Source organism: Acinetobacter corruptisaponis (assembly GCF_030053775.1).
Taxonomy (GTDB): Bacteria; Pseudomonadota; Gammaproteobacteria; order Pseudomonadales; family Moraxellaceae; genus Acinetobacter; species Acinetobacter corruptisaponis.
This window is the reverse complement of sequence record NZ_CP125670.1, coordinates 115343-173013: the sequence shown is the minus strand read 5'-3', so window position 1 is coordinate 173013 and position 57671 is coordinate 115343. Positions and strand designations below refer to the sequence as shown.

Below are 57671 nucleotides of genomic sequence, written 5' to 3'. Positions count from 1 at the left end.
GCAGCAAATTTTTCTACCCATTTGATAACTTCATCTGGATGTTCTTTAGAAAGGTTCGCAATCTCATACATGGCCGAAAAGTCTTTACACATTCCTTGATTGTGCATCCACTCAAGATTATCAATGATGCTCTGGTGAACATCTTTTGTTAGCGAAGCAATTTTACTTGTTTTTGCCTCATTAAAGCCTAATGCGAGTCCGATTTGCTTTTGCTTGGCAATTTTGTTGGTGATCAGGCGATTGATACTGTGGCTCAGATCAAAGATTGTCATATCTTTACGCATGACATTAGCAGTCAGCTGATCTAATTCAGAGAATTCAGCTTTAATCACGGCAGGAATCGTTTTTAAACCTGCTCTGAGTGCGTTTCTTCTGCGTCTGTTGCCATCTTTTACAATATAGCGTGTAGAATCATCAGGATGGGGAATAATGACGATAGCCTGCAATATTCCACGATCCTTAATGCTTTCCACCATTTCGTCTTCATCTTTATCTGATAGAAATTTGCGTGGGTTTAACGGATCTTCTTCAATGAGGTGCAAATCCACCTCAATTGACTCCATTGTTTTTGCGCCCTTTTCTTGCTCATTGCTTCCAGTGATAACGTCTAGTAAGTTCATGTTGATTCTCCTATTACTTGTCAGCAGCAAGTTTGAGCTGTTTTGAAATTTGCTTGAAAAGGGTAAAGAATGTCTTTTTGACTGGTCTGGTCGAATTCTTTTGGATATGCCATGTAGCGATCCCAAGCTCAGCTGCTTCTTCGATTACATTTTTTTCCGTGAAATGAAGAATGGAATCATTTTCTAAATAGATAAGGTTTGAAGCCTTTCCATCACGGTTAAGATCTGCCAAAGCAGTTTTTTGTACTTCAGATTTTTTATTTACTAAATTAGGTACTACGCCTCCCAAGATCAGATCAGGGTTCATAGCTTTTTTAATTTTTTGTGCAAAAGCAATATATTCTGAAATACCATCAACGGCATAACTTTTTAATAATGTTGGCATAACAACCAGATGAGATACGGACAAAGGAATAAGCAATAAATTTCCTAAAGTTGGTGGAGTATCAAAAATAATAATTGTTCTATGTTTCAGTAGTTTAGATATGTTTTCTTTAAAAGTAGCCGTTTTTTCAGTATCGATACTGTTGTTAATATTAGCCAATGCTAGATTTGGTTGGAATACAGCAATTGCACCACTATTGATAGATAACTGCGAGTCTGACAATTCATTTAGGAATAGATCCACAGCATTGCCTTTTAAGACTGTGTTCGTATCCGATTTTTTTACATAAGCAGGTAAAGAGGCTTCTTTATTGTATTTTAATAAATGTTTAGAACTATTACCCTGATTATCTAAATCGATCAAGGCAACTTTGTAGCCTTTCTCAGCAAAGAAAAAAGCACAATGAACTGAGAACGTACTCTTACCTACACCACCTTTACTATTACCAATAGCAAGGATTCCTGAATCTTTTGCAGTGATTTTTTCCATCTTTTTATCCTTTTGAAATAGGGTGAACTCATGCACATTGCTCATCCACCACCGATAGTCAAAGAATAACTTAGATGTAAAATTAATGAAAGTATTTTTCTTAAAAAAATTTCATTTATGAAAGATTTTAATTTTATGACTTAATAAATACATCATCAATATTTAGTTCAATGTTATTTAATTGAATGGAATAAAGCGATTTCAGTGTTTCTATTGCATCTGGAAAGAAATCAATTGCACTGCTCAGTTGAGGTTCTATAGAACTCAATGCAATATTAGGAATGGCACGATTCTTCTGCCCATTGATGTAAAATACATTACACCAAGCAGGAAATATGAAGTTTGAATTAACTACTTCAAAAATATTAAGTAGTACACCTTGTAAATTCAGGGGTGAGGCTTGACCAAAAACGTTAGGTGAATTAAGAGTACCTAAACATTGAGAAAATTCAGTAGTTAATGAATTAGGTGAAATATGGTGAATAACATAAATTATTGTTTTATTTGAGTTATTTTTATTTATTTCTTTTTTAAATACTTGATTCCGTAGTAAATAAGATTCTGAATCTATAAATTCTGATGGAGCAATAGCATCATTTTCAATCATTTCATGGTAAACCATGATTGCTTTGTTAAGCATTTCAGAGCAAGCCAAAATATCTCTACGGTGTAAAGGGTTATTTGAATAGGTTAAACGATCTAGTAGTAATCCCTTATCTATTAGGTTACTCCGAAAAACTTCAATAAGAGTGACATAATCCATTTTTCTGGCCTATAGAAAGCGTGTCGTATTCGCTTTGAAATGTTGCTTGGTTATTGCAGTCTTCTGATGAATTACTGGAATTGGACGATCAGAAAAGTGTTCGATTTCAAGCTTGTTGAACCCATTGGAAGATTTCTTAATTTGACCTAAGATCATGTTCTTAAAAGTATCTTTTTTTGAACTTAAATAATCTATGTACATATCGCTTAAGGGGATACTTACAGTCAGACTGCGGATTGAAATTTTATTATCACTTTTGATGTTTTTATTTTCATAATCAAGTGGTGGAAATTTAATGACTAGATAATTTTCTATGAAAGTTACATATTCAATCTGGATCTCATTAAGCCACCAGAAATCTGCTTCCTGACAGAAAAATAGGAAATTTTCTGGATTGTTATCGTCTATACCAAAGGCGAATAAACTTGCTTGTTGGCTAGAAAATTCGATAGAGGAGTAAGGGTTCTTCTTATCGTAAAAATAATTAAAAGAACTTAAAAACCGTAAAAGGTAGAGCCATGCACGTACTTTTAGCGCATTGGATGATGCAATTTCAATCTCATCATCTTTTAGTTCTTCAAGCGCATCGATAATATGAGGAGGTAATGCACTCATTATTTTTGCTCCAATTCTGGTTCAGTTTTTTGTTGGATCAGCTTTTTATGTTCTGTGATGATGTTTTTTAATGCTTTATGCTCACTTATCCCTTTGGATTGAGCTATTTCAATAACCCACTCATAACAAACATTATCCAAGATACGTTCAATTTCAGTTTTGAGCTTTCTACTTCTGGCAGATCGATTGTCATCTAGTAGTAATTTTTCAATATTGGCATACTGACGAAGACGTTTAACATCACATTTGCGAATATCAAGTAACTTACTGATTGAATTATCGTTTGAACCTTGCTTCACGTAATTAACGTACTCATCCAGATTTGAATAAAGCCTTAAAGTTGTGATGATATGTTCATGGCCAGTCACGATGAGACGTTCAACATAAGTTGCTGTCTCTGGATCATCGATGCTGCGATTACCTTGAAAGATCATTTCATCAAAGATTTTCTGGTCATATACATCACAGATGAGCCGAGACTTCTGGCGAGTTGCCTCAATTAGATGTGACGTACCATCGATGTGGAATTGACTTTGAATTTTTGAAAATTCAAGTTTGTTTAAAATTGCTAAAGCAATAATAAATTCCGCAGGCAAGTCGAACTCAAGGTCAAAGTTTTGAGTAATTGCCCGACAATATGACTGAATGGGTAAACGTCTTTCAACAATCCATATTGAGGTATCAAAGAAAGTAATGATCTCAGATATTTGGTCATCACTAAACAGTGGATACTTTTTATCAGAGTTGAGAGGGTTTGCAAGGTTGGACTTTCCACCTTTCAAAAGATAAATACTTTGGTCTTTATTACTTGTAAAGAAACCATCTTCTAACTGTGAAAAGTTAAAGGTTTTAGAGTTTAAAGATATTAAGTTTTTAATATCCTTGTAATATTCCTCTAAAGTAGATTTTCGGCGTTCCTTTCTTTCCATAAGTAACTCATTCAAATAAACTTTTTAAAAATTAAAACTTAATGACGTGTGATTGAAATTGTTTCTATTTCTACACTTGGCTCATTTGGATCAGGTTCTTCTGTTATGAAGAAGTTGTCGGGATTATAGGGATCAGAAGAAGCAAAGTCCTGCTCTTTTTTTGTCTTGGACTCATGAATGTATTTTAAAGCATTCATAAATACATTGTATTCATGTTCATTACAAAGTTCCGTCTCTAATAAGCAAAGCAAATAGCCTTGAATTAACGTATTCCGAGTTTTCACAGACTCAAAATCTTCTATGGGTAAACCCATAAATAAGCAAGTACCAATAGGTTCTGACTTAAAATCAGCTAGATGCTTATTGATATGAGTTAAATTAGGATTTTTTTGGATCAAAGCAGTTAAAAGTTTATCTTGGTCTAGTTCATCCATTTTAGAGTCCTTTTTCTAAACTTAATTAACTTCTTGTAGGCAACCAAGATCGCTTTGAGCTAATTTAGGGACACCCATGCGATCTTGAACTTTAGCAACAACGTCTTCAGCAATTTGTACCTGCTTATCAATCGATGCGTTTGAATAAAGATTCTGTCCGCTTGCTGTTTGGTTGTTTGAGCTGTACTTGTTGGCGAGGGCAAGTGCAACGTAAATTAATAGGATTGCAGTAATTACCATTAACACTAACTGAATAGGGGTAAACGTATAGCCGAACATCGTATAGGTTCTTGGGGTCGCAGGAATTGCTGCTGATCCTACTGGATGATAGTTCTGGCCAGACATCATATTAACGGGATATTTAACTTGAGATCCTAAGTTGTATGCGTCAGAAATTTCATTGAATACTTGTGACCATTGTTCCTCTATATATTGTTTAAGCTCTGCATCATTGTACCAATCTGCATCACCCTTAATGAGTTGGCTTGGATACACTTTTAATTTAACTGAAGCAAGAGTGTATTTTTTAGATTCGAGATTACTTTCCAATACATTAGAAATAAGTACAAATGGTTTGAATGAAGCAGTACGAAATGGAATTTCTTGATCATCAGTTCCATTTTGCTTATCAAAGTTATCGAAGTCGATTCCATAGTCAAACGAGGGGACATTAGGTAATGGAATTGATACTAATTTGGGTGATAAATTCTCAATGGTGCAATTATCTTCAAATTCAATTTTTACAGATAAAATCTTTGCTACATCTTCAGTCGGGTTACTGACAGCATGAATATTTGATTGTGATAATGGTTGATGAGAAGTTGCAGGCACTTTTACTTTCGATTTTTTATTAAATAATTTCATGGCGATAATACCTCTCAGATTTTACCAAAGATCATTTCAAGGATACTTGCATCAGAGAGGCCAGTAGCCATTTTTGGCTGACCAGTCTTTTTGTTTAAGTAGAAAGCGGTTGGTACTGCAATGGTATTACTATTGGTACTTTGTTGAGTTGCTTGCACCAAGAATGCCTGATTCTCATCGATAGCTTTTTTGTCCGCTGCTGTAGCGTCTGGTAGGCCAGTTGTGTCTTTGGAAAATGCTTTATTTAATAGACTTGGATCATGTAATGTTGCAGCTGCAAGCTTATATCCATCATCAGACTGTTTTAGCAATACTGTAGGAATCCATTTGATTGAATATCCCTTTTCAACATATTTGCGTGTAGCACGGTAAGCTTCGTGGCAGTTCGGGCAGCGTGGATCATAAAGTACATATAGAGTGTCAGTATCAGATCCTTTACCCTCTTTTGCACCTTTTAGTTTCGCCAGTACTTCAATTGCAGCAGGAGCAGGTTTATTCCATTCTCCTACTATTTCGGCAAAGTCTACTGATACTTGTTCCTGACCTAACGGTGTACCTAAACCACTTGGATTTTCTGGTGTGCCATTTCCGTATTTTTGCTGTGCAGCTTGGAGAATTGGAAGACTGACGCTATCCATAGTGTTTACATCAAATGCGTTACCTGTGATAACGACTTTTTCATCAGGAGTTGTAAAGACAACTTGAGGTGTACCATTAATAACAATCGTCCAAGCAAGTAGATTACCTTGTATTTTATTGACTTCCGAAATCGTGCCTAGACGTGCCATGTTTGTATGCAGTTCTTTACTGTAGTCCTTGCTCTCAGCTGCTACAGCGTGTTGCTGTGTGCTTGTATTTGAGGCTGTGTCAGTTTTTTTAAGAACTAATAAATAGATGATTGCAAATAAGAAAGCAGCTATCAATAATCCAATGATCAAACTTTTAATTGATAATTGGGATTGATTAGTTTGATTCCCAAGTGTTCTATTAGTCATTTTGAAACCTTTTGGTTGGTTTTATAACAAGATTGAAATAATGATAACTCATTTTAAAAAAAACATATATCCGAAAAATAAATATTTCTATGATGAGACTGTAGCAATTTTTACTGAATCTAAATCCTGAGCTGATTCAATTTGTGGGGTGTGGTGATTGAGATATACATCAGGCTGTTTGTATTTGTATCGCTTAAGAGCTTCATTTAGGCCAAGCCATCCGTAGCTGAAGTCTGGAGATACTTTCTTTCTTTTGTAATAGCATTCTGACGTGTAATGAGAGAAAGCTGCCAATTGTTCAACGAAAACACTTGGTCTACCTACGCTTTGAACTAAAGCCCATAAATTTCGGTCATACATACGCAACCAACGTAATTCGCAGGGTGCGATTACACCTAACATTCGTGCTCTATAAACAGTAGCGATCAGAGCTGTTCTGGCATAGGCATGTTGGCTGAAAATTTCTTGAGCTACTGGATGTTTCCAATATTTAGAAACGGTCTTTTCAAGTTTTTTTCGGTTAAATGACTGGTAACTTCTAGGTTTGAGATTTTGAGGGTTGATAAACTTTTTATCAGTGGTTAGTTGCTTGTACGCTACATGCCAAAAATAATCTAAAACTTGATCCTTATTTTTCAAGATCGACTTAAATTCTTTATCAGACATATTTTCATCAGTGGCACATGCTACTGGTAGGAAGATAGCAAATAAATTAATTTCACCGTCTGTTAAATCTTTTGGTGAATTTAATAAATCGCCTAACTGGATGTACATTTCCTTTTCAAATTGCTTTTCATCAAGTAACGGATATACATCATCTTTGGGTGAAGAACCAAAATTCTGTTCATCGTTGAAATCTGCAATAGACTCAATTTCATATTTTCTAAAACCAGATACGAGCTTGTATTCCAGAACAAATTCTCTTGGAGAAAGCATTAATCTGTAAAAGCCTTTATCGTTTGGAACTTTCGATTGAACGAAATATGAAATGTACTTAAGGTGAGGGTAGAGTACGCTTAATTCGAGAATTAACGATTCAAGGTCGTGGTCTTTGACGTAACGAGTGTCAGGAATATCAACAAGATTTTTACTATGTTTGTACCAGACATATCCAATCAGTGCTCCTGCAATCAACATGGATGGAAACAGGTTGTTGATATAGTAAAAATTAAAAGGAATTGCTTTTATATTGACTGTGCAATTCATTAAAGGGTTTAAGTAATGGTTGGGATCTGGATAACACAATTTGCTGATTGTATTGGTTGTAAAATTCAATACTGAAGCATCACTATTGGTGATCTTCTTGATTAATAGCTGCAAATACCAGAATGGAAGTTCAATGATACCAAATAGGGTTCGAGTAATTTTAACTATAGCTACACTGCCATAGTGCCATGCTCCCCAAAAGAAGCCCACAGTGACGAATATAATTGCACCTACGATGATCAATGTATCTGTACTTGAATCTGAGGTTCTGTGATTATGTTGATTCATGGTTTACCTAAACCCTAAGCAATAGAGATATGATTCCAGTCATCTGATGGAGTGACATCATTTTCTGTTTTGGTTTCTTCTAAGTGGATCTGCTGCACAGCAACAATTTCATCTGTATCAAGTTGCTCTGTATAACTATTAATCAGCAAAGCGGTTTGTAGATTTTCGTGGTTAAAGCTTGCACTCATAACAATAGTGTTACGTTTGAATTCTTCATCTCTCATTAGGTCAATGAATAGATTTAGAAAAGATCCACAACCTAATTGGAAAACTTCATTTTCCAATTTTGCTGTGGCAATTGGATCTTTTCGGATCTCCAAAGCTGTAAAGTATTGCGAGATCATGTAGGCCAGATAGTTTGACATTTCATACAGTGCTGACAGACAGTAAATTTCTCTATCCGTCTGCTTGCGTTCAGATAAAAATTTGACCATTACTTCACTATTAAAATTAAGTGTCACTTTATCTTTGCTGCTGCCAAGAAAACCCACGATATTACTAACTGAACTTTTTGTGGGATGAGTGAAAAAGTAATAGATTAGGTGACTGTATAATTTGCCTGCATCAAAATCATTGACTTTTAAAAAGGACAAAAGAAATTCCCTTTGTCTTGTTGGCAATTTGTCTAAACTAACCGAAACTCTTAATCTGTGAAGTTGAGGCATAGCTACACCTCAAGTTAGATTCTTGCCATAAACGCAGCACATTTATACATGCCTCTTGCGTTTGCGAATTCAGGATCTTTTACGATCTGGATGTTGTTGTATTCAAGTTTATTGGTAAGTTGTTCACCTAGTGTGATAGAACCGCCACCAACAAGCAGAACTGCACCTAGATCCTTTCCGTCTCTCACATGCACTTTAACTTTATTGACGATCTGCTCAATAACCTTGTCTTTGGCTTGGGTAATTAGGTCTGATACATCATGGCTCTCTTTACCTATTGATAAAGTGCCAGATTCTAATGCTTTATTTAGTCGCCAATCTGATATGTCTGTTGACATTTTCAACTTTGCTTTAATGTTTTGATTGAGTATAGATTTAAGGGTAATGATCCCAACATCCAGTGTTCCACAACGAGAGGTTTGCATTGTTCCACCTTGAGGATTAATTACGGCAATATCAGTGGTACGTCCACCAATATCAATCACGGCACATCCTCCCTCAAATAAGTCATCATACAGATCGGTTTTTTTCCCTTTATCTGTCATGAGTGCATCAAAGTAGGCACATTGCGCTTCAGATAAAACTATATGTTTAGTGATTGAAATAGGATCTAAATTATTAGACGCTTCATAAAGGTTAAAGACAGATTTATCACGCAGATTAATCATCAGGTTTTTTGTTTTATTATTGATTAATTCAATATTTTTCGTTCCGTCCTGCCCACCATAGAAACGGTTCAAAGGCAGTCCAGTGGCAATTTTAAATTCACGATAGTCCTTGCCGAAAGCCTTATCCAAAGCTTGATATACGAGTGCAATATTGGCCTCACTGACTGGATAATCTTCAGTACGTGTGTCGATATGCTCTGAGCAAAACTCATCAACAGTATATTTATTTCCATTTACGCTGATGATCTTTCTATTTACATCATCAGGATCGCCCATGATAGTTGCGCCAATTGCTACACGGGACGGCATTCTGAATTGAATGGCTAACTCACCATTGTAGATCTTAATTCCATCATGGCCATCATCTACGCCAACAACTAATGTTTTACTCATAAAATTCTCCAATGTCTTAAAATCTTATCTTCTTTTGGGTGTCTTAACTTTCCCAAATAGGAAACACCGAATGTATTGAAATACGAATGAATAGGGGATCTTCCAAATATTCTCGATGCAATAGCAAATAGGTAGTGCAATGATCGCTCCATATAAAATAAAGCTAACTTTATTGAAGAACATTGCACCAAGAACAATGAAAAACAGTACTAAAACGTTGATTTTATAAAGTTGAGGAATGAGCCTTGTCTTACCCCAATCCATATAACTGTTATTTTTTTCTTCCATTAAACTCTCCTATGCTATGCAAGTAGTGCATCAAAACCTGCCTGCGTAATTCTATTTTCAGCAAGTAGTTTATGAGCCTGTACTTCAAAATTAGGTGATGAAAATGCCGTACCAGTTGGCTGATTCATAACTGAGCGTATTTCTTTAACCACACCCGAAAAACCATCATCACTAATTGCTATGTCAAGTAACTTGCTTCTGAAATCTTTGGTCATAAACAATGTTTCTCTTACAGCCATTTGTTTACCATCAATAGTTTCAACCAGACGTTGAGCAATTAAGGCATGAGCTGTAGCGATTGTTTCTGTGAGTTTTCGGTTTTGCTGCTCTTTTGGAACAAGAGCCAAAATACGAGGTAAGATATTTGCCACATCATTACTGTGAACAGTAGAAAGTACGGGGTGGCCTGTTTGTGACAGTTCAATTGCAGCAGAAAATGACTCTTGATCCCGTAATTCACCCACCAACAATAATGCAGGCTTACGTCTCATGGCTTCTCTTACAGCGAGTGCAAAAGAAGAAAAATGCTCTGGTACTTGGCTTTGAGAAATAACCGAATGTCTACTTTGAATCTCGTTGTAACGGAACTCAATTGGTTCTTCGATTGTGATGATGTTGCCTTGAATGTGAGTATCTTCTTCAAGTATGTAGCGGATGAATGAAGAAAGTGTTGTAGATTTTCCCGAACCTGTTTCACCTGCCATGTATACAATCCCAATACGAGGGATACACTTCAGTAGATATTCTAGTTCAACACCAATATCTGAATATTTAGGTGGTTTTGATGGGATCAAGCGCATTACGATCTGGAATGAGGTATTACCCGTGAGATCCATACATGCTGAAATATTACAGCGAAATACAACTTTATTGCGGTCAACAGCAATAACGTTGGTATTACCATTTTCACTATCTTCTGCCACAAATCCTCCTATACCCTCAGAGGAGTTAGGGTCGAACAAGGAGCATGAGTAAGCGAAATTAAGGCCAATGCCTCGTCTGATTGAAGAAAGTGCCTCAGAACCGTTAATTGTTGTGAGGAAACAATCTAATTCGATCCCCTTAATATTCGTATATGTCAGAGCATAGAGCCTGCCATATCTACGAATAAGAATAGGGCGACCAGACAAGGCAAAAATATCACTGGCTTTAAAGTGCTCGGCAATGGTTAAAATTTTTCGTACATCAGTTTCAGATGTAAGTTCAAAATTATCAACACGGATGGTGTCATGCAGAAGCATTTCATAACCATGCTTTTTGAGCACTTTTTCAGGAATCGTAGCTACATTCCCTGACTGATAATAGCTATCAGGAATATCAATTACTTCCTGTTCAGGCAGTTCAGTAGGCATACTATTATCCATACTATTGAGTCTCGATAGCTACAGGGGTATCAGATTCACTTACTGTAGAAGTTTGGACAGGTTGTTTAACTTCTGACCGTGAAACAATCGAAAGAGTATTGGCTTTCCAATACGATGGATCATTAACGAATCGAGGTAACTCGGTAATCTGGAAGTTTGACTGATTAAGCATCAGGGCATTTCCACCACCTGCGAGAGAAATGTTTGTTCTCGCAATTACAGGCATCGTTATTTTGCCGTTCATTCGGAATTGATGGAACTTCAGCATCCCGATAAAAGTTTGATTTAATCGATTAAGTTGATGTGAAAAGATGGCATCAGCTTCTTTGACACCATCCTCTATTCCACGATCCATAGCATTTTGAAATGCTTTCTTTTCCTGTTGGTTCTTCGGTTTAAGTTCGTTCGGTAATGAATCGACTCCCACCTGATAAGACTCAACATTAAAGTTTAAATAGTCTCTCCAGTTTGGTGGTAAATGAGAAAAACGGGCATTCTCTTTAATTTCGTAACGTGTACCCAAGACGGAGAAAGTCCGTGCATTGCCTACATCACTAATATTGTGTGCCTCAACAATGACAGGCGGTACAACAATTGTATTGATCATTAAAGGTTGAAAGTTATAAACCGTATCTAATTTGCGGTCGTTCGCTTTAACAACATTAGAAATTTCTTGAAGACGAGCACGTAGAGCGTTACGGGTTGCAGCTTCTCGTACAATCGTTTGAATTGCTTCAACACGAGCTGTGTTTTCAGCTTGTTTTGCTGAATCTGATTGAGAAACAATAATTGGCGTTTGTTCTAAGTAGAACTGATAATTCGGTAAGTCAGCCATTACGAATCCCCCTTTTAATGATGGATTAATGTGATGGTTTTAGACTGCGAATCAAATTCAACAGTTGCAGCGTTACCTAATTGGAGTGCTGTATCTTTTACAAGATCTGCACCTGTCATTTTGCGTTTATGGAAATTGACAATAGGTAGTTGGCGAATGTTGCCTGCTTCAATGAAACGATAACCAAATCTGTAAGCCACACTTTGAAGTAGGGTTTGTGAATCCCCTACAAAGTCCACAACCAATACATCTTTATTGATGTTTGAATTAGTGATGGCAAGGTTATCTAAGTATTGGCGTTGAGTCAGGGCGTAAGTCTGTTGTTCTGCTACAGCATCCTGAGCAGCTTTACTTAATACACCTAATGGTGATTCAACATCAAATTTTGGTGAGGGTACATAGTAGTAACTCTGACAGCCTGTTAAAGCTAATACTACTGAGAATGTTGAAAAGAGCTTCAACATGGACATTGGTACTTTTTTCATGTGTACACCATTTTTGATTCTATAATTGTTAGCCAAGTGCAACCGAGCATCTTGGTAAGCTAAGTATAAATTCTAAATTTTAAAAAATATATAGTATTAAAAAATAAAAATCTTTGACCTCAAAGTATGGCATATCAAATGCTCATGGTGTTTTCTTCGATACTTTATGACCTCAAAACCATGTCAATTTATTTCAAAAAACTCGAAATTAGGTACGTAACATTGAAATCTTAGGCGTAATAATTACGAAATCTCTGCCATTTATTATTTTTGTATAGCAGAACAATGCAATTAACATTCAATAAAAACCAAAATTTTATTCGTTACTAAATTTTGAGAACAATAAGGGACAATAAAGGACAAATTGAATTTAATTTTAATAAGAAATGAGAATGAAACAATTATACAAATATAAATATTTCTAATAATTATTGATTGATCTCTTAAGTCTCAATTTTATAATCAGTTATTCTGATATTTTAAAAAATAAATTTATTAAAGTAAAAATATAAAAATTTATAAGTTATTCAATTTGAATTTTAATTTTTAAACCAATGCAAATAATAAAAAAGAAAATAATTTTTTTTGCGTAACCGTGATAACAGATGATTCGAGAACAAAGAATACTTTTTTAAAGTAATCTTAGGTATGATTGTGCAAGCAATCGTAGATTAAAAATTGGGTAACGAGCGAGCAGTTGATAAATTGACTGTCTTTTGAGCCTATACCTCTTTTGAAACGATTGATGATTGGGCGCATGATAAGCTCAATTTTTTGAACATTAAGATCACTGGTTGGCTTAAGGTAGAACAAAATATGACCGTAAACTCAGAATATGATATTAAAGCACAAGCGTATCCAAAAAGTATTAAAGGACTCGTTGAACGAGCGCAAAATTATTCAAATAGAACTGCTTTAAGATATACGAACGTTTGGAATAAATTATTAAACAAATACGGCGAAAAAGATAATATTGTCAATAATCCAGAAGCAGCCATAAATAATGTGGTTAATAACCTCATAGCTGAATATTCTAATAATGAGTATAGAGACTCAACCTTTAGGCAGTATCGAGCTGCTGTCATTTACAGATTGAGCGTAATCCTGTTGGAGCAGGGTAGAACAGGAAATAAAATCTTATCTTTGCCCAAAGCAGCACGTTTTTTTGAAAGTTTGAAAAATGTAGAACGTATTAACACAGATCAAAAGCAACCGAAAAGATCCAGTAGCAGCAAACTGAAATATTTTCCTAAAGACCTCTATGAGCATGTTGGGAAGACGCAAAACGAGGTTATAGGATCTAAATTGGGCGTGATGCTTAAGTGCTTTCTTGAAGCTAATATGTTGCTAGGCTTGAGACCTGTAGAGTGGCTAAGTTTAAGATTGGCATGTGATGTAGAAAAGAAGTGCTTATGTTTAGTTGTCGATAATGGCAAGCATTCAAATGGTAGGGCGAATGGTGAAATACGGATACTGGATCTGCTTGAAGACGATCGGGAAAAATTAAAAAGCCAGTTAAGAATAATTCTAGGGTTTAAGAAGCTACTGGACAAAGAACTAGAAAACAAAGCACGAAAGATACTTAGCCAATTAAGCGCAGATACAGGTGAGCAATACAAACTCTATATATCTAGTAGAGAACCTGATGAGTTTTTATATGAATATTATGGTGTGAATAGCCAACGAGCCACCATTAACGAAGATCCCAATAACGGAGATCCCATTAACGGAACAAAGACCACTAACGGTATAAATGGGTCAGAGGCACACGGCGATAATTTGAGTGGTGATTCCATCAACGGAGATCCCATTAACGGAATTAAAACCAAAGACGGAATACATGGTCTAGGTGCGCACGGCGATATTTTGAATAGGTCTTCCGATAACGGAGAGACCATCAACGGAATTAATACTGGAGACGGAATTGCAGGAGACGTAGCCAATCACGGCGCACAAAATAGAACAATAGGTGACGCAGCCATAAATAGCGCACGGCGTTCTGAGCTGCAAGGAGTGACCGCCAACGGTACAGATACCATTAACGGAATTAATCCAGTAGACGGAAGCAATAGCGAAAGCGGAAGAAAATCGCACGGCGAGGACGGTCTAGGAGATACCGACAACGGAATAAATCCAGACAACGGTAAAAATCCAGTAGACGGAAGTAATGGGCAAGTTGATTCCCAACAAAGCGATAAAACTTTCAGCCGATCTGAAACTATCAGTCAATTAGAAACTTTCAGTCAATTAGAAACTTTCAGTCAAAATGAAATAATCAGTCCAGAACTTAAGCAACTAGACACGGCGCACGATGATTCAGTGAATACCGTATCTGGTGGAAATACAGTAGACGGTTTGGATTCCGAGAACGGAAATAACGCCGTCTTGTTCAAGGCATTAAATACAGCAGTGATTGAAAGTTATGTGGATAAGCACGGCGCAATCCAATATGCGTTATGCCAAGCCTATATGGATTCACTCCAAAGCAAGCTTTATCGTATATGTAATGAGTTCTATAAAAATAAAAAGCTAGGCTTGGTTGAGGAAATAGAGGCAAATAAAGCGAACGCAACTATTTACAGCACACGCCATCAAGCCGTAGCTAATCGAAAGAAAGCCAAGTGGAAGCTTGATGAAATTGCTGCATGGTTTGGACATGCAAGTATAGAGACTGCTTCAAGGCATTATGGTAGGGCAGGACGAGCATGGGGGGAGTTGCCTTATTACAGGCCATCTCGTTCAAGTATTGAAATGGTTCGAGTACGTGAGGCGGTATTGGAGCAAAGCAAAACGCCTATGTCGGATCAAGAGTTAATTAATCAAGTTGTGTCTGAAGACTACTTAGATGGTCTTTTATGATTTTTAAAAAATGAATATATGTATTTTTTAAAAATATGATAGATTATTCTTAATCAGTAAATTAACTAGGTAGGAATTCAGGTGAATTTAGAACCCGAACCATTAGTAAGTATTAATGGTGTTCAATTGACAAATGCTCAAACAGTTGCACTCCGTGTGGCAGTCTCTAATTATCTAACTGATTTGCAAGATACTGATCTTGGTGATGATCCGCACGGTAAGGCAGTGACTAAACTTTATTTGGCTAGGCTGCAAGAAGTAATTGAGCTGATGCACGGCGCAAATTAACTTTCATTAATGAAAGTTTTATGTTCAAGGATCAGCTTATGATTAATAGAAATAATCTTTCTGGTGAAATCTCATTTGGTTGCATCATGTGTGATGAATCAGATGATATTGTTGCGATTGCCTTAAAGAATCAAGTTCTTATGGCATGGGCTATAGAGCAGTGAATAACGGCCTTGAATCAAATGCTATTCATTACGATGGTAATTTGAAAGAGATTTATGAGGAGGGTTACGTGTGTGGTCGTAATGCACGGGCTAAACATGGAGAATCAAAATGAATAATATTCTAGATTTTGCAGCCAAAATCCATAAACAATTTTTTATCGGTGGTTTAGTTGTATTTGTTATTTTAGTGATTCTTATGTCATTAAATATAGATATAAACTATTTATTGATTCTGCTCGGACTCATCTTATCTTTCTTTACGGGGGGATTGGTGATTAATAATCTCTATATAAGAAGACTCTGTACACGACAAATTTCATAGGGCCCTTGTCCTATCAGGCTTTTTCTTTCTTAAAATTGCGAGCACTTTCTTAAATTCTTCTTTTTTTCCAAAACCAATCAAACGTAGAATAGCCATTTGAACATAGTCCAAACCGTAGCGAAATAAACTTACTGAAAGTCGTCCATGCTTCTTTATTTTTATCGCTTTTTTTCGATCATGTTGCCATTCACCTGTTAAATAGCACCAACAGAAACCGATAGCTAGCACTGCTATCAATTTCTTGACTCGTCCAGGGTCTGTTAAACGAGTATTTTCAAGATTGAATCCACGTCCTTTGAGACAACTAAATAAGGTTTCGATTTCCCAACGTAATGCATAATCACGAATAGCAGAAGCATTAAACATAGGAGAAACAACAAGTAAAAGTTCCCCATCTTCTAATCGTAGCGCACTAATATACAGTTTCACTCGACCAACCCAAATACGTCGTTTACGACATTCAGTTTGACCAACTTGAAGATGACGAAATAAATCACTAATTTTATGATTCCTGGCTAAGTGATTGGTCACAATAAAGTTTTTTTAACACGTATACAGAAGTTGATGTCATTTTCAATTAACCATGTAAACCATTTCTCACCGATAAATTCTCTGTCTGCGAACACATTCACAATACGGTCTTTACCAAAAATAGAGATAAAGCGTTGAATCAAAGCAATACGCTCTTTTGTATCTGAATTTCCACGTTTATTGAGCAATGTCCAAACAATAGGTATCGCTATTCCACGATAGACGATGGCTAACATCAAGATATTGATATCTCGTTTTCCCCATTTCCAATTGGTTCTATCTAAAGTCAGTTGCACTTTGTCGAATGAAAACATATTGAAAATCAACTGAGAAATTTGACGATAATCAAAATACTGACCTGCAAAGAAGCGTTGTATACGTCGATAAAATGATTGTGGTAAGCACTTGATGGGTAAGGCTTTAGATGCAGAAGAAAGATTACATGTCTGTTTTACAATTAATGCAATCATAATCAGTGTAAAACATTTTACATGTGACTTGTTCCACTTTAGATATTTGTTTAAGATGAGATGTAACTCATTGAAATGTGTCATCATATTCGTCGTCAGAAAACAAGTATTATGCCATTATTTCAATGAGTTATCTTTTTTGTCGTGTACAAAGTGCAAGTTTGTAAAAAAGATGGATTATGCAATTCCGAAAAATAAGGAATGTTGGCATGATGTGGTGAAAATTTTTCGAGTGAGAATAAGATGTCACAAGGACTTTTAGCTGGTAAACGTTTTTTAATCGCTGGTATTGCAAGCAAATTATCAATTGCATATGGTATCGCTGCTGCATTACATCGTGAAGGTGCGGAGCTTGCGTTTACTTATCCAAATGAAAAGTTGAAAAAACGTGTTGATGATTTTGCAGCACAGTTTGGTTCAAGCTTAGTTTTCCCTTGTGATGTAGCTGTTGATGCAGAAATTGATGGTGCATTTGCTGAGTTAGCAAAACATTGGGACGGTTTAGATGGTGTTGTGCATTCAATTAGTTTTGCACCAGCACATACATTAGATGGTGACTTCACAGATGTGACAGATCGTGATGGTTTCAAAATCGCACATGACATTAGCGCGTATAGCTTTGTTGCGATGGCGCGTGCTGCAAAACCTTTATTACAAGCACGTCAGGGTTGTTTATTGACTTTGACTTATCAAGGTTCTGAGCGTGTGATGCCAAACTATAACGTGATGGGGATGGCTAAAGCATCTTTAGAAGCGGGTGTTCGTTATTTAGCGCTAAGCTTGGGTAAAGAGGGGATTCGTGTGAATGCGATCTCTGCGGGTCCAATCCGTACATTGGCAGCTTCTGGTATCAAATCATTCCGCAAAATGTTGGATGCCAATGAAAAAATTGCTCCATTACAACGTAATGTAACGATTGAAGAAGTGGGTAATGCAGCGTTATTCCTTTGTTCACCGTGGGCTTCAGGTATTACGGGTGAAATCCTTTATGTTGATGGTGGTTTCAATACTGTCGGTATGAGCCAAAGCATGATGGATGATGAATAATTAGATTAATCTAAATTATTGAATAAAGCCGCTTTATAGCGGCTTTTGTTTTTTAAGGAGGGTGGGTTCTTTAAAAGTATAACGCCCGCAACAAGGGAAAAATTGAAGCGCAGCTGAAATTTTGTCCCTGTGCTTGCGCTTGTTAAATATTCTCTGCTACGGGCGAGAATATAGCTCGCGTACCATCCTCATGATCAAAAACATGACCACCAGCTCTCTTGACTCGCAACTCTTCCAAACCTTTATCTATCTCTTCGATCTTATCTGGATTCGATTTATAAAGTGTTTTCTTAATCTTCTCTAGAGTTGCGTAAATAATGTCAGACATTAAATCCAGATGTTCATTTATGCCTGATAGTAAATTTACAGATATCTGTGATAGATCATTGTTATTAATATAATTAAGATGCAGCCCTCTCATATCGAATCTTACTGGGACGAAAGAAAGAACGTCTTCCTTTTGCTTATCTATATAGTCAATGCTATGAGCCCCTAGCTTATGCCTGATATCACGGATTTCAAGCTTCTCTAGTCTATCTCGGAAAGCAGACTGCTCTGAAAGTTGGCAAAGTTTACAAATAGTAAAAACCGCTTCTTGCTGGATGTATGTTGAATTCAAAGCCCCATACAATCTGAGGTACTTCTCGCCGACTTCGTTGTACCTCGAAACACCTTCCATGCCGAATCTTAAAAAATGATCAAGCGATAAGGAAGTATCACCGATAAGATCCATTCCTGAGCATAGAAAACTCCAATCTTTGCCGTCATTCAATTTCAGTGATCGCTTTGCATAGCAAGGGAACGACTCTTCTTCCCTTGGACCCTTGGCAAGTCGCCCATTAATAAGGTTACGCTCTGTACACGACAAATTTCATAGGGCCCTTGTCCTATCAGGCTTTTTCTTTCTTAAAATTGCGAGCACTTTCTTAAATTCTTCTTTTTTTCCAAAACCAATCAAACGTAGAATAGCCATTTGAACATAGTCCAAACCGTAGCGAAATAAACTTACTGAAAGTCGTCCATGCTTCTTTATTTTTATCGCTTTTTTTCGATCATGTTGCCATTCACCTGTTAAATAGCACCAACAGAAACCGATAGCTAGCACTGCTATCAATTTCTTGACTCGTCCAGGGTCTGTTAAACGAGTATTTTCAAGATTGAATCCACGTCCTTTGAGACAACTAAATAAGGTTTCGATTTCCCAGCGTAATGCATAATCACGAATAGCAGAAGCATTAAACATAGGAGAAACAACAAGTAAAAGTTCCCCATCTTCTAATCGTAGCGCACTAATATACAGTTTCACTCGACCAACCCAAATACGTCGTTTACGACATTCAGTTTGACCAACTTGAAGATGACGAAATAAATCACTAATTTTATGATTCCTGGCTAAGTGATTGGTCACAATAAAGTTTTTTTAACACGTATACAGAAGTTGATGTCATTTTCAATTAACCATGTAAACCATTTCTCACCGATAAATTCTCTGTCTGCGAACACATTCACAATACGGTCTTTACCAAAAATAGAGATAAAGCGTTGAATCAAAGCAATACGCTCTTTTGTATCTGAATTTCCACGTTTATTGAGCAATGTCCAAACAATAGGTATCGCTATTCCACGATAGACGATGGCTAACATCAAGATATTGATATCTCGTTTTCCCCATTTCCAATTGGTTCTATCTAAAGTCAGTTGCACTTTGTCGAATGAAAACATATTGAAAATCAACTGAGAAATTTGACGATAATCAAAATACTGACCTGCAAAGAAGCGTTGTATACGTCGATAAAATGATTGTGGTAAGCACTTGATGGGTAAGGCTTTAGATGCAGAAGAAAGATTACATGTCTGTTTTACAATTAATGCAATCATAATCAGTGTAAAACATTTTACATGTGACTTGTTCCACTTTAGATATTTGTTTAAGATGAGATGTAACTCATTGAAATGTGTCATCATATTCGTCGTCAGAAAACAAGTATTATGCCATTATTTCAATGAGTTATCTTTTTTTGTCGTGTACAAAGATAAGAAGATTAAAAAAAATAAGTAGTGAATGACGCACGTATCAATCATTCCGATGATGGATTTTTACCGTCTTCGGAAATCATGTATGACGCAGCCAGACACGGCGCATTGAAATCAGTTATTACCGATAACTGTTATTTATACCGATCATGGTATTAATTCAGATAATGGATTTAGACCGATAACGGAATAAATGTTTACGCCGTTGGTATTTCGGCAATTGTCATTTGATAATAAGGCAAAGTAAATTTTATGAAAACTAATAGATATGAACTTTTCAATACAATTTACACGGCGCACGGCTCAATACCGTTAGTGGTTGTTATCGGCATTAGTTGGATATAGGTCAGTGGCTTAATTCCGTAAGTGGGATGGATACAGTTAGCGGAATATTTACCGTCTACGGAATGAAACGCTTTCTTAAATGAAATTTTAAATGAGCAATCAAATGAGTGAATTAACACCCAAAGAAGCAAAAGCAGTTGTGGAAAATGCTCCTGCGTTTATTAAAGATGCTATAGATCAAACAGAAACTATGTACTGTCCTAGAACTGGTATGTATGCAATCAGAGGGCAGCACTTCGCAACCATGCAATACGAGCAGGGGGAGGATTCATTTGTCACCACATTGAATTATTACAGTAGTTTTTATGATGAATATATCTATTTGGCTGCGTTAAAGTCTCTTTATGAGTAAGCTGAATGACTTCAACTAGAATTATACGCACGGCGTATTATATTGCGCTCTCCAGAGCAGTCTAATTCCGTAAGTGGTACTAATCCAGTTAACGGATTATTACGCCGTGAATGGAATTGCTAATTTTGTCAATTGAATAATTTAAAAAAAACTATTAACTTTAAAAAAAAGATATTGCTAACTTTTAAAAATACTAAGACAATGTACTCACTAGATACTGTCACTTGAAGTGCAGTAATAAACAAGCCTCAGTCTTGATGACGAGATGATAAAGATGAATGAGTTAGAAGAAAAAGACTCGGAAATGTCGCAACCGACATTTGACCGATATAGTACGTGGGGTAATCCCCATAATCCTAATAATGTTGACTTCGCAACATTAGTTTTCTATTCGTCAATTCTTGATGTTCTATTGAATGTTTTTCTCGTAGTCATTGTGCTTTTAGTGCTTGTCATTGTTGGACTTGTGATTTTTATCTTCATCAATCCTGATTTCGTAAGATTCATTTTTGATGATGGTTCATCAGTTCCCTGCATATACAACCCACTGACAAAAAAATTTACCCAATAGGGCTTTGATTATGACTGAACCAAATCAACCAAAACATTCAAGTCCTAAAGCTCCAAAAACCATAGACAGCCGTCTTGCTGAACGTGATGCAACGATCAAGGAAATTTCTGACCGTGTATCTAAGCAAAGGCTCTGGTTGGCTGCGTGCTTTGTTGTAATTCCTGCATTGGTAGTAGCTTTAGTTCTGCTAATTGTCATGCTTTCTAAAATGCCAAAAGCGGAAGCATTTCAGACAATTGACAATAGTGTCATCTGTAAGATCAATCCTAACGACAACCCTGCATTTACCAATACCAATATTGCAGAGTTTGCTAAAGAAGCTGTTCTTAATGCTTACTCAATCGATTATAAAAATGCGGATATTTCAACGACTGACGTATTGCGCCGTTACTTCACTGATAAAGGTCGGTCAAGCTTTATCACAACATTAAGACAGTCTGGATTGATTGACCAAATCAAACAGAACTATCTCGTCTTACAGACATCTGCGTTACAAACACCAGAAGTTACCAATGACAAAGGTATCGACAATTTCGGAAACCGCTTTTGGATCGTTCAAGTTCCTATTCGTATGGACTATTTTAACGGCAAAAACTCACCTGCTGACTCTAGAACGTATGTCGCTGAAATTCGAGTTGAAGTCACTCAACGTGATGTATTCAACCCGAAAGGTATTGGCGTGAGCAGCATTATTCTTAGAACTAAATAGGTGGTGGCAATGATGCAACAACTTAAGTTTAAAACTCTTGCAGTTTGTATTGGTCTGATGATCGGGTCTTCTGCATACGCAGCTGATCCTGTGGCCAATCAACAAAATGCTCAAGGGCAACAACAGGGGCAGAACTTGGCTGCTCCTGCTCAGACTCAGACGCAGCCACCCCAACAGCAAGGTCAACCGCAGCAGCAACAAGCTCGTAATGACTATGTTGGACAAGCTCCACCAACAACCATCGATTTAGGAAGTGCTCAATCATTTGGTTCGTCTTTCCCACCTCCTATGAATGTGAATCGTTCTAAAGAGGAAATTGTTGCTGAAGCACTTGGTATGGCGTTGAGTCCACAACAAGTAAAGAATTTGAAAGATCTGTTCTTGCAGCAAGAACGGGATGCGTCTACGCCGTATTCATACACGGCGAGACCAATCGTGCGCTCATTGCCAGTAGATCTTAGTCCTGCTACGCAGCCACCTGTAGTAAGACTATCGAAAGGTATGCTTTCAAGCATTGTATTTAGTGATTTGTCTGGAAATCCGTGGGAAATAGATCATGTATCTTTTAACCATGATCTATTTTCAGATAATCCACCAGACAAGCCTAAACAGGATGAATCAGGTAATTATAAAGGTACAAACATCCTCTCAATTGAACCTCTCACAGCAACGGCGTATGGCAATGTGACTGTGACTTTAAAAGGTTTATCTACGCCAGTTATTTTTATTCTTTCAACAGGACAGAATGAAGTTGATATGCGTATTGACGCACGATTATCTGGCCGTAGTCCGACAGCGGTAAATTCGGCACTCAGAGCGAATCTAAACTCACTTTCGGGTGGAGTAATGGCAAACATTGATAGTCAGACATTAATGTTCTTGGATGGTACACCGCCACCAGAAGCAGAACGTGTACGGACTACAGATCCGTCACTGGAGGCATGGAACTACAACGGTCAGTACATCGTGCGTACCAGAGATACAGTTTTATACCCAAGCTATAAAACGACAGCACGTTCGACATCTGGTATGGGAATCTTCATATATCCCGATCCGATTAATCAAATTACAGTTAGCCGAAATAATGGCACTGCAACAATATTTTTGAATAATTAAGGTGCTCTATGACTCAAGATAATCAAAACTCTCAGTCAGTACCTAGCAATCAAAATATTGATGTAGGACAAACTGACCAAAATAACGGCGTTGATCTAGTTCAGACTGAACTAGATCAGAATTCGCAAGTTAATTCGGATGGTATCAACGATACATATAACCCTAATGACATTCGCCCTAATGATGCCGATGAGCGCATCAATATGAAGTTTGGTGAAAAGTTCATGAAGAACTGGAACGAGAATGGAATTTTTCGTTTCATGGTTATTATCGGTACGTTTATCGCAATTGTTTTGTTCATTGGTATTTTTAAGCTGTTCTTTGCAGGATCAAAAACACCAGACCAGATTGATGCTTCTAAGACTAAATTCGATGCGCCTGAAACAAACGTAGGGCAGGCAGAAGAAGTTACGCCAGAACAGTACCAATATATTCGTCAACAAGAGGCGATTCTGGCTCAGCAAGCGCAACAACGTGGGGAGAGTTTCACTCCTCGTAACTTGGTGATTCGTCAATCCAACGGTCAAGGTCAGGCAGTATTGCCTGCTACCAATAACGCAGCGAATGGCGTTACGTCAGGGCAGGTAAACGGTACGTTATTTAATTCAACTCAAAACCTGTCATATAGCGGTAACACGGCGCAAGGGCAGCAAGTACCTGCCAATGGTCAGGCTGCACAAGGTCAGGTTCAACAGGCGCAATATTCGCAGCAACCGCAATATGTCCAATTAGCTCCTGATTATGCAAGTCCTGCTGCTCAGCAATACGTGCAGAACAATAATGAATTTGCATCTTGGTATGACCAAGAATCACAAAGACAGATTTCTGAGAATGAAAAATCAGAAACAACTCTGTATGGATTTGTTGAAAAGCAGATCAAGCGTCTTTCTGGTGAAGATCAGAAAAACGGCGGTAATAAACGCACAGGTTACGCCGTATCGACTTATGCAGTTGAAAACCCTAATTCCGTAAATGGTACTAATACAGGTAATGGACAAATTACAGGTAACGGTAATCAAGGTAACGGATCTAACCTTAATTATGGTGGGGCAAATTCCGCAAACGGTACTAATACAGGTAACGGAAAGAAAATCCTCATACCCGCAGGTACAAGAGTTACTGCACGATTATTAAATGACGTGAATACCGATGACGGTGATCAAGTGTTTTCCGAGATTATGACGGGGAAACTTAAAGGCCGTAAAGTTATTGGCAATGTCAGAAAAACACAAGACAACATTCAGTTTACTTTAAGCCGTGTCTTATCTGACGGCGTTAAACCTGAATTTTCTATTGATGCTACTGCACAAACGCTACAAGGCTCTTTCGGTATGGCGACCTATATAGATCGTCACATTCTCAAGAACTCAACGGCCATGATTGCAAGTAGTGCTGCAAAGGGCTATGGCAACGCATACCGTGACTATCTGGGTAATACCACATACACCAATGGTGCTGTGATAGTAAATCAGGAAGAACCAAGTAACAAGCGCATCATGGGTAACGTGGTTGGTCAACTTGGTGAAGATTTCGGATCTAAGATCGACAGTATCTACGGCAATAAGCCGACTACATTTAGAACGCCAGTAGGCACTGTGTTCTACATCTTCATCAATAAAGACATTACAGAATAAAAGCATTTGGAGTTTTTGATATGAGTCAGAATCAAGATTTAGACCACGATATTGATGATTATTCTTATGAATCATCTACACATGCGCCTGAAACTGGTAAATCCAATAAAGAGAAATACATCATTATTGGTGCTGTGGTGGTCGGATTATTACTTGTTGTTTTCTTATTCATGGGTAAGAAAGGTGGTAATAAGCAAGTTGCTCAGGAAGTTCCAGTAGAGACAGCAGCAGCTCCTCAAGTAGCACCGTCAGTGCCGAATGGTGCGCCGATGGCTGATCCAAATATGGCAGCAGCAGGAGGTTTCCAGAATATGCCTGCGCCGTATCAGGAAACTCAAATGATGGATGTTCCTGTAACTATGCCAAAACAGACTCAACCTGTTTCTGGTGATGTGACAATCAAGAATAGCAATGGACAAGACGTACCTGCATATAGCTACGAGGGTCAACAGTTAATTAGCCAGTTCAATGCAGCGAACAATTTACCTCCAGTGTATGTTCCGAATACACCTGCACCTGTTAATCCGAACAGCCCACAAGGACAGATGCAACAACAGGCTGCTATGACAAATCAAGAACTGATTCAGGCTCAAACTGAAAATACTCAATTACGTGCACAGTTAAACAGTATGCGTGATGTGGTTCAGCGTCAGCACATCACTATCGGTCAACTTCAATTGTTAATCAAAAATACCCGTGCGAATCAAGGTGCGAACGTTGTAACGCTACGTGAAACTAAAAAAGGTGTTGCAGTAGGCAAAGCCATTCCTGCCAATCAGGAAGTGATTGCGACTGTGGGCAATCGTGTATGGCTCACTGATGGACGAAATACAAGTTCTTATGCTGTAGGAGATCGCTTACCAACAGGCTACCGAGTTCTTGATGTAAATGAGCAATCTGGTGAAGTTTCGTTCACTAAATAGTGATCAAGGAGTCGGAGCATGGAATTTGTTGAGGTATTACAGAACTCAGGAACGTTAATCGTTGCTACGACAACAGTTGTTCGTTACGCATGTATTTTATTTGGATTCATTATCTTTGTAAGAGCAGTTTTCGACTTCGTTGGTGTAGTAGATCCAGTCAATGCAAGTCGATATTTAACGCAAATCCGCCGTCCATCTGCGATGGGTGTTTTTGTAAAAATGATCATCGCAGTGATCATGGCGCAATTGGGTTTAAATCTCCAATTAGTCGATGTGATGGGAAGCTTTATGAGTGATACGACACCTGCTGCGGTCACTTATTACGACTATTCACAAAATGTTGGAAATTCTTATACAGCTGAACTGAATCTTACAGTTTTGGTTCTAATCGGTGTGTGTCAGCTAGTTGGACTACTGGCACTAATGAAAGGTCTATTTATCTGGAGAGACAATAGTGATGGCATTGGTAAATCAAGTAATGCACAAGGCTTTGTCTATCTCATAGGAGGAATGCTCGCATACAAAATAGAAGAAGTTCATGCTTTAGCAGCAACAATTTTTGGGCTTGATTTTTTTAAAATCATCGGGCTTACCTAAAAACTTTTTAATAACTGTCTAAGTTGGTCGATCCACTTGGATAATAAATCTAAATCATTGATTTTTCACAGAAAAATCTAAAAAGGAAAAGTGAGGCGAAAAATGTCTTTAAATATCAATAGCTTACAGCAATCAACTAGCAACGCCTATTTAAAAGCAGGGGTGTTCTTAACAATGTGTGGTATGGCAGCTGCTTCTTATGCTGACACAACAGCACTTGAGGGCGGTTCTAAACGTGGTGCAGCTGCGGCAGGTGAATCAATCGGTGACATTAAAGACCGTGCAACTGGTGGCCTAAATGATGCAATGGCATTTGGTCAGTTAGCTATGATCTTCGTTGGATTCGTATTGTTTGTTTTAGCAATTCTTGATTTTACCAAAATTGGAAAACCTGGTAGTGATGCGACAGCTCCTAAAGCAATTGGTAAATTGGCTGTAGGTGTGGTCTTGGCAGGATCAGGATACTTCTTCTTCTCTGGTGCGAACTCAGCAGCAGGCAACGTCTAACTGACGTAAATGGGATAATAGACTTCTATTATCCCATTACCTTAAGAAAAGGAAATGAGAATGAAAGATGGTGGTGTTTCAAAAAGTATGCTGAAACAAAGCAGGTTGAATTTTGATAAAATAGAGAAATGCGAATAACTCTAGAAATCAAATGTCCAACCTGCCTCAGTGACAGTATAAAGAAAAATGGCATCAAAGTAGATGGGAAACAAAACTATCAGTGCAAAGACTGTAAACGTCAGTTTATTGGTGACCATGCTCTGAGCTATCTAGGATGTAATTCAGGCATTACTCGAAAAATATTACAGTTGATGGTCAGAGGTAGTGGTATACGAGATATCGCTGAAGTTGAGCGAATCAGTATCGGTAAAGTTTTACGTACTTTAACCGAATCGACCTACCAAATTCAGCCTAAACAAAGTCATTATGAGTCTCTTGAAGTTGATGAGTTTTGGACTTTTGTGGGAAATAAAAATAATAAACAATGGCTTATTTACGCCTACCATCGAGAAACAGGTGAGATTGTTGCTTATGTTTGGGGTAAAAGAGACTTAGCTACAGTTCAACGATTGAAAACAAAGCTTAAACAATTAGGTATTCACTACACCCGAATTGCAAGTGATCATTGGGACAGTTTCATAACTGCTTTTAAAAACTGCAAGCAAAGTATTGGTAAATTTTTTACTGTAGGTATTGAAGGTAATAATTGCAAAATAAGGCATCGAATTAGGCGTGGTTTTAGAAGGAGTTGTAATTTTTCAAAAAAGATTGAAAACCATTTTAAAGCTTTCGACTTAACCTTTTTTTACATCAATAATGGCTTCATTTAATGTCAGCATACTTTTTGAAACACCACCTGAAAGATTTGCAAATGGATACAATCTCAGATGCAGAAAAATACCTGCATGTAGTTGATTCAAATATTTCTGTTCCCTTTTTTGCTAAGCATGATCATCGTTGCTATTTCTGTGATTTTCACGATTTAAAGTTTCTGGAAATTCACCATCTTGACGGAAATCACAGTAATAATAATGAATCCAATTTAGTGCCTGCCTGCACCCTATGCCATAGAGTCCATCATTTGTCATGGTGTCTCTCTGATAAGGCAGCTTCACTAGGTATTTGTCATGATCTTAATCAGATTCAGGTGAATCACATTGTTAGATTTATGATCGTATTAGCTCATCATCCTGACAAAGCCATTAATGTTTACTTTAAGTCTGGTGGTCTCTTTGCTTCGCTTATTGATAATCTAGCCATGCAATTTTCACGTCCGAACATCGATCTGGAACAGGTGCGAAATAGCATATTTACCGAATTCCCTGAAGCTGAAAAGGATGTTAAAGAGGCATTGATTGATGATCGTATTAATGCTGCTTACATTCGCCAGTCGCTTGCCTCAAATGATGGATTAGAACGTCTGATTAATGCGCTTAAGCTAATAAAAGGTAAGGGTGGACAGATTAAGCAAGGATCACTTTTTCCTTTTTTATTACTATTTAATGAAAATATTTTTAATCAGGATCAAATTCAGTATTACTTATCATTAGATGAGTTTAATTCTAATAAATGGACTCAGATTTATGAGCAAAAATTGCTTTCAAATTTGAGTAAGTGAGGTCTTATGTTCGATGAATATTTACAACCTTATTTATATAAGTCGGTTAGAAATTTAAATCATTCTTCACAGTTTGATTTTTTAAACGAATTAAATCAATTAAACGTTTCAGTTAATCCAGAACTTAATAACATATATCAAGAATTCGGAAGTTTTTATGAGTCAAGTCTGGAGCTATCGAATCAATATGAGCCATTATTTCTATCGACATTTTCAAACTATATTATTGACTCCTTAGCAAATACTGATTTGCCTTTACTTGTACCGTTTGAGGCGTTGACTGAAGAACAGCAAAGTCAGATCTATGATGTTAAGCCTGCCATGTTAAATGTCATAAAAGTAACTGATCAGCCTCTTAGCTCCAGAGCAATTAAACGTCTTGCTTTACTTGGAATGAATACGAATTTACCGATCATTTGTTCTGACCAAGAAATTTGTATGTTCAATAAGCTTGAACTGACTTATGAATTAATTCACCAATTTGATTGTTGGACTTTCAAATTCAATATGGTGAATCACACACGTAACTCTCTCTCTATTTTTGATAGAGATCACATGCAGAGATTGAACCACATTGCCAATGATTTACTTGGTGTGGATCTAGGTATTTTTTCTTTCCTTTTTAACCAAAAAGTAAGAGGGGATTTTGCAAAACGCTTAGATAATATTGAGGATATTGAGATTGCTGTCCATTCTAGTGAGTTGGCAGACGATTCAGGTGATCTATTTTTTCATGTTGGTTATCAGGCTAACTCATTCAAATCTCAATTTTTCAAATTACTGGATCAGGATCTATTGGCTTCGCCATTTTATTTAAAACAGTATATTGATACCAAGCAAGATTATAAGGTGCTCGACTTTAAGCAGAAATCAAACAATATTATGTCATTCCTATTATTGTATTTTGCTTTATATCAAAAGGATGCTCTTAATGACATTAATCAATTATTTCATTCTAATTCGGACGTGAACAATCAGACTATTTTAAACAAGATTTTTTCTTGTTTTGAAAATCGTTCCTTGTCTTCTCAACCGTTTTCAATCTCTTAATATCTTAATAAAGGTTAAATTATGGGAAATGCTAAACAAAAAACAGATACTAGACGTACTGTTAAAACTAATAAAGCAAATGCTAAACCGCCTGTTGCTAAACCTTATAAGCCAAATGCCACGATTTCAGCAGTTGAATTGGTACTGGTCTGGCTCGCAAAAATGTTTAAGGCCTCAGCTGAAGACTATTGTGAAATTGAAACAGTGGATGGTCACTATAATTTAGTACTGCAAAATGGTGCTTTAGTTACCTTATTGCGATATGACGGGATCAGATCCACTATTGATTATAACGAAGTATTTCTTGGCCAGATTGATCGGTTGAATAGCTACCTGCGAAATCCTTTTAAAACCGTTGGCCATAAGCTGATGTGGGTTTTCAGACGTGATCTGGACGGTAATGCAGGTATTGATCGTATTATCGAGATCCAAAAGAAAACGGCAAGTACGTTAGGTTTGAACTTGAATTCATTTATTGATGAAAACAAGGCCATTTATGAACCTTATCTATATGATGAACAAAGCTATATTGCCGTCATCACTCATCCTCGATTACTTGATGCAGCTGAAATTAAAAATGATCATAAACGCATTGCTGACTTAGCTAAACGTTATGAAATCGGCACAATGAAAGATGCACAAAATCTGTTGCACGGGTTGCCTGCACTAAAGGCGATTCATGATACTTTTGTTCAGGGTATTATCAACGAGCTTGAACATTCTGACTTTAAAGGGGTGGTAGAAAAACTGGATGTTAGTGGTGCTATCACATCGATTGGTCGCATGATGAACCCTCGCTATTTTGATCCAAACTATAAACCATTCATTCCTAATTCTGGAATGCCTATCCCTTTGCGTTGGAAATCTCGTCCGAGTCCTAATGACTATTCAGAAGTGCTTTATCCAAAGATTTCAGATCAGCTGATGATCCAAACAATTACGCCATTGGATAGTAAGGATAAGGCAGGTGACATCACTGCGCCAAAAGGATCTGTTGAAGTTGGAGATCTGGTTTATGCCCCTATTCCATTAAGTGTGCCACCATCACCAAGCTTTTCGGGTATGTCATCGATAATGCCAACATTTGCTGATTTCTTTGATCGTATGAATCAGCAGACGACTGAATTAAGTGATGGATCAGTACGGGCTATTCCTTATGCCGTTTCATTCATGCTTTCTGGTGATGGTATGGCCAGTATTGGCCTGAAACGGGCATTGGCTTCAGTAGTTGCATGGCAAGGTGCAGACAATGCTCAATTAAAGTCAGCAGGTGATGCCCTACAGCGTTATGCGGACTTTGGCGGTACTGTGGTCGGTTTACAGGTCTCTGCGATGACTTGGGATGAAAAGACTGAAAAAGGGTTAGAACGATTACAAATTCGAAAATCTAAGTTATGGCGTGCATTACAAAACTGGGGTCATGCTGCTCCACTGGAGCGCACTGGAGATGTCGTTCAAGCCTATCTTACTCATTTCCCTTTAGGCTTTAATCATCATGCACCTCTAGCAGCTGCTCCGTTACCAGACGCATTGCACCTACTTCCATTGGATCGTCCTGCATCACCATTCAAAAAGGGCACAATGGTTCAAAGAACACCTTGCGGAAAAATGGTGAAGTTAGAGCACTTCTCCGATGAACTTGCCTATAACTACACGATTATCATTGGTTCAATGGGTTCGGGTAAGTCGATGCAGATGAACAATGAATTATTTGAATCTGTTCTTGCAGCTGGCCTAGATCGTATCCCGTATATTTTTATTACAGACGTTGGGATGACTTCATCAGGCCTAGTCTTTGGTATTCAAAATGCTTTGGATACTTCTCGGAAAAATCTGTGTGTGTATCGCAGGATCTCACGTACCAAACGGGATGCTATTAATCCGCTAGAAACGGCTGTTGGTTTACAACATCCATTGTCAAATGAATTCGCAGAAATGAAATCCTTTCTGGTGACACTTGTTACCCCATCGGAACTCGATAGACCAGAAGCGGAAGTATCAAACGTAATTTCATTGATCCTGAAAGAAACATTTGATTTCTTTGCAACAGATAATGACCAAGCTCAACCTAAGCTATATCAAATTGGCCAGAGTACAGAACTTGATTTTCTGTTGAGAGAACTTCGGATCAACATTGATGTGAGTAAGCAATTAAGATTGCATGATCTGGCATTACTGTGTCATCAACGTGCAGAATCGATTTTAGAGCGTGATACGGCTAGTCAACAGCGCAAAAATAAGCTTTATCGTGCCAGAAACTTGGCTCACCGCTATGCTATGCCTATTCTCGCTGACTGTATTGCAGTGACTAAGTTTGATACGGTAAAACGTATTTATGGCAACTATAAATTAAGCAACGGTGATTACATCTTGGATGCGATTGCCCGTGCCATGTCTCAAGTGGCAATTGATTATCCAAACTTCAATAACTATACCGAATTCGATATTTCTGATGCCCGTATTGCTTCAGTGGATCTTCAGGATGTGATTGTGAAAAACAATCCAAAGAATAACTCGTTATTCTTCCAGATCATTCGCATGTTCTATAAAAAACGTATTGCATATTCAGAAGAAGACTTACAACGTGGTGAGATCCCTGATACCTATCTCGAATATTATTCAAGACTGGTTGCCGAGTTAAAAGTTGACCGTAAATATATGGTATTTGATGAGATGCACAACATTAAGTCAGACCAGACCATGCTTGCGGAATTGGAGCGAGACAGCCGTGAAGCCCGTAAATGGGGTATTGCCTATTACTTAAGCTCACAATACATCAGTGACTTTGGTTTACTGGTGAAAGCTGCCCGTAGATTTGTTGTTTGTTCATCGGGTTCACCTGAAGAACGAAAAGAAATTGTTCAGGCCTTATCCCTTACACCTGCTCAAGTCAGTCGTTTGACAACCGCTGTAGGCCTACGTCCAACAGGTATGACTTATTTATCAAAAGTCATCAATAAGCAGGGCAATGAATTTGTTCAGTTCCTCACTTCAATGGTTGGTTCAAAACGCCTGTGGTTATTAACCACAGATCCAGATGACCAAGCGGTACGCAGCATACTTCGTAAACGCTATGACTTGGATACAGTCATCAATATGTTGGCCATGATTCACCCTAGAGGTGTTAAATCAATTATTCAGGTCAAAAAGGAGGAACGTGCTTTAGAACTCGCCAGTAGCTCAATGAGCATTGATCAGCAGCAAGCAGCAGTTGAATCGGTTTATAACGAATTGGCTGATGATATTGTAAATACCTATAACTATATCAATAGTCGTAGTGTGGCTTAAGTTGGTACTCACAGAGAACTTCCATTTAAATTAGGAAGTTCTCTTTTTTTATAAGAAAAAGGAAAAGTTGAAAGATGGTTGCGCCTAGACACGATGGAACTACAAATCAATTTGAACCGAAAGATTTGCGTGTAGATACCCGTGATATATTTCAGAAAATGCACCAAGCATTGCTGAAATCTGATGGGTCTCAGTTATTTGCCATAATTATTTCTTCGCTTGCCGTATTAACAATTTTCTTTCCCTTTTTCCTAATTCTTTTAACGCCAATCGCCTTACTAATGATCCGTTTGTACTTAGTACCTAAAAAACGGTTTCACAATATGCCATATCGAGTGCCTAAACATGCCAAGATCCCTGACGGATCTTTTGATGCTCTGGCCAGAAAGGTTTCCTTGTGGAAAAATCCTGAGAAAGCATGGGGAGATGGTACATATTACTATGGTGTTGACCGCATCACAGGACAACAGGTTTGGAAAACAGACAGTGATGAAAGAACCCATGACCTCCTCATTGGTACAACGGGTGCAGGTAAGACTGAAACGATTAAAATGATCCTGACCAATCCATTGCTGCAAAATAGTGGATTTATCATTTCTGATGCAAAGGGTACAACGGATCTAGTCGCCGAATTAATGTATTTGACTGCTCGTTTTATGCGTCAAGACGATATGTTGGTGACTAACTTTATTACCGCAGGGCGAGACTTGCTTGAGAAGCAAGAAGATAAGCTCAGTAACACATTTAACCTGATGTCATACACCAGTGCAGCCATGCTAAGTGAACAGTTGGTGTACCTACTGGATGACTCTGGTGGTTCAGGTGGTGATATGTGGAAAGGCCGTACAATTATGTACCTGACTGCATTAACCAATATTCTGACATTTCTTAGAGATCGTGGCCTATTATTACTTCAGCCAAAAACTTACGTTGAATATCAGGAACTCAACTTAATTATCCGTGTGGCCTACGGAGAGGATTTTGAAAAATATTATAAAATCTTTGGTGAAAAATACATCACAGCTGTAAGTCCATTACGTGCCTATCTTGGCTCTTTGGCAGGTTTTGATGAAAGCAGAATGTACAAACAGGATGCAAAAACCAATGAACAGCACGGCTATGTAATTATGAGTTTTACCCGTGCAATCAGTGATCTGTCATTTAACTTTGGTCATATCTATGGTGATAAAGCCTCAGAAATTGATATGTTCGATGTGGTATTGAACAGACGTTGTTTGCTGATTGTTTTACCTGCTCTACAAAATGCTCCAGATACGATCAAAATGCTTGGAAAACTCTGTGTCGGATCATTGAAGCAAATGATGGCAGGGGCATTGGGTAACAAGATTGATGGTGTGGTACGAAATGTTATTGAATCGAAAGTCACAGCCTCCAAGACTTGCTATAAAGTTGTTCTGGATGAAGTAGGCTACCAAATTGTGGCAGGTCTTTCGGTAATTCCTGCTCAAGCTCGTGGCCTATCTTTCAGTATGACCTTTTCCGCACAAGACGTTTCGGACATTTTACGTGCAGATGAAAAAGAGGGTGAGGCAATTATTGCCAATACCAATACAAAAACTATCGGTCGTATTAACTCTGGTGAACAAGGCCAAACTTATACCCGTGTTAAAGGGATTGTAAGTGATACCAATCAGGCCACGATTCAGGGCTACAATGTTGAGACAAGTGAACTATTTGGTACGAATTACCGACAGTCCACAAATGTAGGTATTGAGAAACGTCCAACAGTTTCTTATAAGTCATTGGCCACTCAGCAAGAGGGGCAATTCACAATGATTATTGCGAAAAAAATTGATGGCGGTAAAAGTGGCGTATTGTCTGCGATCCAAATGCAGACCATGTATGTAACACCACCAAAACTAAATAAGATCCGCTTAAATGATTTCGTATCGATAGAAAAGGAACTTTCATATTTTGACCACATCGAATATGAAGACCAGATAGCGAAATTAGCCAGTTTCATTGAAACTGGTACATTGGCTCAAAGTTGTCCGAACTATGGCAAAATTGAGGCAATAGGAGCTGAGAATCGGGGTATTCAATCTGACTTAGAAAATATCGGGGCAATGTTCAACCAAAACCAAAGTAATGTTGGTTCGTCATTCTATGCTGCACTCAGAACTATTCAGCTGATGCTTGAGGCAAGTAGCGTGAATGATTTTGCGTCTCCATTCTATGAGGTGGACGTAGCTGATAGTTCATTCAATGATGAGCTAGATAATGAAATTGATAACTTATTTGCTGAAGTTAAAGTGGAGAATGAACAGCTTGCTTTTGTTTTGGATGAAACCAACAAGATCCAGACTAGACAGCAAGAAGATTTACCACCTGAAGAAATTTTGAAAAATATAGATCATTATTTGAAATTAAACCAAAACGAAGTTCAAACGGTCACTGAGATTCAGGATTTTGTTAAGGAAAATAATTACATTGATGCTGAGCAGCTGTATTCAAATGAGTTCGCTCAACGTGTACAGTCGCACTTAAAATCTTCAGATATATTTATTTCCCATTTCTCCATCCCAAGTATAGAGGATCTACAGCAGCTTGATCAGGCAGCATTAGATACGCAAAAGGCACTTACAAGATATGTAGATGAATCGATGCTTGAGCTATGTGAGGAAGATGCGATTCAACGCTATCAATATGTGGAAGACTTTATCAATTGTCGTGATGTTTCAGTGCAGCAGATGCAAAAGGAAATTAAAGATCAGGACGTTGAAATTTTACACAGTTTAGAAAGGTATTATGAAATTATCTTTTCTCAGATCAGTAAAAACCTTAAAGATGAATGATGATTAAAGCAAAAAAGACTGGTATATCCAGTCTTTTTTTGGCTTTAATAAAAGTGAATTTGATATATTAACAATTGTTTAGATAAAAATATTGATTTTGGGGAAACCATGTTAACTAGAACAGAACAAAGTCATCGTCTGGGTAATGCACTTGCAAACTTGAGCACATCAATTACGTTTAAAGGTCAGCAAGGATTGTTCGATGATCATCATGTAATGGAGGTTATTTTACCACCATTACTTAATCACCTTTATAGTTTGGGTTTAATAAATCTAAATGTACTCAAGCATAACCATCCTGCAATAGATCTTGGTGATTCTATTATGGGTAAGGCGATACAGGTTACAGCTGATGGAAGTAGATCCAAGATGGTTGATACACTCGATATGCTAGAAAAGCATAATCTGGATAAGACTTACAAAGATATAACTTTCTTAATAATATCTAATCATCCGAAAATCGATTTACAGAGACAAGGTTATTCAATATCAGTAAAAAATCTTGGGGATATTGCAAAAGATATTAGCCTTTTGCCACCAGAAAAATTCGATATTATTTATAATTATTGTGAAAATCAGTTTAGAAACTATTTTACCAACAATACTCAAAGTCTCTTTCAACCAGTAGTGTTGCCATCACAAGATCCAAACTTAGATATTAGTAATTTTATGGTTAGAAATGGATATAAAGTACCTTATGTTATACCAATGAATACTGTTCGTAATGGGCTAATAGAGTTAAAAAATATCCTGACGACTTTAAAAGATGATCAACGTTGGTATATATATAAAATTATGAACTACTCGATACAATATGTACCAGATAGATGGTTTGAATACTGCATTGCTCCTTATAGTTATATGGTAGCAGGTTTACCTTATGGGCAACATTTTGCTTTCAGAACAGTTGTAGAAAGCATAGAAGCAATGAATCTTGGTTATTTCGAAAATGAGGGAACACATAGGTTCGACTTTCAGTTCTGTGCATTATCTTATTCAGCTAACTTAGATGATTTTAATTTTTTTGGTACTATTTGTAGATTTCTTTCTCAAAATTATGATCCAAAAGCATTAGAAAAAATTGTAATTCATTGCGATTTTTCAGATATTAATTAAGAATAATTTGCCTTGAAAAAAGAAAGATTCATGGTTTGAAGCATGAATCTTTTGGCTATTAGGAAAATCATGGGTAATCACCAACCACCACCATCAATCTTACCAACTAATGCTAATGATTTGCAGGCTTCCATTTGTCTCTGACTTTCACCTCCATTGTTAATGATGTGTGCTGAGAAAACAGGAGGTTTTAACTTGGTAAACTATAGACACTCATCAGGAGTTTACCATGAGCAAGAAACAGAAGACTTACACCGCAGAATTTAAAGTTGAAGCTGAACCGTACCGGGTTTGTCGGAGACTTTTTTATTTAAGTTAGGCCACCTGACCTAACGGGTTAATCTTATCATAGTACATTGCTTCAAACTCAAAAGGCGATACATAACCCAGTGCACTGTGTACACGCTTTTTATTGAACCAATCTACCCAGTTTAGTGTCGCAAGTTGTACATCTGCTAAACCTTGCCAATCTGCTTTTAGATATTCAATCACCTCTGTTTTGTATAAGCCATTCACCGTTTCAGCCAAAGCATTATCGTATGAATCACCAGTCGTACCGACTGATGCTCGTAAATTTGCAGCTTCTAAACGATTGGTATAGCGAATGGAAAGATATTGCACACCTCTGTCGGAATGATGAATCACATTCTTTGGCATGCCTCGATCGTGCAATGCTTGCTCAAGTGCATCGAGTACCATATCTGTATTCATCCGTGTAGATACTTTCCATCCAACAATTGCTCGTGAGAACACATCAATAACAAATGCGGTATATACCCAGCCTGAATGAGTTTGAATATAGGTAAAGTCACCCACCCATAGTTGGTTTGGATGATCAGCATTAAAATTACGTTTCACTAAATCATCTGCCCGTTTTTGGTCATCTCGGCTACGGGTGGTTTGTTTGTTCTTACCACGCCAAACACCTTGTATACCTAGCTTTTGCATTAATCGAGCAACTGTACAGCGCGCAATAACATAACCCTCACGTTTTAATTTTTGCCAGACTTTACGTACACCATATCGACCTGAACTTTCCTTCCAAATTCGTTTAATTTGTTCAGCATGATGCTCATCATGTAGATCTCGTTTCGCTCGATGTTCTGGATTGTCAGCGAGATCTAAAGTCCGGTAATAGGTTGAAGCTGCAATCGGTAAAATTCTACAAATCGCTTCAACACCATATCGATCTTTATTGTTATGGATAAAATCCACCATTATTTGTGTGGGCGGTCGAGCTCCGCCTGGGCGAAAAAAGCGGCTGCTTTACGTAGAATTTCATTGGCACGCTTTAATTCTTTAATTTCACGTTCCATTTGCCTCATTTTTTCTTGATCAGATATCTGTTGTACTTTAATAGGATTTTGCTGATCTAAATGCTTTTGATGCCAGGCACGAAGTGTTTCAGGAGTACAACCAATCTTAGGCGCAATTGCTGTGATTGCAGCCCAAGTAGAAGGATAATCTTTTTCAGATTCAATCAATAATTGAACCGCTCTTTCTCTGATTTCAGGGGTATATTTTAATTTTGTCATCGGGGTAGTCTCTCAGAATATTGACTCTCCGACAAACCCGGTACGGTTCAAGCAATAAAATTGATTGAAGCCAATCAAAGCAATGTATCGGAAACAGCCAGACAACTTGGCATTTCAATGCAAACTCTTTCAAATTGGAATAATAAAGCAAAGACTGGCACCTTAGCAGGCACTAAACAATATTCACCTGATCTAAATGCCTTACTCGAAGAAAATAAAAAGCTCAAACAACAGCTCAAAACAGCTGAAATGGAACGTGAATTTCTAAAAAAGGCAGCAGCGTACTTTGCGAAAGAAAGTCAGTAAGGTACGCCTATATGAAACAGCAAAGACATTTATTCCCGATTAGCTTTATGGCTAGATTACTTCACGTTTCAGTGTCACGATTTTATGATTGGCTAAAACGAGGCATGAATAAAAGATTGGTTCAGCGAAATCAACAGACAATTTTGGTCAAAATAGCTCATGAGGAAACTAAACAAAGCTATGGCTATATTCGATTAACTAAGCATTTACAAGCGCAAGGTATCAAAATCAGTACGTATGCTGTACGTCAAATAAAAAAGCTCAACCAGCTGTATTGTAAGCGTCATAAGCGTTTCAAAAGAACTACGAAGAGTGATCATAATCGAGCGATCTACGCAAATTTACTAGGGTAACAGTTTTCAATGACTAAGCCCAATCTTGCATGGTCAAGCGATATTACATACATTTGGACTGCTGAAGGTTGGTTATACTTGGCAGCAGTAAAAGACCTGTACACGAAACAAGTGGTTGGCTATAGCTTAAATGAGCGTATGACCGCACAACTTGTTTGCAATGCACTGACTATGGCGATTCGTAATCAAAAACCAACGAAAGGCTTAATTGTTCATTCGGACAGAGGCAGCCAATATTGCAGCCATGAATATCGAAAGATACTGGAAAAATGTGATTTTCAAGGTTCAATGAGCAAACGTGGGGACTGTTACGATAATGCACCGATTGAAAGTTTCTGGGGCATACTCAAGAATGAATTAGTGCATCATTGCAACTATAAAACCAGAGATGAAGCTAAAGCAGATATTACAAAATACATTGTGTTATTTTATAATCAGCGAAGAATTCAAAAGAGTTTGGATTTTAAAACGCCAAATCAAATAGCAGAGAACTTTTATCGGTTAGCTGCCTAGCATATCCCAAGTGAAAGTCTCCTGCTAATTCAGCACATATCAAAAGGAAAGAAGATGAAAATTAAGTTTTTAACAGTTTCATTGATGCTTATTCTGCCATTTTCTGTTTTTGCAGCAAATACTGTAGTAGAAAAAGCGGTCATTGAATCAAATAATACATATAAGGCGAAGTATAACTTAGAGGATATGACTGAGTTTAATCAGGCTCAAAAGGGCTTTATTGCCAAGCCAACAGGTCAAATTAAAAGTGAGAAAGGCAATGTTATCTGGGATTTTGATGCATTTAGTTTTTTACAAGATCAAGCACCAAATACCGTTAATCCCACTCTATGGCGACAAGCAAAATTAAACAACAATGTTGGGCTATTTAAAGTAACAGATCGAGTTTGGCAAATTCGTGGTTTTGATTTGGCAAATATGACCATCATTCAGGGTGATACTGGCTGGATTATTGTGGATACATTAACCTCTAAAGAAACGGCTGAAGCAGCACTTAAATTTGCTAGACAGCATTTAGGTGAGCAAAAAATTTCAGCCATTATCTTTACCCATAGCCATATCGATCATTTTGGTGGTGCATTAGGCGTTCTTTCTAGCGAAGAAATTAACGCTAGAAAAACTCCAATTATTGCGCCAAAAGGCTTTATGGAAGAAGCGACCAGTGAAAATGTGATGGCAGGTTCAGCCATGATACGTCGTGCGACTTATATGTATGGAACTTTTCTACCTAAAAATGCGGAAGGATTGGTGGATACAGGTTTAGGTAAGGCTGTTGCTGTGGGAAAAATGGGCATCCTTGAGCCTACACAACTGATCACTCAACCAGAACAGAAAATGACGGTTGATGGCTTGGATTTTGTGTTTTATAACGTGCCGGGTTCAGAAGCACCAGCAGAATTAACGTTCTCTATCCCATCATTGAAACTTTATAACGGCGCAGAAATTCTATCTCATACCATGCATAATCTTTATACCCTTCGGGGTGCTAAAGTCCGTGATGCCTTAAAATGGGTGGGCTATCTAGACCAAGCAATGCAGCATGCCAAAGCATCCGATGTATTGATTGCACAGCATCATTGGCCTGTCTGGGGCAATGACAATATTCAAGATTTTATTAAAACCCAGCGAGATGTTTATAAGTTCACGCATGATCAGACGGTGAGATATATGAACTCTGGTTTTAATGGCGCTGAAATTGCCGAAAAAATTAAGCTTCCAGCGGCACTTGATCAAAAACTATATGCTCATGGCTATTATGGAACCCTAAAACATAATGTAAAAGCAGTATACCAATATTATATGGGATGGTTCGATGCCCATCCTTCCAATTTAGATCCATTACCCCCTAAAGCTGTTGCAAAAAAATATATTGAGTTAGCAGGTGGGGAGAACAATGCATTGAAAAATGCGCGGGATGCCTACGCTCAAGCTGACTATAGATGGGCTGCCGAGATTTTAAAACATATTGTGTTGAATAACCCTCAAAACCAACAAGCAAAAGACTTATTGGCGAATACTTATCGTCAATTGGGCTATGCTGCTGAGGCTTCAACTTGGCGTAATTTCTTTTTGGTGGGCGCTCAAGAGCTACAAAATAATGTACCCCTACAAAATACTTCTGATCCGAGTGATTTATTGATTCATACACCAACTGAAAGATTTCTTGAAGCTATGGCGACAAATTTAGATGTGGAAAATTTAAAAAATGAAAACCAGTGTATCAATCTGGTTTTGTCGGATACCAAAGAGCATTTTTCATTATGGGTTGAAAACTCAGTCATGCAGTTTAAGCGTTATGATGAAAGTAAAGATTTGGCATTGGATTGCCCTACATTAACCTTAACCAAGCCCTTATATCTAAAAATGATTACAGGTCAAATAGAAGGGGTAAAAGTCCTGCTTTCTAAAGACAGTAAAGTCAAAGGTAATCCACTGAAAATTGGAAAATTCTTTGCAATGTTTAAACGTCCAGATTCAATTTTCCCGATTGTGACTCGACCAAATGGCTAAGCTCAAATAAGTAAAGTCGAAACTTAAATTAATAGATCCAAAGAAATGGGTGAAATTATCAACTTGGTTCTCCCAATCTTATAACAGGAATACAAGAAATTATTTCTTGTATTCCTCTTTAAAATTAAAAGTAAGCTATATGTATTTTAACTCTATTGATACTTTATTAAATGGTTTTTGAATTTTTATACTTTATTTTCGATGGAGATATTTTTATTAGGGTGTGTTGACACTTTTAGCTTAAAAAAATAGCGAAGTAGTAAAATCAAATCGCCGAACCCAATTTTACTATTCGCTATGCCTCGTACCATGCTGACAGATCAACACTGGCAAAAGTTGAAAGTTATTCTGCGTAATTTATCCATTCACCACAACTCAAATTTACGCAATTTTATTGAAGCTATTCTCTATAGAATTAGAACAGGCTGTCCGTGGCGAGATATTCCTTGTTGTTTTGGTCATTCAAACTCTATTTTCAAACGTTTTAATCGTTGGTCAAGCAGCGGTAAGTTACTTAGATTATTCAAATTACTAGCCTCATGCCCCGATATGGAGTGGATTTTTATTGATGGCTCTCATGTACGTGCTCATCAACATTCTGCTGGCATAGCGAATCAATCTATTTCTAAAAGTGTAGGAGGAAACTCCTCAAAAATACATTTGATTGTTGATGCACATGGCAATCCTATTGATTTCATGATTACCGATGGAACCACACATGATGTTAAAGTTGCACCTGATTTAATATCAACATTAGATTTAAAAGAGACAAAAGTGGTATGTGCAGATAAAGGCTATGATTCAGAACCACTGCGTGAACAGATCAGGAAAACAGGGACTAAAGCGAATATACCAAAGAAAACAAATAGCCAATCGAACAATGACCATATGGACTGGTATTTATATAAAATCAGGCATTTAGTTGAAAATATGTTTTGTAGATTAAAGCAATTTAGAGGAATAGCTACTCGATATGACAAGCTCAAAAGAAATTATCAAAGTTCTGTTGCTTTAGCCTGTATATTTTTATGGCTACCTTTATAGGGTTAATTATGAACAGTAAATGTCAACAGACCCTAGTTACACTTATCCAAATAGTACGACGGTGGCATTGAATACTGAAACGACATATGACTGGAATGCAGAAGAAGCCACAGTTCCTGTCAACTTGACTGTGACCAAAGTGATTCGCCTAAATGGTCAGGCCATTAGTGTGGGCGGTGGTGCTCGATATTGGGTTGATGATACTGACGGCAGCCCGAAAGGTTGGGGGGCACGTTTGGTCGCATCCTTTGTTTTCCCGAAATAATCAATTGAGTCTGTATTGATTAGAGTGACATTCAATGGATTTAAACTATATGCTTGAATTCGTTGGGTACTTTTTATTTAACGAAGTAGCAAAACCAGAAGTCATACAATATGGCTTCGACTTTTGTCTCTTAACTCGGTTGGAGGAACGCCAAACCAGCTTTTAAAGTTGCGACTGAAAATAGATAATTCTGCATAGCCCAACTGTAGAGCAATATCTGTCAAATTCACATTGCCTGCATCAAGCATACGAAGCGCTTCTTTTTTTCGGACATTTTCGAGTATATCTCGATAGGTTGTTCCTTGCATTTTTAAAGCGCGCTGAAGCTTTTTCGGATGCATTCCCATACAGAGTGCGATATTTTCAATGCTGCAGTCTCCTGTCGCCATCAGCATGCGGACTGAACTCTCTATCAGTGCGGTATTGTCTTCAGTTTTGGTGCTGCTTTGTGTTTCAAGCTGCTGTACGATTAGTTGATTAATGGCATCTTCATTAAAATTATAGGGTTTATAGCTTAAAAAGCTTGCGGGAAAATAAAGCGCATCCTCATCGGTTTCAAATTCCACTGGACAGGAAAAATGTGCTTGGAAAGTTTGAGCTCCTTTTTGTGGTGCTTTTTGCTTGAAGCAAATTTTTTCTGCATGCCACTGTGGGCCAATCAAATCTTTTAAAATATTCGCGACAAGGCAAATGGCCAGTTGTGATTTTTGTGGTACATCGGTGTTGTATTCACTTAAACGCACAAAGTTCAGCTTACAGAACAGAGCATTATGTTGCGAGACGTGAAAGACAACGCCTTCAGCATGTAAATAGACATACTTTTGCGCCACGCTTAAGGCTTCAAGTATGCTCGTTTGTCGGGACATATAGACGCCAATCAAACCGATTGTGCTAATATTTTGGAGTGCGCCGAGTTTTAAACCGAAGCAGTCATCCTGACAGGCTAAGGCCGCTTTTTCCAATAAATTTAAATAATGATCATAATGAATAAATGAATCTGGATCGCGGAGTAAAGCAGGTAAAATCCCGATCTCTTTCAAGATTCCTATAGGGTTTATGCCATAACTACGGACTAAGTCTTCAAAACCGCCGAGGCTGGCTGCACGAATATAACTTCCCATTACAACATTCCGTGTTGTCCTAAAAGATCAATTTAGTGTCCTAAAAAGTCAAGCATAATTCAAGTCATTTGTTAAAGTAGGATAAGAGATTATCTCAACCAACATAGAAAAGAAGTATTGAATCACCATTTTTAGCCGTGAAAGGAAAAGCATATGCAACTTACGGTTCAGTCTCATATCGAGCAAACAGTGATAGAACAGACATTGCACGATTGTTTTCAATTACAGCGCAAAAGCTTTCATCAGCAAGGCATTGAAACGATTGAACAACGCAAGCAACATTTACTGAATTTAAAAGCATTGATTAACAATCACCGTGAAGCAATTATTGACGCCTTGAATCGTGATTATGGAAATCGTTCACGCCATGAAACCTTATTGGCAGAAATTATTACTGTCACGGATGACATTAACGGCAGCATCAAACATTTGAAGCAATGGACGAAAGTACAAAAACGACATGTCGATCATAGCCTGTATTTTGGTGCGAAGAACCGTGTGATTCCTCAGCCACTGGGCGTGATTGGAATTATTGTGCCGTGGAATTTCCCCATCAATTTGATGTTTTCACAGTTGTCGGCCGTGTTTGCTGCGGGAAATACCGCTATGGTTAAAATGTCTGAAAATTCAAGACATTTGGCCGAATTGCTGATGGAGTTAAGCCCCAAATACTTTAAAGCGGAAAAATTACAGATTTTCGATGAGACGGGTGAAGTAGGCATCGCATTTTCAAAATTGCCGTTTGACCACCTGATGTTTACTGGCTCTGGTGCGACAGGGCGTAAAGTCATGGCTGCTGCTGCACCAAACTTGACGCCAGTGACTTTGGAGCTGGGTGGTAAATCTCCTGCGGTGATTGACCCTGAATACCCCATCGATAAAGCTGTAGAACGCATTATGTTTGTGAAACAGTTTAATGCGGGACAAATTTGTACCAATGTCGATTATTTATTTGTGCATGAGTCGAAGTTACAAGCATTTATTCAAGCCGCGGCAGCGTGGGTTCAGGAACATGTGCCTGATATTCATAGCAAAGATTATACTTCTGTGATTGATGAGCGCGCATTTCAGCGCTTAGTGCATAGCTTGGCAGATGCTGAAGCCAAAGGGGCAAGTTTGATTAATTTAAATCAGCAAGAGCCAGATGCTGCGACACGAAAATTTCCACTGACTTTGGTGTTGAACAGCAATGATGAGATGGAAATTGATACGCGTGAAACCTTTGGTCCGATCTTGATGGTCAAAACCTACCAGAAGCCTGAAGAGGTAGTGGACTATATTGTGCAGCGTGATCGTCCATTGGCCTTTTATCCATTTAGCAATAATAAAAGCTCAGTCGAATTTTATATCAGCCGAGTTATGTCGGGCGGGGTTTCGGTCAATGATGCCTTATTTCATGTCGGGCAGCATGACTTGCCATTTGGTGGGGTCGGTGCCAGCGGGATGGGGCATTATCATGGCTATGAAGGCTTTTTGACTTTTTCCAAAATGCGTCCTGTGTTTTATCAGGCGGGTTTTTCGAGCTTGAAGTTTCTCGCGCCGCCTTACGGAAAATTTGCCAATTGGCTGTTGAATTTATTGATTCGGATGAAGTCATAAGCGCTTAAATTTAAAAACCTCAACATCACTTTTCACTTCAAGATGGATATTTTGAAGTGAAGGAATTAGTGTATTTAAAAACAGAAAAATAAAACTTTTAAAGGAGTTAATAGGATGAATAATAAAGATTTTGATTTTGATCAAATCGTGATTGGCTCAGGCTTTGGTGGATCGGTCAGTGCTTTACGCCTTAGTGAAAAGGGCTATAAAGTCCTGATTTTGGAGAAAGGATTACGCCGTGAAGACAAGGATTTTCCAACTACAAATTTAGACACCAAAAACTATTTGTGGCGGCCTGAACTGGGATTCAGAGGTACGATGCAATTTACTTTCACCAGTAAAACCACCATTTTGCATGGGGTGGGCGTCGGTGGGGGCTCACAAATTTATGCCAATGTACATTTAATTCCACCTGATGCTGTTTTTGAGTCTGAGGCATGGACCAAGATTCGTAAAGACTGGAAAGAAACCTTAAAGCCGTTTTATGGTCTCGCTCAACGTATGTTGGGTACAGCGAATAATACTTATACCAATATTGCAGACGAAACGTTAAAAGAAGTTGCGAGTGAAATTGGATATGCAAATTCATTTAAAACGGTGAATACGGGGGTCTTCTTTTCGCAAGTAGCTGGTCAAGAAGGACAATTAGCGAAAGATCCGTATTTCAATGGAGAGGGGCCAGATCGTAACTCCTGTATTTATTGTGGCGCTTGTATGTTGGGCTGTCGTAATAATGCCAAAAATACCCTGATGAAAAATTACCTGTATTTTTCTGAGCGTAATGGCGTTGAAATTCGTCCAAGTTCTGAAGTGGTGAAAATTACACCACTGAATGAAGATGGTAGCGCAGGTTACGAAGTAATAGTCAAAGAAACTTTAGGAAAGAATGTTCGTCAGTATAGTTTGCGCAGTCGTGGGGTGGTGTTATCTGCGGGTGTAATGGGTACGGTACCGATGTTGTTAAAAATGCGTGATCAGCATAAAACTTTACCCAATATTTCTTCATTGCTGGGACAGGAAGTTCGGACGAACTCGGAAACCCTGACCACAGTGAACAATACTGGTAAAAAACTGGATGATGGTGTGGCTATCAGCTCCTTTATTTCAGTCGATGCAGATACCAATATCGAGGTCACACGTTTCCCTGAAGGTGCGGATGCTTCATGGATTTATATTCCATACGTGCCTATGGTGACTGGTCAGGGCTTTATGCGCTTTATGAAGTTTGTGTTCAATACACTGTTACATCCCTTAAAAACCTTTAAAGTACTGCGTTATAAGGGTAAAGCCAAAGACTCTATCATTTTATTGGTGATGCAAAAGTCTGAAGCATTCATTCATTTTGAATGGCGTAGAAAGTGGTATCGACTGTTCAAAAATAGTATCACTGCTGTGCAAAAAGAAGGGGACACGCCACTCACCGTTTCATTCCCTGCGGCTGAAGAAGCCACTAAAATGATTGCACAAAAGTTAGGTGGAGAACCTGGTTCTGCACTTACTGAAATTCTACTGGGAACGCCAACGACAGCACATATTATGAGTGGTGTCGCGATGGGCAATGACAAGTCGAATGGCGTTGTGGACTTCACTGGTCAAGTCTTTGGTTATCAAAATTTACGCGTATTAGATGGTTCGATTGTACCTGGGAATTTAGGTGTGAATCCCTCACTAACCATTACCGCACTGTCTGAATTTGCGATGAGTCAAATCCCAGTGTTCTCCGCAGAGCGGGCAGCAAAGATTCAGCGTATTGAATTTAGTCAGCCTTTGGAGGGACAGGTGTCTGACTTGAAGGGTACTGGTGATTTAGCCAGTGCATTAAGCAATGCTTAAAAAAGTGGATATGGTTTGGGCTGGTGATGGTGATGGTGTCTAATACGGCAAATTAGACAGCCCAAGCAATACAATCTTGAGATCATTATCCCTCTAACGCTGTATGACAGCGTTAGAGTGCGTTGCTGATTTTATGGGCTATAATTCAGAAATTCCTAAGCTAAGAAGAGAGCGAAAAGCTGTCTTACCTTTTTTACCGATCAATGAGTAATTGGGGGGCATTATTGAGTCTATTCATAAACCCAAAAGCCATGGTTTATTTTTTCTTGTTATAAAATATGACTAGGGTCTGTTGACATTTACTGTTCATAATTAACCCTATAAAGGTAGCCATAAAAATATACAGGCTAAAGCAACAGAACTTTGATAATTTCTTTTGAGCTTGTCATATCGAGTAGCTATTCCTCTAAATTGCTTTAATCTACAAAACATATTTTCAACTAAATGCCTGATTTTATATAAATACCAGTCCATATGGTCATTGTTAGATTGGCTATTCGTTTTCTTTGGTATATTCGCTTTAGTCCCTGTTTTCCTGATCTGTTCACGCAGTGGTTCTGAATCATAGCCTTTATCTGCCCATACCACTTTTGTCTCTTTTAAATCTAATGTTGATATTAAATCAGGTGCAACTTTAACATCATGTGTGGTCCCATCGGTAATTATGAAATCAATAGGATTGCCATGTGCATCAACAATCAAATGTATTTTTGAGGAGTTTCCTCCTACACTTTTAGAAATAGATTGATTCGCTATGCCGGCAGAATGTTGATGAGCACGTACATGAGAGCCATCAATAAAAATCCACTCCATATCGGGGCATGAGGCTAGCAATTTGAATAATCTAAGTAACTTACCGCTGCTTGACCAACGATTAAAACGTTTGAAAATAGAGTTTGAATGACCAAAACAAGAAGGAATATCTCGCCACGGACAGCCTGTTCTAATTCTATAGAGAATAGCTTCAATAAAATTGCGTAAATTTGAGTTGTGGTGAATGGATAAATTACGCAGAATAACTTTCAACTTTTGCCAGTGTTGATCTGTCAGCATGGTACGAGGCATAGCGAATAGTAAAATTGGGTTTGGCGATTTGATTTTACTACTTCGCTATTTTTTTAAGCTAAAAGTGTCAACACACCCTAGTAGCTTGTTTAAAAAAGATTTGTTTATTTTTCTATTAATTGCTTCTAAATAATAACTTCAATATTTTTGTGGTTAAAAGGCAAGGGGGTATTATGATGTGTTTTTTATTGAAAATAAGCTTTTATATTAGGGCGAATTCAAACATGAGGTGCGACAGTTTGAAAAGTCTTATGATAATCAACAAGCTGAGCAAATTTCTCTAATGGTGTAAGCCAATCTAACGCTTTTCTAGGACGAGTATTCAGTGACATGGCAACTTGATTTAAATAATGCTGATCTGCCTGATTTAAATCAATCCCTGCGAAGACATTTTATAGCACTCCTGATTATGGCTCTAACTGACTACGCAATGGATGATTGTTGTAGTAATCACCGATGTATATAATCTTATTATTTTTAACCTCAAAAAATGAAGCACCTTTAAAAGTGATTACTTTTGCGTCTTTTTTACCAGACTGGTCTTTTTTATTGAGGGTTCCCTGAAGCTGCCATTCGACAGCAACCTTATCACCAACAATGAGTGGCGGGGATGTAAGCGTCATCTTCCGATCAGGAATGACTGTTAATAAAAACTTGGGTACCTCAATTACAGATGCTGTACCTTTACGGTTTTCTTCATTACTTGTATTGAAATACTCAACATTCGTGTCAAGAACTTTAGTCAGGTCATCTGGCTGCGTACCATTCCAGATATTAAGATAGCTCTCCACGGTTTCCAAAGCTGTATTGATCGGTGCTTTTGCATGCGAAATTGAAGCTAATCCTAACGTCATAAGAATGAGTAAGAATGTCATGAAAAAAGGCTTTGATTTTTTCCCTTGACCATCAACATCTTGCTTCAATTGATTGATATAAATAGTGTTCATCATATTCACCTTAGACTTGAATAAGTTCATCCACAATCCGTTCGGCGTCTTCCCTGGTATTGACGATTTCATAAGGAATGCCAAATGCCTTTACAGCCATTTCCGTCATCTTTCTGATGGCAACTCTTTTTTCCTGATCAGGTTCAATGCAGATAATTGCCTTACATAACTGATTAAGTTCATCTTTATGGTTTTTAAGCCAAAGACCACGTTGTTTAAAGTCTTCAGGTGTTTCTTGCATTGATAATTGATCATAAACAATCACAAACGGACTGCTCATTTCCAAGAATTCCTGCATTTCCAACTGCCATTGAGGTGAATAACCTGGAACTGCCTGATCTTGCTTAAACTCAACAAATGGGAAGTTTTCTATATCATGGATAATAAATTTCATTTATATGACCTCATATTCTGTTTCATCTTGTCAGGAATTCATCTCTTTCCATCAAAAGATGAATTCCATCGATGTGCTATTTCAAAGATTTACGTTCAATCTGTACGGTATGTTCATTCCAGCCTCCACCTAATGCCTTGTAGAGGTTGACCTGATTATTCAGGCGTTCCAGGCGGGTCTGTATAAGTGCCTGCTGAGATGCATACAGAGTTCGTTGTGAGTCGAGGACTGCGAGATAATTATCTTCACCAGCATCAAAACGTAAGGTTGCCAACTTATGGGCATCCTGGCTGGCCGCAATCATTTGCTGCTGCGATTTGATCTGTTCATCTAGTGTGGACTTGCCAGCCAGCCCATCAGCAACTTCACGAAAAGCTGTTTGAATAGATTTGTCATAGTTGATGACTTCAATCTGCTTCATGATGTGTGAGCGATCCAGATTTGCCTGATTTAAACCTGCATTAAATATGGGCAAGTTAATCTTGGGCATAAAACTCCATGCACCTGTACCTGCATTAAATAGATTATCCAGACTGGAACTTGCCGTACCCGCCGAACCCGTTAGGGTAATGGATGGAAAAAATGCTGCACGGGCTGCTCCAATGTTTGCATTCGCAGCCTGAAGCTTATGTTCTGCGGCACGAATGTCTGGACGACGTTGAAGTAGATCCGATGGCAAACCAACTGGTATATCCTGCATAACAACCTGATCAGGAATTTTGGGGGACTGGTCCAATTGGGCCGCCAATTCCTGTGTTAATGGTGAACCCAGAAGTAACACCAGAGCATTACGATCCTGTGCAGTAATACGCAAGAATTTTGCATAATTGGTTTGTGCGGTGCGCAGTCCTATTTCAGCTTGACGTAAATCAAATCGGGTTGCATTACCAACATCAACAAGTTTCCTGGTCAAGTCATAGGATTTCTGCTGTGTCGCCAAAGTCGCCTTGGTTAAACCTAACGTTTCCTGATCGGCCTTATAGACCAGATAAGCATTAGCAACTGCGGATACCAGACTTAACTGTGATGCTGTCTGGACCTCTTTAGAAGCCAAATAGTTCTGTAAAGCCTGATCACTCAGACTGCGTACTCGGCCCCATAAATCGACTTCCCATGCGACCGAAGTAACACCAACCTGATACATGCGGGGGTTATAAGCAAGATCAGACGGTAAACGCTGACTGGCTGACTCTGCGGTAACACCCACATGCGGTAAACGGTCAGCACGACGAATACGATACTGTGCTTCTATCGCCTCAACATTTAAAGCTGTCACCTTAAAATCATGATTGTTTTTCAATGCATGATCGATGAGTTGGAGTAAGACAGGATCGGTATAAAAGTCACGCCAGCCAATATCGGCTGCGACTGTTTGCTTTCCATTGTTCACTTGCAGCCCTGGATAAGCCTCTCCTGTTGGATAGTGTTCCGACACAGGAGAGACAGGTCGCTCATATATGGGTGCCATTGAACATCCTGCAAGAATAGTGGCAGTGGTTAGTACACTCATTTTCTTGAGGAAGGTGTATCGGTTTAAATGAAGTGTTAAATTTTTCATTTTGAACCCTCCTGTACCAGTGCTTTGGCCTGTTCTCTACGCAGAATAAAATTACGAATGACGACATAGAAAATGGGTGTAAACAGCAAACCAAAGATTGTCACGCCCAGCATTCCAGAGAAAACAGCGATACCCATGGCATGACGCATTTCTGCACCAGCACCTGTGGCTAATACCAGTGGTATCACACCAGCAATAAATGCAATTGAGGTCATTAGAATCGGGCGTAATCTTAATGAAAATACAGGCTACGTCTGATATGGAAAATTTAATTCCAGAGGATCTTACAAGTGAAGATGTTTCATATAAACGTATTGCAGCTGATGTAGAAGACGCTAATACAACTTTAGTTATGAAAACGATGCGAGTCTTTATCGATACGTTTGTTGGTTCTAGTGCAACCAATAATGTTGATGCTATTACTCGAATGCAAACAACAGGTAATGTTTTGCATATCGTACTAACTCAATTGGATGGTGCTATTTCTGGCCTGCGAATTGGATTAACTGTAGGTGGTGCAACAGGTGCAGTATTCTCAGACAACATTGGTACAGCTGCTCAGATAGCAATTGGCTTGGTTGATTACTTATCTGAGAAGTTAGGGAAAATCATGGTAATGGGTAAGTTGGTAGCAATTTACATGGCTATTATTATCCCAACATTACCGTATGTATTCTTCTTGATGGCTGTTATTGGTTGGGTGCTCCACATTCTTCAGGCAATGACTGGTTTGATCTTATGGTCGATTATGCACATGATTCCTGATAGAACCTTTGTTGGTTCGCAGATGCAAGGATACTTGACCGTTATTGCTTTGTTCTTCAGGCCTATGTTGTCTTTAATGGGATTCTATTTAGCATTTATGCTGTCAGATCCTATTATTACTTTTACTACAAACGTATTCTTCACAATCATGGGTGCAACTCAATTCACATCAAATGGATTCATTGCTGCACTATCACAATTTTTCTTCTTGATGGCTTGGGTGATCTTGTATTGCACGATCCTTTTACCAATCATCTTTTTGATATTTTCATTGCCGACTACACTGGCTGATAGTGTTATTTCATGGTTGGGTACGAATTTATCTCGTTCTCTTGGTGAGACCAATCTTGCACATAATGCTGGTAGTGCAGCACCTAAAGCAGCAGGATATTATGGTGGTAGTGGTGGATCTGGTGGACAGGGTGCTTCACCTAATCCAAATGGTGGCGGTGGTGGACAAGGGCAAAGACCGCAGGGTGGTGATGGCACTGTTTTAGTTAATCGTGGATCTGGATCTACAGCAAAGCCATCAGGATCAGTTTCTAGTTTGCCTAATGCTAATCCTAGTTCTGTAGGAGCAGCTCCTCAACAGAACAATGTTGGGAGAGCAGTAGGGCAAGGTATTGCGAGAGGGGGTATTGCAGGTGGGTTAGCTGCTTATGGTGCTTATAACGCAAGACAGGGGCTTTCTCAGCAAGCTACATTAGGCACTGCACAGTTATCTTCATTCAATAATGCGAATAGAATGGCTATACCAAATTTCTCCAGTATGACGTTCTCGCCTGTATCGGGTCAAAATCAGTTATCTAAAACAGGCAATGCGCCATACTTACCACAATCAAGAAATTTCCAATCATTGAATACGGATAATAGAGGCTTATCACAAGATTCACGGCATTAATTGAAATAAAAAAAAGAGTTTCTTAAGAAACTCTTTTTTTTTTTAACAATGTTATTTGGATGAACTAAGTTTTGCTTTTAAATCATCAATTAAATCATCAAGACGATTAATTGTTGCATTGCCTTTAGAAATATTCAAATAAGCATCATTGAGTTGATTATTCTTTAAATTCAATTCACGTTGAGTGAGTAATAACTGTAATTTAACTCGCTCTAACTCATTTGCGATTTGATTAACATAGTTTTGATCATATAAAACTTCATTTGGTAGAGCTTGACCTAAACTATGGTTATTGTTCCCATTTACAAAATTTCGTATTTTTTGAGCAGCAATAGGTGTTTGAGTATCCATGTATTGCTGATACTCACGTTCTTTTCTATCGAGGACTGATGGATGAAACATTCCACCATCCAAACCGCCCTCAGAGTAAGGAAGATTATTCATGACCATCTCCTTTTTTAATATTTATATACATAAGGTAAGTATAAATAAATCAATATGGTAGTCAATTTTAGAATTGTAAAGGTTTTTTAAAAATTAGATATATCTAAAAAATAAAAACATTATGCTATAAAACTTGCATAATTCAGCAGTTTAGAAGAAAATTGAACACAGAATTAGATATTCAAAATTAGATATTCAGATGGTTTACCACTGAATGATAAAGAGGCATAAATGACAATTTTTAATTCAAAGAAGCAACTTTGCGTTGTTCTCTGTGCTCTGATGTATGGTGATGTCCATGCTTCAATGCAATTTGAATATAATCAGCCAAGTGGTCAGACAGGAAAGCCAACAAATATTGCCATAGGGGAAATGCCCTTATCTGGTAATTTAATTGTTACTACCCGTTTTGGAATGGGGCGTACTAATTCGGATGGATCAGCACGTACACATGCAGGTCTGGATATTGTCAATACTAATGGCGACCATAAACTTTATGCTATTGCTGATGGTACAGTTATAGCAAATGACTGGTTAAATGGTGGCGGTAATTTCATACGAATAAGAAGAAAAGACAATAACGATGTTTATCAATATTTGCACTTGGCAAATCGATCACCAATTAATGTCGGAACAGAAGTAAAAAAAGGGCAATTTATTGGTACGATGGGGAACACGGGTGTATCTCGTGGTACTCATTTACATTTTGACTATGCTGTCCCTCAAAAAGAAAGTACCAGAGCACGTAACGCATGGTTAGGCAATTCCAGTAAGGGAGCTGATGCTAATCCTTTTCAAAACATTCAATCGGTCGGCGCAAACAGAAATGGTTTAAGTGGCTACTATGTTACAGATCCTACGCCTTATCTTAAAGATGATATACCGATTAATGCGAGTGCATATAAGAACTATCTAGGATCAACAATTCGGCAACAATTTAACATTCTTTATGGAGCAAGTTTACCAGTAGGATCTGGTGCATCGCAGCCGAAATTTTCAGGCCTAAAATTTCCTTTACCGCAGGGTTATGGAGCTACTGATGAGCAACTTGCGAAATTAAATATATCGGTTATTGAGGCAAGACAAAAAGCTCTTGAGGATGGAACGATCACTGAGGCGCAGGCCTATGATCCAAACGTCACTTACAGAGAGCTTGAAGACATCTTCAGGGACACTGGCCAGATAGGTGAACAAGAGCCAATTAAAATTGATATTGGTGATGATCAGACGGTTAAAGGGCATATAGAAGATTTAGCGTATAGGCGGTTCTCATCTTCAGGATGGGCACAAGATATTATAAAAGCCTCAAATCGATCATTATGGGTTGAACTTCTTAATATGGAAGTTGCCCGTAATCATATAAAAACTGAATTGATGCGTCAAAATGAACGCATCGAAGCATTACTTGCTGCCTATACCATTGCAAAGGCCAAATATATAGCAGGAAAAGTAGAGGAATTAAGACAGGCAATTGAAAGCGGTCGAAGCATAGCTTTAATTAGTAACTTAGAACTTGAAGATCTTCCTCCTACCGCTTCTGATTATCAACTTGCAACGTCTGTTGTAACTAAACGCAGTGGATCTAAAGCATTAACTCAAGAACAGAAAGATGCAATTATTAGAGTAGCGAAGAATATAGGTGCAAATCCTAATGACTTGGCAGCGGTAATTAGTTTTGAAACAGCAGGTTCATTTAGTACAAATGCACGAAACCCTAAAGGATCTGCAACAGGACTTATTCAATTCATGCAATATACTGACGGCACAGGTAATAAGAATACGCCTAGAAGCCAATGGGACTATTGGGGAATGACTAGAGACCAGTTCGGTGCATTATCATTCTCAGATCAGATGAAATATGTTGAGAAGTACTTTAAGGATCGTGGTTTACGTGAGTCAAAACCAACAAGTTTAGGCCAATTGTATAGTCTAGTCATGGGTGTACCAAGTGGAGGCTATACAATTGCTAGATACCCTGATGTGTTTAGAGATAACCCTGCATGGGATGTGAATGGTGATGGGGTCATCACTGGTGCTGAAGCAGTATCAGGATCTCAATTTAAATCACATATTCGTACCTATTTCCCTGAATATCCATAATTACGAGTAAGGAGAATTTTATGAAAAAAATTGGTTTGATCCTATGTAGTGCTCTCTCTGTAAGCATTTATGCTACCAGTGCTGTTGCGAATACAGGTCTTGATAATCAGTATTATCAAGCTGTTCAGAAATTACAGGACAATCCGTTATCTCTGAATGTTAAAGAGACAGATCAAAAATATATTGGTATTTATACATCAGTTAAAAATACGATGGTTTCTTTGAATGCTCAAAAGAATAGTTCTGTATTTAATCAGTTTAAAAATCAAATTGAGTCTGAATGCAATAAGCTCAAAACGGGATCAGCTGAAAATGTCAGTTCTTCATATTGCAAAGCCAGTCTTAATGCTGCTATTTACGCAAAACTTTAATGTGAGGATGAAAAAATGAAAATACAAACAGTTCTATTTTCTGCGTTGTTATCTGTTTCAACTTTAACATTAGCTAATAATAAGTTTGAGACTGAGTTCAGTAATATTCAGGAAATTAAATATAACTGTGCTGATTCTTCCTATGGTGATGCAATCCAATGTTATGCAGGTATTGAGAAAAAACTAAATGGCTTAGCCGATACAATAAAAGCCTCTAACCCTGCAAAAAGTAAAGATGCAGCATGGAATAATTCGATGAGTGCTGTGAACTCTGTCTACCAAATCTGCAATAAGATAAATGCAATAAATTCTCCAATGGGGGGAGCTGATGCACTTACAGCAGGTGCAGCTTGTAAAGTGGATCTAATCGCTTTGAAACCATATAAGGCAGCAAAACTACTTGAACAGAAATAGTTAAAAAGGATAAGAAAATGTTTAAGATTGGCAACGTACCAGAAGTTGAGAAATTAGATCTCTCCAGTATGCAGAATGATTTTATAAAATCTTTCGTAGATGGATTAGTTGCTGATCGTTTAATCCAAAAGGATTTAGTGATACTAGATCCTTTTGAAGATGATGAGCAATTTCTTTCTTTTCAAATTTACTATCCACAAATTCCTGAAAAAAGAGTAATTATTCAAATTGAAAGACCAAAATCTGTGATTAAAGTCTTTGTTGAAAGTGAGACTTTTTATTCAGGATCGGGTTATGAGTTCCTTATCCATCCTACATCTGCACTACTTACAGCAAAGCACGATGATATTGTAGAGATAGTGCATGGTAAGATCTTTTTCTTGGCATACAATTTGTTGAGACTAGCTGATGGTTATGAGTTTTTTGTTCAAAAGGATAATGAAGTACTCGAAACAAAGCATCCGATGATTGCAATTTATGAAACATTTGTAAGTCCTATAGATCAGAACAGAACAATACTTTTCAATGAACCACATATAGAAACTGAATGTACCGATGTGTTGATTCAAATACGTCCTGATGAGAAGCTTGTATCGATCACTGGAGAGGGAATGTCTTTGGGTAGTATTGAACCGTACCGGGTTTGTCGGAGACTTTTTTATTTAAGTTAGGCCACCTGACCTAACGGGTTAATCTTATCATAGTACATTGCTTCAAACTCAAAAGGCGACACATAACCCAGTGCACTGTGTACACGCTTTTTATTGAACCAATCTACCCAGTTTAGTGTCGCAAGCTGTACATCCGCTAAACCTTGCCAATCTGCTTTTAAATATTCAATCACCTCTGTTTTGTATAAGCCATTCACTGTTTCAGCCAAAGCATTATCGTATGAATCACCAGTCGTACCGACTGATGCTCTTAAATTTGCTGCTTCTAAACGATTGGTATAACGAATCGAAAGATATTGCACACCCCTGTCGGAATGATGAATCACATTCTTTGGCATGCCTCGATCATGCAATGCTTGCTCCAATGCATCGAGCACCATATCTGTATTCATCCGTGTAGATACTTTCCATCCAACAATGGCTCGTGAGAACACATCAATAACAAATGCGGTATATACCCAGCCTGAATGAGTTTGAATATAGGTAAAGTCACCCACCTGAGAAGCATTGCTTCGCAAGGGTTTGGATGATCAGCATTAAAATTACGTTTCACTAAATCATCTGCCCTTTTTTGGTCATCTCGGTTACGGGTGCTTTGTTTATTCTTACCACGCCAAACACCTTGTATACCTAGCTTTTGCATCAATCGAGCAACTGTACAACGTGCAATAACATAACCCTCACGTTTTAATTTTTGCCAGACTTTACGTACACCATATCGACCTGAACTTTCCTTCCAAATTCGTTTAATTTGTTCAGCATGATGCTCATCATGTAGATCTCGTTTCGCTCGATGTTCTGGATTGTCAGCGAGATCTA

The 57671-nt window shown here is 38.0% G+C and carries 51 protein-coding genes, 6 pseudogenes and 1 other annotated feature (2 of these 58 running past the window's edge); of the genes and pseudogenes, 30 read left to right on the top strand and 27 right to left on the bottom strand.

Going from position 1 to position 57671, the window contains the following annotated elements; translation table 11 throughout:
- The 14 genes from QLH32_RS19085 to QLH32_RS19020 form a co-directional block, all read right to left on the bottom strand.
- Window positions 1-620 carry the 5' portion of a ParB/RepB/Spo0J family partition protein gene (locus QLH32_RS19085; protein ID WP_250734303.1) on the bottom strand. It extends 271 nt beyond the left edge of the window, so only the first 620 of its 891 coding nucleotides appear in the window; it begins with the start codon at window positions 618-620; the stop codon falls past the left edge of the window.
- A gap of 13 nt (window positions 621-633) precedes the next feature.
- Window positions 634-1494 carry a ParA family protein gene (locus tag QLH32_RS19080; protein WP_283269464.1) on the bottom strand — a complete coding sequence of 287 codons (861 nt, stop codon included), beginning with the start codon at window positions 1492-1494 and terminating at the stop codon, window positions 634-636.
- Window positions 1495-1627: 133 nt separating this feature from the next.
- Window positions 1628-2257 carry a hypothetical protein gene (locus QLH32_RS19075; RefSeq protein ID WP_283269462.1) on the bottom strand — a complete coding sequence of 210 codons (630 nt, stop codon included), beginning with the start codon at window positions 2255-2257 and terminating at the stop codon, window positions 1628-1630.
- Window positions 2258-2266: 9 nt separating this feature from the next.
- Window positions 2267-2872, bottom strand: coding sequence for a hypothetical protein (locus tag QLH32_RS19070; RefSeq protein WP_283269461.1), 606 nt, complete (start codon window positions 2870-2872; stop codon window positions 2267-2269).
- Window positions 2872-3801 carry a hypothetical protein gene (locus QLH32_RS19065; protein ID WP_151711561.1) on the bottom strand — a complete coding sequence of 310 codons (930 nt, stop codon included), beginning with the start codon at window positions 3799-3801 and terminating at the stop codon, window positions 2872-2874. Before QLH32_RS19065 ends, QLH32_RS19070 begins: the two co-directional genes overlap by 1 nt.
- A 38-nt stretch (window positions 3802-3839) precedes the next feature.
- Window positions 3840-4235, bottom strand: coding sequence for a hypothetical protein (locus QLH32_RS19060; RefSeq protein WP_151711562.1), 396 nt, complete (start codon window positions 4233-4235; stop codon window positions 3840-3842).
- Between the two features lie 21 nt (window positions 4236-4256).
- Window positions 4257-5099 (bottom strand): hypothetical protein, encoded by an 843-nt coding sequence (locus tag QLH32_RS19055; protein WP_151711563.1) that lies wholly within the window; start codon window positions 5097-5099, stop codon window positions 4257-4259.
- A 14-nt stretch (window positions 5100-5113) separates the two neighbouring features.
- Window positions 5114-6094, bottom strand: coding sequence for a hypothetical protein (locus QLH32_RS19050; RefSeq protein ID WP_151711564.1), 981 nt, complete (start codon window positions 6092-6094; stop codon window positions 5114-5116).
- 87 nt (window positions 6095-6181) lie between these two features.
- The gene (locus QLH32_RS19045) at window positions 6182-7588 is read right to left on the bottom strand and encodes a secretion/conjugation apparatus DotM-related subunit (protein ID WP_215899245.1); all 1407 of its coding nucleotides are present in this window, start codon (window positions 7586-7588) and stop codon (window positions 6182-6184) included.
- A gap of 14 nt (window positions 7589-7602) precedes the next feature.
- Window positions 7603-8253, bottom strand: a complete 651-nt coding sequence (locus QLH32_RS19040; RefSeq protein WP_151711565.1) for a hypothetical protein — start codon at window positions 8251-8253, stop codon at window positions 7603-7605.
- 14 nt (window positions 8254-8267) lie between these two features.
- Window positions 8268-9314 carry a ParM/StbA family protein gene (locus QLH32_RS19035; protein ID WP_225761875.1) on the bottom strand — a complete coding sequence of 349 codons (1047 nt, stop codon included), beginning with the start codon at window positions 9312-9314 and terminating at the stop codon, window positions 8268-8270.
- Window positions 9315-9616: 302 nt separating this feature from the next.
- Window positions 9617-10954 (bottom strand): ATPase, T2SS/T4P/T4SS family, encoded by a 1338-nt coding sequence (locus QLH32_RS19030; RefSeq protein WP_225761876.1) that lies wholly within the window; start codon window positions 10952-10954, stop codon window positions 9617-9619.
- Window positions 10955-10967: 13 nt separating this feature from the next.
- Window positions 10968-11801 (bottom strand): type IV secretory system conjugative DNA transfer family protein, encoded by an 834-nt coding sequence (locus tag QLH32_RS19025; RefSeq protein ID WP_061403616.1) that lies wholly within the window; start codon window positions 11799-11801, stop codon window positions 10968-10970.
- A 14-nt stretch (window positions 11802-11815) separates the two neighbouring features.
- Window positions 11816-12286 carry a DotD/TraH family lipoprotein gene (locus QLH32_RS19020; protein WP_209798106.1) on the bottom strand — a complete coding sequence of 157 codons (471 nt, stop codon included), beginning with the start codon at window positions 12284-12286 and terminating at the stop codon, window positions 11816-11818.
- 816 nt (window positions 12287-13102) lie between these two features.
- Between QLH32_RS19020 and QLH32_RS19015 the strand changes: the two genes are divergently transcribed.
- From QLH32_RS19015 to QLH32_RS19000, 4 genes are all read left to right on the top strand, one after another.
- Complete coding sequence (locus tag QLH32_RS19015) at window positions 13103-15145, top strand: integrase (protein WP_283269456.1); 2043 nt, start codon at window positions 13103-13105, stop codon at window positions 15143-15145.
- Window positions 15146-15271: 126 nt separating this feature from the next.
- Entirely contained in the window at window positions 15272-15433 is a 162-nt protein-coding gene (locus QLH32_RS19010) for a hypothetical protein (RefSeq protein WP_225761878.1), read from the top strand.
- Window positions 15434-15471: 38 nt separating this feature from the next.
- Window positions 15472-15597, top strand: coding sequence for a hypothetical protein (locus tag QLH32_RS19005; protein WP_263975002.1), 126 nt, complete (start codon window positions 15472-15474; stop codon window positions 15595-15597).
- Between the two features lie 109 nt (window positions 15598-15706).
- Window positions 15707-15919, top strand: a complete 213-nt coding sequence (locus QLH32_RS19000; RefSeq protein ID WP_225761879.1) for a hypothetical protein — start codon at window positions 15707-15709, stop codon at window positions 15917-15919.
- Here QLH32_RS19000 and QLH32_RS18995 read toward each other — a convergent pair.
- Window positions 15914-17004 (bottom strand): IS4-like element ISAba33 family transposase gene (locus tag QLH32_RS18995; protein ID WP_100222603.1). Its coding sequence is split into 2 segments (ribosomal slippage): window positions 15914-16464 and window positions 16464-17004, totalling 1092 coding nucleotides; the frame shifts between segments, so codons are not numbered across the junction. The genes QLH32_RS19000 and QLH32_RS18995 overlap by 6 nt on opposite strands.
- 159 nt (window positions 17005-17163) lie before the next feature.
- Here QLH32_RS18995 and QLH32_RS18990 point away from each other — a divergent pair.
- Window positions 17164-17967, top strand: a complete 804-nt coding sequence (locus QLH32_RS18990; RefSeq protein ID WP_151711624.1) for an enoyl-ACP reductase FabI — start codon at window positions 17164-17166, stop codon at window positions 17965-17967.
- A 142-nt stretch (window positions 17968-18109) separates the two neighbouring features.
- Here the strand turns inward: QLH32_RS18990 and QLH32_RS18985 are convergent, their stop codons facing one another.
- The gene (locus QLH32_RS18985) at window positions 18110-18739 is read right to left on the bottom strand and encodes a hypothetical protein (protein ID WP_151711623.1); all 630 of its coding nucleotides are present in this window, start codon (window positions 18737-18739) and stop codon (window positions 18110-18112) included.
- Window positions 18740-18838: 99 nt separating this feature from the next.
- A protein-coding gene (locus QLH32_RS18980) for an IS4-like element ISAba33 family transposase (protein ID WP_100222603.1) occupies window positions 18839-19929 on the bottom strand; the annotation gives its coding sequence in 2 pieces (ribosomal slippage) (window positions 18839-19389 and window positions 19389-19929; 1092 coding nt in all).
- 520 nt (window positions 19930-20449) lie between these two features.
- Between QLH32_RS18980 and QLH32_RS18975 the strand changes: the two genes are divergently transcribed.
- The 14 genes from QLH32_RS18975 to QLH32_RS18910 all read left to right on the top strand — a co-directional run bounded on the left by QLH32_RS18975 (window position 20450) and on the right by QLH32_RS18910 (window position 36643).
- On the top strand, window positions 20450-20698 hold the full coding sequence (locus tag QLH32_RS18975; protein ID WP_151711618.1) for a hypothetical protein: 249 nt from the start codon (window positions 20450-20452) through the stop codon (window positions 20696-20698).
- A gap of 274 nt (window positions 20699-20972) precedes the next feature.
- Complete coding sequence (locus tag QLH32_RS18970; RefSeq protein WP_151711619.1) at window positions 20973-21269, top strand: hypothetical protein; 297 nt, start codon at window positions 20973-20975, stop codon at window positions 21267-21269.
- Window positions 21270-21279: 10 nt separating this feature from the next.
- Entirely contained in the window at window positions 21280-21978 is a 699-nt protein-coding gene (locus QLH32_RS18965; RefSeq protein WP_151711620.1) for a DotI/IcmL family type IV secretion protein, read from the top strand.
- A 9-nt stretch (window positions 21979-21987) separates the two neighbouring features.
- Window positions 21988-23094: a DotH/IcmK family type IV secretion protein gene (locus QLH32_RS18960; RefSeq protein WP_225761837.1), complete on the top strand. Its 1107-nt coding sequence runs from the start codon at window positions 21988-21990 to the stop codon at window positions 23092-23094.
- Between the two features lie 8 nt (window positions 23095-23102).
- On the top strand, window positions 23103-24728 hold the full coding sequence (locus QLH32_RS18955; RefSeq protein WP_209798113.1) for a DotG/IcmE/VirB10 family type IV secretion system protein: 1626 nt from the start codon (window positions 23103-23105) through the stop codon (window positions 24726-24728).
- 20 nt (window positions 24729-24748) lie between these two features.
- Entirely contained in the window at window positions 24749-25651 is a 903-nt protein-coding gene (locus QLH32_RS18950) for a hypothetical protein (protein ID WP_061403625.1), read from the top strand.
- A gap of 18 nt (window positions 25652-25669) precedes the next feature.
- Complete coding sequence (locus QLH32_RS18945) at window positions 25670-26248, top strand: type VI secretion protein (RefSeq protein WP_129264292.1); 579 nt, start codon at window positions 25670-25672, stop codon at window positions 26246-26248.
- Between the two features lie 102 nt (window positions 26249-26350).
- Entirely contained in the window at window positions 26351-26755 is a 405-nt protein-coding gene (locus QLH32_RS18940; RefSeq protein WP_061403627.1) for a hypothetical protein, read from the top strand.
- Window positions 26756-26883: 128 nt separating this feature from the next.
- Window positions 26884-27585: an IS1-like element ISPa14 family transposase gene (locus QLH32_RS18935; RefSeq protein ID WP_001223318.1), complete on the top strand. Its 702-nt coding sequence runs from the start codon at window positions 26884-26886 to the stop codon at window positions 27583-27585.
- Window positions 27585-28373: an HNH endonuclease signature motif containing protein gene (locus QLH32_RS18930; protein WP_283269452.1), complete on the top strand. Its 789-nt coding sequence runs from the start codon at window positions 27585-27587 to the stop codon at window positions 28371-28373. Before QLH32_RS18935 ends, QLH32_RS18930 begins: the two co-directional genes overlap by 1 nt.
- Window positions 28374-28379: 6 nt before the next feature.
- Window positions 28380-29423, top strand: a complete 1044-nt coding sequence (locus QLH32_RS18925) for a hypothetical protein (RefSeq protein WP_061403629.1) — start codon at window positions 28380-28382, stop codon at window positions 29421-29423.
- A 21-nt stretch (window positions 29424-29444) separates the two neighbouring features.
- Window positions 29445-32711, top strand: a complete 3267-nt coding sequence (locus QLH32_RS18920) for an ATP-binding protein (RefSeq protein ID WP_153518784.1) — start codon at window positions 29445-29447, stop codon at window positions 32709-32711.
- Window positions 32712-32785: 74 nt separating this feature from the next.
- Complete coding sequence (locus QLH32_RS18915) at window positions 32786-35527, top strand: type IV secretory system conjugative DNA transfer family protein (protein ID WP_209798111.1); 2742 nt, start codon at window positions 32786-32788, stop codon at window positions 35525-35527.
- A 108-nt stretch (window positions 35528-35635) separates the two neighbouring features.
- Window positions 35636-36643: an SMEK domain-containing protein gene (locus QLH32_RS18910; RefSeq protein ID WP_209798110.1), complete on the top strand. Its 1008-nt coding sequence runs from the start codon at window positions 35636-35638 to the stop codon at window positions 36641-36643.
- Window positions 36644-36958: 315 nt separating this feature from the next.
- On the opposite strand, the gene QLH32_RS18905 is transcribed toward QLH32_RS18910, so the two are convergent.
- A protein-coding gene (locus QLH32_RS18905) for an IS3 family transposase (protein WP_283269435.1) occupies window positions 36959-38178 on the bottom strand; the annotation gives its coding sequence in 2 pieces (ribosomal slippage) (window positions 36959-37902 and window positions 37902-38178; 1221 coding nt in all).
- Window positions 37787-37903: a sequence feature (AL1L pseudoknot), on the bottom strand. It overlaps the preceding gene by 117 nt.
- A gap of 54 nt (window positions 38179-38232) precedes the next feature.
- Here QLH32_RS18905 and QLH32_RS18900 point away from each other — a divergent pair.
- The 4 genes and pseudogenes from QLH32_RS18900 to QLH32_RS18885 all read left to right on the top strand — a co-directional run bounded on the left by QLH32_RS18900 (window position 38233) and on the right by QLH32_RS18885 (window position 42669).
- A pseudogene (locus QLH32_RS18900) lies at window positions 38233-39350 on the top strand (IS3-like element ISAba21 family transposase).
- A 54-nt stretch (window positions 39351-39404) separates the two neighbouring features.
- Window positions 39405-41360: an alkyl/aryl-sulfatase gene (locus tag QLH32_RS18895; RefSeq protein WP_000693745.1), complete on the top strand. Its 1956-nt coding sequence runs from the start codon at window positions 39405-39407 to the stop codon at window positions 41358-41360.
- 297 nt (window positions 41361-41657) lie between these two features.
- Window positions 41658-42423: pseudogene (locus QLH32_RS18890) on the top strand (IS5-like element ISAba31 family transposase).
- A complete protein-coding gene (locus QLH32_RS18885) occupies window positions 42424-42669 on the top strand; it encodes a hypothetical protein (protein ID WP_052690212.1) in 246 nt (81 codons plus the stop codon).
- Window positions 42670-42770: 101 nt separating this feature from the next.
- On the opposite strand, the gene QLH32_RS18880 is transcribed toward QLH32_RS18885, so the two are convergent.
- Window positions 42771-43790, bottom strand: a complete 1020-nt coding sequence (locus tag QLH32_RS18880) for an AraC family transcriptional regulator (protein WP_045796736.1) — start codon at window positions 43788-43790, stop codon at window positions 42771-42773.
- A 153-nt stretch (window positions 43791-43943) separates the two neighbouring features.
- Here QLH32_RS18880 and QLH32_RS18875 point away from each other — a divergent pair, with 153 nt between their 5' ends.
- Window positions 43944-45389, top strand: coding sequence for a coniferyl aldehyde dehydrogenase (locus QLH32_RS18875; protein ID WP_061403633.1), 1446 nt, complete (start codon window positions 43944-43946; stop codon window positions 45387-45389).
- Between the two features lie 114 nt (window positions 45390-45503).
- On the top strand, window positions 45504-47222 hold the full coding sequence (locus QLH32_RS18870) for a GMC oxidoreductase (protein ID WP_061403634.1): 1719 nt from the start codon (window positions 45504-45506) through the stop codon (window positions 47220-47222).
- A gap of 299 nt (window positions 47223-47521) precedes the next feature.
- Here QLH32_RS18870 and QLH32_RS18865 read toward each other — a convergent pair.
- The 6 genes and pseudogenes from QLH32_RS18865 to QLH32_RS18840 all read right to left on the bottom strand — a co-directional run.
- Window positions 47522-48287, bottom strand: a pseudogene (locus tag QLH32_RS18865) (IS5-like element ISAba31 family transposase).
- 218 nt (window positions 48288-48505) lie between these two features.
- A pseudogene (locus QLH32_RS18860) lies at window positions 48506-48667 on the bottom strand (IS30 family transposase); the annotation flags it as partial.
- 27 nt (window positions 48668-48694) lie between these two features.
- Entirely contained in the window at window positions 48695-49234 is a 540-nt protein-coding gene (locus QLH32_RS18855; RefSeq protein WP_017396455.1) for a nuclear transport factor 2 family protein, read from the bottom strand.
- 10 nt (window positions 49235-49244) lie between these two features.
- Window positions 49245-49628 (bottom strand): hypothetical protein, encoded by a 384-nt coding sequence (locus QLH32_RS18850; protein WP_008942232.1) that lies wholly within the window; start codon window positions 49626-49628, stop codon window positions 49245-49247.
- Between the two features lie 76 nt (window positions 49629-49704).
- Window positions 49705-51186 (bottom strand): efflux transporter outer membrane subunit, encoded by a 1482-nt coding sequence (locus tag QLH32_RS18845; RefSeq protein ID WP_008942231.1) that lies wholly within the window; start codon window positions 51184-51186, stop codon window positions 49705-49707.
- Window positions 51183-51422, bottom strand: a pseudogene (locus QLH32_RS18840) (efflux RND transporter permease subunit); the annotation flags it as partial. The gene QLH32_RS18845 and the pseudogene QLH32_RS18840, both read right to left, overlap by 4 nt.
- A 23-nt stretch (window positions 51423-51445) precedes the next feature.
- Here QLH32_RS18840 and QLH32_RS18835 point away from each other — a divergent pair.
- The gene (locus tag QLH32_RS18835) at window positions 51446-52852 is read left to right on the top strand and encodes a DotA/TraY family protein (RefSeq protein ID WP_283269469.1); all 1407 of its coding nucleotides are present in this window, start codon (window positions 51446-51448) and stop codon (window positions 52850-52852) included.
- Window positions 52853-52903: 51 nt separating this feature from the next.
- On the opposite strand, the gene QLH32_RS18830 is transcribed toward QLH32_RS18835, so the two are convergent.
- The gene (locus tag QLH32_RS18830) at window positions 52904-53296 is read right to left on the bottom strand and encodes a hypothetical protein (RefSeq protein WP_044424407.1); all 393 of its coding nucleotides are present in this window, start codon (window positions 53294-53296) and stop codon (window positions 52904-52906) included.
- Window positions 53297-53527: 231 nt separating this feature from the next.
- Between QLH32_RS18830 and QLH32_RS18825 the strand changes: the two genes are divergently transcribed.
- The 4 genes from QLH32_RS18825 to QLH32_RS18810 are packed head-to-tail and all read left to right on the top strand — an operon-like array spanning window position 53528 to window position 56852.
- Window positions 53528-55396, top strand: a complete 1869-nt coding sequence (locus QLH32_RS18825) for a M23 family metallopeptidase (RefSeq protein ID WP_283269467.1) — start codon at window positions 53528-53530, stop codon at window positions 55394-55396.
- A gap of 20 nt (window positions 55397-55416) precedes the next feature.
- On the top strand, window positions 55417-55767 hold the full coding sequence (locus QLH32_RS18820) for a hypothetical protein (RefSeq protein WP_044424405.1): 351 nt from the start codon (window positions 55417-55419) through the stop codon (window positions 55765-55767).
- Between the two features lie 15 nt (window positions 55768-55782).
- Window positions 55783-56181, top strand: a complete 399-nt coding sequence (locus QLH32_RS18815) for a hypothetical protein (protein ID WP_129262118.1) — start codon at window positions 55783-55785, stop codon at window positions 56179-56181.
- A gap of 17 nt (window positions 56182-56198) precedes the next feature.
- Window positions 56199-56852, top strand: a complete 654-nt coding sequence (locus QLH32_RS18810; RefSeq protein ID WP_283269465.1) for a hypothetical protein — start codon at window positions 56199-56201, stop codon at window positions 56850-56852.
- Here QLH32_RS18810 and QLH32_RS18805 read toward each other — a convergent pair.
- Window positions 56849-57671 (bottom strand): annotated as a pseudogene (locus tag QLH32_RS18805) (IS3 family transposase); it runs 411 nt beyond the window's last position. The gene QLH32_RS18810 and the pseudogene QLH32_RS18805 overlap by 4 nt on opposite strands.

Excerpts from the sequence above, each read along its gene's own strand:
- QLH32_RS19015 (WP_283269456.1), top strand. The coding sequence starts at position 13,103 with ATGACCGTAAACTCAGAATATGATATTAAAGCACAAGCGTATCCAAAA.
- QLH32_RS18965 (WP_151711620.1), top strand. The coding sequence starts at position 21,280 with ATGACTGAACCAAATCAACCAAAACATTCAAGTCCTAAAGCTCCAAAA.
- QLH32_RS19065 (WP_151711561.1), bottom strand. The coding sequence starts at position 3,801 with ATGGAAAGAAAGGAACGCCGAAAATCTACTTTAGAGGAATATTACAAG.
- QLH32_RS19080 (WP_283269464.1), bottom strand. The coding sequence starts at position 1,494 with ATGGAAAAAATCACTGCAAAAGATTCAGGAATCCTTGCTATTGGTAAT.
- QLH32_RS18925 (WP_061403629.1), top strand. The coding sequence starts at position 28,380 with ATGTTCGATGAATATTTACAACCTTATTTATATAAGTCGGTTAGAAAT.
- QLH32_RS18960 (WP_225761837.1), top strand. The coding sequence starts at position 21,988 with ATGATGCAACAACTTAAGTTTAAAACTCTTGCAGTTTGTATTGGTCTG.
- QLH32_RS19070 (WP_283269461.1), bottom strand. The coding sequence starts at position 2,872 with ATGAGTGCATTACCTCCTCATATTATCGATGCGCTTGAAGAACTAAAA.
- QLH32_RS19075 (WP_283269462.1), bottom strand. The coding sequence starts at position 2,257 with ATGGATTATGTCACTCTTATTGAAGTTTTTCGGAGTAACCTAATAGAT.
- QLH32_RS18880 (WP_045796736.1), bottom strand. The coding sequence starts at position 43,790 with ATGGGAAGTTATATTCGTGCAGCCAGCCTCGGCGGTTTTGAAGACTTA.
- QLH32_RS18990 (WP_151711624.1), top strand. The coding sequence starts at position 17,164 with ATGTCACAAGGACTTTTAGCTGGTAAACGTTTTTTAATCGCTGGTATT.
- QLH32_RS19060 (WP_151711562.1), bottom strand. The coding sequence starts at position 4,235 with ATGGATGAACTAGACCAAGATAAACTTTTAACTGCTTTGATCCAAAAA.
- QLH32_RS18845 (WP_008942231.1), bottom strand. The coding sequence starts at position 51,186 with ATGAAAAATTTAACACTTCATTTAAACCGATACACCTTCCTCAAGAAA.
- QLH32_RS18820 (WP_044424405.1), top strand. The coding sequence starts at position 55,417 with ATGAAAAAAATTGGTTTGATCCTATGTAGTGCTCTCTCTGTAAGCATT.
- QLH32_RS18945 (WP_129264292.1), top strand. The coding sequence starts at position 25,670 with ATGGAATTTGTTGAGGTATTACAGAACTCAGGAACGTTAATCGTTGCT.
- QLH32_RS18935 (WP_001223318.1), top strand. The coding sequence starts at position 26,884 with ATGCGAATAACTCTAGAAATCAAATGTCCAACCTGCCTCAGTGACAGT.
- QLH32_RS18870 (WP_061403634.1), top strand. The coding sequence starts at position 45,504 with ATGAATAATAAAGATTTTGATTTTGATCAAATCGTGATTGGCTCAGGC.
- QLH32_RS18850 (WP_008942232.1), bottom strand. The coding sequence starts at position 49,628 with ATGAAATTTATTATCCATGATATAGAAAACTTCCCATTTGTTGAGTTT.
- QLH32_RS19050 (WP_151711564.1), bottom strand. The coding sequence starts at position 6,094 with ATGACTAATAGAACACTTGGGAATCAAACTAATCAATCCCAATTATCA.
- QLH32_RS18810 (WP_283269465.1), top strand. The coding sequence starts at position 56,199 with ATGTTTAAGATTGGCAACGTACCAGAAGTTGAGAAATTAGATCTCTCC.
- QLH32_RS19020 (WP_209798106.1), bottom strand. The coding sequence starts at position 12,286 with ATGAAAAAAGTACCAATGTCCATGTTGAAGCTCTTTTCAACATTCTCA.
- QLH32_RS18835 (WP_283269469.1), top strand. The coding sequence starts at position 51,446 with ATGGAAAATTTAATTCCAGAGGATCTTACAAGTGAAGATGTTTCATAT.
- QLH32_RS19055 (WP_151711563.1), bottom strand. The coding sequence starts at position 5,099 with ATGAAATTATTTAATAAAAAATCGAAAGTAAAAGTGCCTGCAACTTCT.
- QLH32_RS18940 (WP_061403627.1), top strand. The coding sequence starts at position 26,351 with ATGTCTTTAAATATCAATAGCTTACAGCAATCAACTAGCAACGCCTAT.
- QLH32_RS18920 (WP_153518784.1), top strand. The coding sequence starts at position 29,445 with ATGGGAAATGCTAAACAAAAAACAGATACTAGACGTACTGTTAAAACT.
- QLH32_RS18830 (WP_044424407.1), bottom strand. The coding sequence starts at position 53,296 with ATGAATAATCTTCCTTACTCTGAGGGCGGTTTGGATGGTGGAATGTTT.
- QLH32_RS19030 (WP_225761876.1), bottom strand. The coding sequence starts at position 10,954 with ATGCCTACTGAACTGCCTGAACAGGAAGTAATTGATATTCCTGATAGC.
- QLH32_RS19025 (WP_061403616.1), bottom strand. The coding sequence starts at position 11,801 with ATGGCTGACTTACCGAATTATCAGTTCTACTTAGAACAAACGCCAATT.
- QLH32_RS18975 (WP_151711618.1), top strand. The coding sequence starts at position 20,450 with ATGAGTGAATTAACACCCAAAGAAGCAAAAGCAGTTGTGGAAAATGCT.
- QLH32_RS18930 (WP_283269452.1), top strand. The coding sequence starts at position 27,585 with ATGTCAGCATACTTTTTGAAACACCACCTGAAAGATTTGCAAATGGAT.
- QLH32_RS19040 (WP_151711565.1), bottom strand. The coding sequence starts at position 8,253 with ATGCCTCAACTTCACAGATTAAGAGTTTCGGTTAGTTTAGACAAATTG.
- QLH32_RS18875 (WP_061403633.1), top strand. The coding sequence starts at position 43,944 with ATGCAACTTACGGTTCAGTCTCATATCGAGCAAACAGTGATAGAACAG.
- QLH32_RS19005 (WP_263975002.1), top strand. The coding sequence starts at position 15,472 with ATGATTAATAGAAATAATCTTTCTGGTGAAATCTCATTTGGTTGCATC.
- QLH32_RS18955 (WP_209798113.1), top strand. The coding sequence starts at position 23,103 with ATGACTCAAGATAATCAAAACTCTCAGTCAGTACCTAGCAATCAAAAT.
- QLH32_RS19035 (WP_225761875.1), bottom strand. The coding sequence starts at position 9,314 with ATGAGTAAAACATTAGTTGTTGGCGTAGATGATGGCCATGATGGAATT.
- QLH32_RS19000 (WP_225761879.1), top strand. The coding sequence starts at position 15,707 with ATGAATAATATTCTAGATTTTGCAGCCAAAATCCATAAACAATTTTTT.
- QLH32_RS18910 (WP_209798110.1), top strand. The coding sequence starts at position 35,636 with ATGTTAACTAGAACAGAACAAAGTCATCGTCTGGGTAATGCACTTGCA.
- QLH32_RS18815 (WP_129262118.1), top strand. The coding sequence starts at position 55,783 with ATGAAAATACAAACAGTTCTATTTTCTGCGTTGTTATCTGTTTCAACT.
- QLH32_RS18825 (WP_283269467.1), top strand. The coding sequence starts at position 53,528 with ATGACAATTTTTAATTCAAAGAAGCAACTTTGCGTTGTTCTCTGTGCT.
- QLH32_RS18855 (WP_017396455.1), bottom strand. The coding sequence starts at position 49,234 with ATGAACACTATTTATATCAATCAATTGAAGCAAGATGTTGATGGTCAA.
- QLH32_RS18915 (WP_209798111.1), top strand. The coding sequence starts at position 32,786 with ATGGTTGCGCCTAGACACGATGGAACTACAAATCAATTTGAACCGAAA.
- QLH32_RS19045 (WP_215899245.1), bottom strand. The coding sequence starts at position 7,588 with ATGAATCAACATAATCACAGAACCTCAGATTCAAGTACAGATACATTG.
- QLH32_RS18885 (WP_052690212.1), top strand. The coding sequence starts at position 42,424 with ATGTCAACAGACCCTAGTTACACTTATCCAAATAGTACGACGGTGGCA.
- QLH32_RS18950 (WP_061403625.1), top strand. The coding sequence starts at position 24,749 with ATGAGTCAGAATCAAGATTTAGACCACGATATTGATGATTATTCTTAT.
- QLH32_RS18970 (WP_151711619.1), top strand. The coding sequence starts at position 20,973 with ATGAATGAGTTAGAAGAAAAAGACTCGGAAATGTCGCAACCGACATTT.
- QLH32_RS18895 (WP_000693745.1), top strand. The coding sequence starts at position 39,405 with ATGAAAATTAAGTTTTTAACAGTTTCATTGATGCTTATTCTGCCATTT.